Here is a 56384-nt window from a genome sequence, read left to right as displayed (position 1 = left end):
CGTATTTTTGCTATTGTCTCCACAATTAACATCCTTGTTTTCCTCCATGATCTTTTTGACCATGGAGCGTTAACATTGTGGGGTCAATTTTCGACGCTGTTTTCTCTCATAAGGGGGTCATTATTCCACGCTGATTAACATTGGGCTATTCCAGAAAGAAGCACTCGACAAAGGTGTATAAAGAAAAATGTGCTATGTTCAAAACATTTTTCAGAAACATCGCTCCTGAAATGGCTGTAGAAGATTTAACATCAGCTATGGTTTTGGAACATCTACAGATTCAGATGGAAGAAAGGTCTGGTAATGCTTCAAACAAGGACAGGAAAAACCTCGTCGCAGGCTGGAACTGGGGTATCAAGTACTTTGGCCTGCCCAAAGAGAATCCCTGTTTGGCAGAGAGGATGCCAGAGATAAGAAGCCCCCGCTATGTACCACCAGAGCAGGATTACCTGACAGTATACGATGTTGCGGAAGGTCAAGACAAAATCATGGTCTTCTATACTTACGCCCTGGCTTTAAGAAGGGGAGAAGTATTTAGAACCAAGATATCCGACCTTAACCTTCAAGAAAATAAAGTCAGAATCTGGACCAAGAAGCGGGAAAATGGCACATGGGAGTTTGATTGGCTACCAGTTCCACCAGAACTGAAAAAGGCTATTATCTGGTGGCTGGAAAACAGGCCCATCAAAGACCATGAATACTTATTTTACTGCCTTGAAGACAAGCCACATGTTGGGATTATCTTTGGTGAGCATTTTGTGGAGCGGAAAGATTTTTTGAATCGCCTCTGTGATAAAGCGGGGGTCAAACCATTCGGATTTCATGGTTTGCGACATCTGCGAGCAACGACCCTTTACCATCAAGGTAAAAAGGTTGCCACAATTCAGTCATTACTTCGCCACAAGAATCCAAACACCACAGTTAAGTATCTTCGTTCTCTTGGACTTGATGTAATGGGTGAAGAACTGGGAGACCTAATGACGCTGGATGGAAACAACATGGTCTTTAATTCAGAAAATATTGAATTGCCAGACAGAGTACAAATAAAAAAAGCCGTCTGAAGAGCCGTCAGCTCTTCAGGCGACTTGTAACTGCTGACCACAGGTTCGTAAGCACCTGTAATCATTACTAAATGGCGGGGCCGACGAGACTCGAACTCGCGACCTCCGGCGTGACAGGCCGGCATTCTAACCGACTGAACTACGACCCCGCAAAACAAATATCATCACTGGTGGGCGGTACAGGGATCGAACCTGTGACCCTCGGCTTGTAAGGCCGATGCTCTCCCAGCTGAGCTAACCGCCCCTTTGGAGACGAGATTTTTAACAAGATCGAAGTATATAGTCAATAAAAATCAGCAGCCGATTAAAAAGTATATTAACCAGGATAATAATTCAAACAAATCATATACTTACAACTCAAAAGACCAACAAAAAGAACCCCTCGCTCCCCAAAAGGAGATTCTCTTCTCCGTTCTTAATGTCGTATGCCGCTTGAGTCTTCGATGGTATCCGCACAAAATGCACCGACCGGAGGCATGTTTTTGAACAGTTTTTCTCCATCGGCAAGGATAAGAGCCTTTTCGAGAACCTCATCCACACTCTCGACAAGCTCGATATCCAGGCTCTTGACGATTCTGGCCGGAACTTCACTGAGCTCCCGTTCATTCTCCGCCGGGATAATGACCGTGTTGATGTTCCCGCGTCTTGCCGCCAGAAGCTTTTCGGTGAGTCCTCCAATGGGCAACACCCGGCCACGCAGGGTAATCTCACCGGTCATTGCCACATCCCGACGGACCGGCACCTGCATGAGTGCCGAGATCATTGAAGTAGCCATGGTAATCCCCGCAGATGGGCCGTCTTTCGGGATCGCTCCCTCAGGCACGTGGATATGAATATCGAGCTTCTGGTAGAAATCAGAAGCAAATCCCAGACAGACGGAACGCGAACGGATATAGCTCAGGGCAGCCTGGGCCGACTCCTGCATCACTTCACCGAGTTTACCGGTAATGGTGAGTTTACCGCTACCCGGCATCAGCACTGTTTCGATCTGCAACATCTCCCCACCGACCTCGGTCCAGGCAAGACCAGTCGCCATGCCAATCTCATCAAGTTTTTCCGCCAGTCCGTAACGATGTTTGGCCACGCCGAGATAGTGCCCAACACTCTTAGGTGTGACACGATACTTGCGATCAGTTTTCTTCTTCAGACTTTCCCGGGCAATTTTCCGGCAGATGGAGGCAATGCTCCGTTCCAGATTCCTGACCCCTGCTTCACGGGTGTAACGCCTCACGATCTCCAGCACCGCTGCTTCACTGAAAACGATATCCTGAGGACTAAAACCGTTGGCTTCAAGCTGTTTCGGAGCCAGAAACTGCTGGGCGATCTGCAGTTTGTCCTCCTCGGTATAGCCGCTCAGTTTAATCACCTCCATCCTGTCCTTCAATGGTGCAGGGATGGACGGCAGATTATTGGCCGTGGTGATGAAAAACACATTGGACAGATCGTAATCAAGATCAAGGTAATGATCATTGAAGGCGTTGTTCTGCTCAGGATCCAGAACTTCAAGAAGGGCCGAGGCCGGATCACCCCGGAAATCCATGGACATCTTATCCACTTCATCAAGACAGAAGACGGGGTTATTGACTTTCACCTTCTGCAATGACTGGATGATCTTGCCCGGCATTGCCCCGATATAAGTCCGGCGATGCCCCCGAATCTCCGCCTCATCCCGCACACCACCAAGAGACAGTCGGACAAACTCCCGGTTCATGGCGCGAGCAACCGACTTGCACAGAGAGGTTTTGCCGACACCCGGAGGCCCCACCAGGCAGAGGATCGGGCCCTTGATTTTATTTACCTTTGCCTGCACTGCCAGATACTCGAGAATTCTTTCCTTGGGCTTGTTCAGACCGAAATGATCTTCGTTGAGAATATCTTCGGCTTTGTTGATGTCGATTGCGTCTTCGGACTTTTCAGTCCAGGGTAATCCGATGATGTAATCTATGTAGTTGCGAACCACGGTAGCTTCCGCTGACATGGGCTGCATCATTTTGAGTTTTTTAAATTCTTTCTCAACCCGGCCGCGGGCCTCTTCGGGAAGATCCTTATCCTTGATAGCCTTGTCCAGTTCGGCCATCTCGGTGGCGGGGTCTTCCTCGTGACCCATTTCCTTCTGCAGAGCCCTGACCTGCTCGGCCAGATAGTAGTCTTTCTGGGTCTTGTCCATCTTCTTCTTGACCCTTGACCGGATAGTGCCTTCAATGGAGGCAACCTCAATCTCCTTGTAGACAAGGTTGAGGAGAACCTCAATCCGTTTCGGCAATTCAACCGCCTCAAGAACCATCTGTTTCTCTTCGGTTCTGAGAGGGAGATGTGAAGCCAGGACATCGGCAAATTTGGAAAGCGACTCTATCTTGGAGACCGAGGTAATAACTTCCTGGGGAATCTTTTTCTTGATTTTGGCATATTCCCTGAAAATCGACTGCGCTTCACGCATATAGGCAACCGCTTCGGCAGGATCAAGCAATCCCTCAGCCGGTTCTTCTACCTCAACTTTCAGGTAGTCACCATTTGAAATGAAACTGAGTATCCGCCCCCGTCTTTTTCCCTCGACAAGGGCCTTGATGGTCCCGTCAGGAAGCCGGAGAAGCTGCATGACCTTGGCGATGGTCCCGGTATGATAAATCCCGTCCTGGTTCGGCTCATCCTCCCCCGGGTCTTTCTGGGTGGCGAGGAATATTTCAGTCCTTTCCTCCATGGCCTTTTCCAGGGCATTGATCGATTTTTCCCGGCCCACCACAAGGGGGGCAACCATATGGGGAAAAAGAACGATGTCACGAAGAGACATCATCGGGTAGATGTTTATTTCAGATCCTGAAGATGACATTTATATCCTTAATATGTTGATCAAACTGAATATTAAAGCTTACTGGAAAACCAAACCTTGATCCTTTCAGGCGGTTTTCTTCTTTTTACTGTCGTACAAAACCACTGGATAGTCGCCGTTCATGATGACCTGCTCACTGATGACACATTCCTGAACCCCTTCCTTGGAAGGAAGTTCGTACATGACGTCCAGCATGGCTTCTTCCATAACCGACCGCAACCCTCTGGCCCCGGACTTCCGCTTCATCGCTTCACGAGCAATGGCACGCATGGCGCCTTCAGTGAAACGCAGGCGGATGTTGTCAAAGGCGAAAAGTCTTTCATACTGCTTGATGAGAGCATTTTTCGGCTCACGCAGAATCCTGACCAGATCCTCCTCTTCCAATTCCTCCATGGTGGCAATGACCGGCAGACGGCCAACCAGTTCAGGAATAAGCCCGAAGCGGAGAAGGTCTTCAGGACGCACCATGGCCAGCACCTCTCCCATTTTCTTTTTGGTTTTGCTGACCACTTTGGCGCCGAAGCCCATGGATTTTGTCCCGGTCCGTTTTCGGATAACCTCATCGAGACCCACAAATGCTCCGCCGCAGATGAAGAGGATATTGGTAGTATCGAGTTTAATGTATTCCTGCTGCGGGTGTTTCCGCCCTCCCTTGGGGGGGACACTTGCCACCGTTCCCTCGATAATTTTCAGGAGGGCCTGCTGCACACCTTCTCCGGAAACATCCCGGGTAATGGAGGCACTGTCGGATTTGCGGGCGATTTTGTCGATTTCATCGATATAGACGATCCCACGGCACGCCTTCTGGATATCGTGATCGGCAGCCTGGAGCAGGTTGACCAGAATATTCTCCACATCTTCGCCCACATATCCCGCCTCGGTGAGCGTTGTAGCATCAGCCATGGCGAAAGGCACGTTCAGCACCCTGGCAAGGGTTTGGGCCATCAGGGTCTTGCCGCTGCCGGTGGGTCCGATCAGGACAATGTTGCTTTTCTGGAGTTCAACGTCACGATGGTCGTCAAACCTGCTGACGTTGATACGTTTGTAATGATTATGGACCGCCACGGAAAGCACCTTCTTGGCCTGATCCTGGCCGATGATGTAAGCATCGAGATGCGCCTTCATATCCATCGGCTTCAGCGATGCGTTGCCCGCTTCGGACTCTTCATCTTTCTGGCGATCTTCCTTGACGATATCATTGCACAGTTCAATGCACTCGTCGCAGATGTAGACAGTCGGTCCGGCGATCAGCTTCCGGACCTCTTCCTGGCTCTTGCCACAGAAAGAACAGAGTACCTCAACATCGCCGCTCTTGTTATCTTTGGCCATCGGTTATGAATCCTCCCTGACGTCGGTTCTCTTGTTCAACACCTTGTCGATTATACCATACTTTTTGGCTTCTTCGGCACTCATAAAATAATCGCGTTCGGTATCTTTCTGAATTTTTCCGATCTTCTGCCCGGTGTGATTCGCCAGAATTTTATTAAGGTCCTGCCGCATCCGGAGGATCTCTCTGGCATGGATATCGATGTCTGACGCCTGGCCCTGGTAACCACCCATGGGTTGATGAATAAGAATCCTGGCATTCGGCAACGAATACCGCTTTCCTTCAGCACCGGCCGCCAGAAGAACAGCGCCCATACTGGCGGCCTGCCCAAGGCAAAGAGTTGCAATATCGCATTTTATGTACTGCATGGTGTCATAGATGGCGAGACCGGCGGTCACCACCCCACCCGGAGAATTGATATAGAATGTGATATCCTTGTCCGGATCATCGGCCTCAAGGAAAAGAAGCTGGGCGATAATCACATTGGCGACGTCGTCATTCACTCCGGTACCGAGAAAGATGATTCTCTCCTTGAGCAGCCGAGAATAAATATCGTAAGCCCGCTCACCTCGCGGACTCTGCTCAACAACCATCGGAATCAGGCTCATTATTCATCCCCCTTGGCGGATTTCCTGGCCGGCTTGGCTTTTGCTTCGGTTTTCTTTTCGGCCGGCTCTTTCGCTGTCTCTTTTTTTGCCGCTGTTTTCTTCGCGGCAGGTTTTTTGGCGCTCTTTTTTTCAGAGGCAACGATCTTTATATCGGCATTCTCTTTCAAAAAAGAAATTATCTTTTCACTCAACAGCTCATTCATGAACGGCAGAAGATCGTCCCGATTGGCAAAATACTTCTTCACATCTTCGACCGGCATGTTGTAACGCTGGGCAATCCGCTGAAAACCCTTCTCTATATCACCGTCTTCAAGTTTGATCTTCTCGACCTCGGCAATCTTCTTCAGAATAAAATCACCCTTCACTCTCTTGGCTGCCGTATCCTTATACTGCTCAACCAGATCGTCACGATTGATCCCGGCCGACTCCAGGGTCATCCCCTGATTCGTGAGATTGTCCTCCATCTCCTTGATCAGAGAATTCACCTCGTATGCCACCAGACGAGCAGGGACATCAAACTCATGATTTTCGAGAAGCTGCAGCATCATCTTGTCGGCAAGATCTCCTGCCCCCGCCTCCTCCTTGCCGGCTGATATCTTGTCCCGGACCGCTTTTTTAAGATCGGCAAGAGTTGCATATTCCTTGCCCGCATCCTTGGCGAACTCATCGTCCAGATCCGGCAGAACCCGCTCTTTGACATCCTTGATTTCAATTTTGAACTCTATGTTCTTGCCGGCCAGAACCGGATTGGGGAAATTTTCAGGAAAATCGATGGTCCGATCAGTCTTCTCGCCTTTTTTCAGGCCCAGAAGATTTTTCTCGAAATCCTCTCCGAAACGCCCGGAACCGATATCGACGGTATAATTCTCAGCTCTCACCTGCGGCATCGCCTCGCCGTTGTGATATCCCTGAAAGTCAATGACCGCAACATCTTCATGGACAATGCCCCGATCATCAACACTGCGCAGAGGAGCCATTTCTCGACGCATATTGTCAATTGCGGCATCCACTTCTTCGTCGGTAGCCTCAGGCGAGGGATGCTCAACTTTCAGTCCCTTGTATTCACCGAGTTCGAATTGGGGTCGCACAGCGACCTCCGCCTCGTAAACAAAAGACCCGTCGTCGCCAAACTTCTGACTGCGCAGCTCAGGATGGGTAACCGCATCAATCTTGGTCTCGCCCAGGGCATCAAAATAGGTTTCCTGAATGAGCTTCTCACCCACATCGTACTCAACCTTCGGCCCGTAGTTCTTTTCCAGGACCTTGCGCGGGACCTTGCCCTTGCGGAAGCCCTTGATTGCTACTTCCCGGCCCAGTTTTTTATAGGCCTTCTCAATCTCTTTACTGACGCTCTCGACAGGGAGAGTTACTTTCAATCTCTTGGTGTGCACTCCGGCATCTTCAACTGTAACCTGCATTGAACCGTCCTTTCCTTTCTCTTATTGCTTTATCTGAAATAAATATTGGTTTCTGTTTCCTGTGGTGCGAGAGGGGGGAGTTGAACCCCCAACCACCAGGTGGGCTGGATCCTAAATCCAGTGCGTATACCAATTTCGCCACTCTCGCGTGAATCAGGCAAATTAAACAACTTTATATGCTCAGTCAAGGGTGGCGCCTCTAAATATTGATCCTCCCGAGAAAATATTCCCCCCGGGCCACGGCTTGAGTGGTTTTCGCATCCGATGGTCTCGCCTGCATACTTGTTGAAGAGAGCAAACCCCGCCTCTCCGTCACCAGTCGCCGAATAGCCGAATAGCCGAGACCATATCACCGCCTTGGTCTGCAGGGGAGTGCCGCGACAAAATTGATTGACAGAACCCCCCTTTGTTGATAGCTAGAAGGGTTCTGAACGCACTCATCAAAAACAGAGAATCTACCGATCATGACCAGACAAGAAAACAACCCTTCCACTTCCGAAACATTCAGGCCCCGGGGCCGGGCAACCCTGATCGGCAGTCTGCCGGTTGCAGATCATCAGCAGGGGCTCGACCTGATCAACCACTACACCCCGGACATCCCTCTCTGGCCTCAGCTCCCTTCCAACAGAAAGGAAGGCATGCTGGTCCAGTTCATGGAAGGGATGGTCGGGCTGGTTGAAGGGGAAAGAACATATTTTGATACCGGCGGGAATTTCGAAGAGGAACTGCTGCCCTTTTTTGAAGAGCTCATCGCCGTTGGTGAAAACCCTGCCCTGCTGATGGATTCCCGATTCGCGGTGAGCCGGGAAAGGGCTGCCGGACTTTACCTGCTGAAGGAAAAGGTCGACCCCGGCAAAGCGGTTGCCCTGAAAGGCCAGATTACCGGACCTTTTACCCAACTCACCGGCCTTCAGGATCAGGACAAAAAACTCGGTTACTACAATCCGTCGCTCCGGGAAATGATCGTTCAGGGTTTGGCCTTGAAAGCCGCCTGGCAGATCAGGTTTCTGAAAGATCCAGGCCTGCCCGTCATTGTGTTTATCGATGAGCCGGCCCTCGCCGGGTTGGGTTCTTCCGCATTCATCAGCATCTCCCGGGATGATATCGGCCAGGATATCGGACAGGTGACTGCAGCCATCCATGATGCCGGCGGCCTGGCCGGAGTCCACGTCTGTGCGAACACCGACTGGACCCTGCTCCTGAGAAGCGATCTGGATGTGATCAGCTTTGACGCCCACGGTTTTTTTGACCGATTCATCACCTGCCGGGAAGATATCTATACCTATCTTGACCGGGGGGGGATCATTGCCTGGGGCATCGTCCCGACCGGCAGCAGTGAACTGGTCGCCTCGGAAACGACTGACTCCCTGGTGGCTAAATGGGAGTCCCAGGCAGCGGAAATGGCCTCGGAAAAATGGGATGCCCCTGCCATTCTCAGCCAGACCCTGATCACACCGAGTTGCGGCACCGGCTCCCTCGATCCGGCCTCCGCGGAAAAAGTGCTCCGCATGACCAGTGAGGTTTCTGAAACCCTGCGCCGGAGATATCTGAGTTAAAACATTGAGCGAAACAGTTCTGGCTGGGACAAGTCAGTCACCAATGATTTCAGCAGGTCCAGTGAAAAGTTTTGAGTGTAGAGTTTTGAATGTGGAGTTATGGTGTTTTCCGACCTGAGAAGTTCATCTGCTCTGCATCATATATTCCAGGTCCATACTGTATAATCACCTTAAAATTGATCCCGCCGGCTGATGAGCCAGGATTACCAGTTAAGAAAACAGAAACGGTACGACAACAATGAGTGAAGAACTGAACCAGACCTTGAAACAGCGCCGCCAGAAAGCTTCCGAGATGGCGGCACTCGGGGTGAATCTCTACGCCAACAACTTCCGGCCGACCAGCGCCATCCGCAACCTGCTGGCCATGGAGTCCGAGATCACCGACGAGACCGAACCGGAAGAGGGGCAGGATTACACCGTAGCCGGACGGGTCATGTTCATGCGCAAGATGGGCAAAGCTTCTTTCCTCAATCTCCAGGATGAATCCGGACGGATCCAGGTCTACATCAAACGCGACAGTGTCGGCGAAGAGGTGTATGCGGTGTTTAAAAAACTCGACGTTGGCGACATCGCGGGATTCACCGGCAGGCTGTTCCGGACCCAGACGGGGGAGCTGACCCTGAACGCCGAAGCCTTCAAGCCGATCACCAAGTCCCTGCGGCCACTGCCCGAAAAATTCCACGGCCTCACCGATGTGGAGACCAGATACCGGCAGCGCTATGTTGACCTCATTGTGAACCCCGAGGTCCGCGAAACCTTCAGGAAGAGAGTTGAGATCATCAAACTGATCCGGGATTTTCTGGTCAACCGGGGCTTTATGGAAGTTGAAACCCCGATGATGCAACCCATCGCCGGCGGCGCCACCGCCAAACCGTTCAAGACCCATCACAACGCCCTCGACATGGATCTCTATCTGCGGATCGCCCCCGAACTTTATCTCAAAAGGCTGCTGGTCGGCGGTTTCGAAAGAGTGTTTGAGATCAACCGCAATTTCAGGAACGAAGGATTGTCCACCAGGCATAATCCGGAATTCACGATGCTCGAGTTCTATCAGGCCTTTGCCACCTATCACGACCTGATGGACCTCACCGAGGAGATGATCTCTTACATCGCCGCCGAGGTAACCGGCTCCATGGTCCTGGAATATCAAGGCACTGAGGTGGACCTCTCTCCCCCATGGCAGCGTTACACCATGGATGAGGCGCTGACCGCTGTTGCGGGCATTGCCCCTGAAATCCTTGCCGATCCCGAGCGGGTCATGAAACTTGCCGCTGAACATCAGATCGAACTGGAAGCCAAGGCGGGCCCCGGCAAGGCCAAGACCGAACTGTTTGAACTGCTGGTCGAAGAGAAGCTGATCAACCCGACCTTTATCACCTCGTATCCCACCGAAGTCTCGCCTCTGGCGCGGCGCAACGAGGAAAACCCGGAGGTGACCGACCGTTTTGAACTGTTCATCACCGGCCGGGAAATCGCCAACGCCTTCAGTGAATTGAATGACCCGATCGACCAGAAAGAACGGCTACAGAAACAGATCGACGAACGCGGCGGAGATGAGGAGGTCTTTCCGGTCCTTGATGAGGATTTCGTAAGGGCTCTGGAATACGGGATGCCCCCGGCCGCCGGTGAAGGCATCGGCATCGACCGGCTGGTGATGCTTTTGACCGACTCACCGTCGATCCGCGACGTGATCCTCTTCCCGCACCTGCGCCCCGAAAAATCAAGCTCCCGGGAGAATCAGTAAATTGCGTTTTGAATGGTTCATATGCCTTCGCTACCTGAAGGCGAAACGCAAGCAGGGCTTCATCTCCCTGATCTCGATCATCTCCGTGGCAGGAGTGGCCGTGGGCGTGATGGCGCTGATCGTCGTCCTGGCCGTAATGACCGGTTTCACCGAAGAGTTCCGGGCCAAGATCCTCGGCATCAACTCCCATATCGTCGTCCAGAAATACGGCGGCCACATTCTCGACCATGAGGAACTCCGGAACCAGCTTCTCGCCAAAAAAGGAATCATCGGCGCGACACCGTATATCTACACCCAGGCAATGATGACCGCCGGCGAAGGCGGCACCGGCGCGATATTGCGGGGGATCGACCCGGATACCGCTTCAACCGTGATCTCCATTGAAGAGCAGATGCAGTCCGGCTCCCTGCATGATCTTGTTGCGCCACCGGCGGTCGATGGCAAAAAGCCGGTGCCCGGAGTGGTGATCGGTACGGACCTTGCCCGGCAGCTGCACGTCACCGTCGGCGACCGGATCAGACTGATCTCGCCGTCCGGCCCGCTGACCCCGATGGGCGTCATTCCCCGGATGAAGGCGTGCCAGGTTGCCGGAATCTTTGAAACCGGGATGTACGAGTACGACTCCTCCCTTGCCTATGTCTCCCTCGACACAGCCAGGGAATTCCTCGACATGAGCCGCGGAGTGAACGGCATCGAAGTGCGTCTCGCAGATATCTACCAGGCGGACAGAATCGCCCGCGAAATCGAACAGGACCTGGGGCTCGCCTATGCCGCCAAAGACTGGATCCGCCTGAACAAAAACCTCTTCTCCGCCCTGCAGCTCGAGAAAACGGCGCTGTCGATCATCGTCGCCCTGATCGTTCTGGTGGCGGCCTTCAATATCGTCAGCACCCTGATCATGGTCGTTATGGAAAAATCCCGGGACATCGCAATCTTAAAATCAATGGGCGCCACCTCCGCGAGTATCATGCGGATCTTCATCTACGAAGGGCTGATTATCGGGCTCTCCGGAACCGTCCTCGGGGTTGCAGGCGGGCTCGGGCTTTGCGAAATTCTCCGTCATTACCAGTTCATCAAATTGCCCGATGTGTACCCGATGTCAACCCTGCCGGTTCTGGTTCTTCCCTACGATGTCTGCCTGATCGCCTTTTCGGCGGTGGTCATCACCTTTCTGGCCACCCTGTATCCGTCCTGGCAGGCGGCAAAGGTGGAACCGGCAATCACCCTGCGCTACGAATAGGATCACGGTCTCATGGGCACAGAAAGAACAAACGGCCATCGCTTCGAAGCCAGAGGTATAGGCAAAATCTTTGAGCAGGGAAAAAGCCGCCTCGATGTCCTGAAGGGGGTGAACCTTGCGATCCAACCGGGGGAGATGGTCGCCATCGTCGGCAAGTCCGGAACCGGTAAAACCACCCTGCTGCAGATTCTGGGCGGCCTCGATCGTCCAACGACCGGCAGCATGACCTTTAATGGTGAGGATATTTTCAGCAAGGATGATGCCGAGCTCTCCGCATTCAGGAACCGGACCATCGGTTTCGTTTTCCAGTTCCATCACCTGCTGCCGGAATTCACCGCCCTTGAAAATGCCCTGCTGCCCGGGATGATCTGCGGCATTGACCGCAAGCTAAACCTTGCCCGGGCGACAAAGCTGATGGAGCGGGTCGGCCTGGCCGATCGGATTGATCACAAGATCGGCGAGCTTTCCGGAGGTGAACAGCAGAGAGTGGCCCTGGCCCGGGCGATCATCATGGAACCCGCCCTGCTCCTGGCCGACGAACCCACCGGCAACCTCGATCCGGTGACCGGCAACAATGTTTTTGCCCTGATCAAAGAGATGAACCGGGACCTTGGCCTGGCAACAGTCATGGTAACCCACAATTATGAACTTTCCGCGCAGATGGACCGCTGTCTCACCCTGATTGACGGCGTCCTGGTTGAAGTTGACGACAACAACAACCCTGACCGGCCCGATTAACCGCATGAGAATCCCGCGAGGCCGCTCAGCGGTCGGGGACACACAAATATGACGCGACATCTCTCAAAATACAGTACAGCCCTGATCTTCTTTTGGTTAGCCCTGTTCTCCTTCAGCATTCCGGCCATGGCCGAAGGAACGCAAAACACGATTTTCCTGCCCCTGAAGATCAACGCCCTGGCCAACACTGGTGAATTGACCACCGAAGCGGACCGTGCTCTCAGCACGATTACTGCCGAAAAAAATATGGGGATGCTCCAGAGGTCTGCAATAGCGGTAAAACTTGGTTACGAAAAAAACTGGCCCCCTTCACTCCAATCGGTAAAACCATTGCTGCCCGCTGATTATCAGGGATATCTTGCTACCGGCAGTATCACCATGCTCGGCACCGTTCTGAGCATCGACATCACCCTCAGAAATCTCGAAAACCGATCAGACAGCCACACTTTTTTCAGGGAAGCGGGCTCGATCGCTGAACTGCCGGACGCTCTCGCCCTGATCGGTAATGAGATATGGTCGTATGCCAACCGGCAGCAGCTCATCTTTGCCATTGAGCTGAAAGGGAACCGGCGAATTGACTCCGGGGCCATCCGGCAGAAGATCAGCACCCGGTCCGGCGACCGGTTCAATCCCGAGAAAATCCGCCAGGATCTGAAAGAGATCTTCAGGATGGGGTATTTCGACGACATCCAGGTGGAAACCGATGAGACTCCGGAAGGAAGGCGGGTCACCTTCACCGTGGTCGAAAAGAACGTGATCGGTAAGGTCATTATCAAGGGCAACGACAAGTTGGGCGAGGAAGACATTCGGGAAGTCATCAAGATCCGGACCAATTCGATCATCAACGAGACGGAAATTGCGAGAACTGTTGCAAACATCCGCAATCTGTACAAAGAGAAGGGATACTATAACTGCGAGATCGAAGTGGAACGCAAAAAGTCCGTGCGTGACCGCGAAGATATTACTTTTTCCATCAACGAAGGGAAAAAAGTTTTCGTCAAAGAGATCCTGTTCACCGGCAACGCCTCGTTCAAAGACTCAAAACTCAGGAAAGTCATCAGTTCATCGGAAAAAGGGTGGTTCTCTTTTATTACCGATTCCGGCCTGCTGAAAAAAGAAACCCTGGAACACGACGCCTCAAGACTGACCGCCTACTACCATAACAACGGCTTTGTCGATGCCAAAATCGGCGAACCGGAGATGGAGCAGCGCGATGGCTGGCTCTACCTCTCGTTCAACATTGAAGAGGGCGAACGGTTCCGTTGCGGCGATATTGAGCTCACCGGCGAACTCATTGAAGATTCTGAAAAACTGATGAAATTCGTAACCGTTGACAAGGAGGAGTTTTTCAACCGCAAAGTACTCCGCGAAGACATCCTGCGCATCTCCGACTTCTATGCCGAAAAAGGTTTTGCCTTTGCGGATGTCATTCCGAGAACCAGTAAGGACATGATCAACAGGAAGATTGATCTCGTCCTGCAGATTCAGAAAGGGCCGCTGGTCCACGTCAACCGGATCTCCATCAAGGGCAACAGCCGGACCCGGGACAAGGTCATCCGGCGAGAAATCATGGTCAAGGAGGGCGGCATTTTCAACGCCAGCGCCCTCAAGGAAAGCCACGAGAGATTGACCCAGCTCGATTATTTTGAAAACGTAAACATCTCACCCGAGTCGAACCTCACCGAGGACCTCCTTGATATCGAGGTTGAGGTCAAGGAGAAACCAACCGGCAAATTCAGCATCGGGGCCGGATACAGCACCGTGGAAAAGATGTCCTTCATGGGCGAGATCAGCGAAAACAACCTTCTGGGAAGAGGCCAGCGGCTGGCCGCCCAGGCGAACTTAAGCAGCATCTCCACCCGGTTCAACATCGATTTCACCGAACCCCACATCTTCGACACCAAGCTCCTCTTCGGGATCAATGTCTACAACTGGAAACGCGAGTACGACGATTACGACAAGGACTCCCGAGGCGGCGCGGTGCGACTCGGCTACCCGCTCTGGAAAAGATGGCGGCTCAACGGCAGTTACGGTTACGATGACACCAATCTCGAAATTGACGAGGGGACAATCCCGGCAGCGGAGATCAGAGATTCAATCGATTTCCATGTGACCAGCGCCGTGAAAATCGGTCTGTCCCGCGACACTAAAAACCGCCGCTTCGGCGCGACCAAGGGATCGGAGCATTCCCTCTCGGTCAAGTACGCCGGAGCTTTCCTGGGCGGCGACAACAGCTTCACCAAGGTGGAGGCAAACACCAGCTGGTACTTCCCGGTCAGCAAAAACACCACTATCCATCCCCGCCTGTCGGCGGGTTATGTCGCCGGCAACAGCGAAGGACACCTGCCGGTCTATGAAAAGTTTTACCTGGGCGGTCTGAGCACCATCCGCTCCTTCGACAACGGGCAGATCAGCCCGATAGACCCGGTCAGCGGCGACAGAATCGGCGGCGACAAGATGTGGTACGCGAACCTTGAATATATCTTCCCATTGATGAAGGAAAACGGTCTGCTGGGCGTGATCTTCTACGATATCGGCAATGTCTACAGCCTTGATGAGTCCTGGGACTTCACCGAGATCAAGCATGCCGCCGGCGCCGGTTTCCGCTGGATGTCGCCCATCGGCCCCCTGCGTCTAGAGTGGGGATACAACCTCGATCCCGAGCCTGATGAAGACAAGCGAAACTGGGATTTCAGCATCGGGGGAATGTTCTAGCCGCTTCTTGATATCGACAGCGCAGCAGAGCACCCCATTCCGGGGCTGACCTCCATGAATCAGCCCCTCTTCCGGCCATACGCATGTACTCAGTCATAAAAAACATCCGCGAGAGCAAACGATTCACCGGCACCATTGCCGGACTCCGGGGCAGCTCGGTGGCGCTGCTCGCTGCCAGGACCGCCCTGGAATGCAGCAGACCGGTAGTGGTAATTGTCCCTTCCGAGGGGTTGTCTTCAATCATGGAGCAGGACCTGGCGATGTTTTCCGAGCTGCCGGTCTTCCTCTTCCCCGGATACGATATCCCGCCGTACACCCCGCTCTCGCCGGATTCCTCGACCATTGCCGCCCGGCTTTCCTCGCTCTACCAGATCCTGAACCGGAAGGGCCCCTTTCTTTTGGTCATCCCCGCCGAAGCCCTGCTGCGCCGGATCATCCCCAGGGACAAGCTGAGCAATCTCGCGGAACTGGTGATCCGGGGAGAAGAAACCGACCAGGATGCACTGATCACCGCCATGATCAAGGCGGGGTATGAGAAGGTCTCACTGGTCCAGAATCCCGGCGAATTCAGTGTCCGTGGATCAATTCTTGATATATTCCCGCCCAGTCCCGGGGAACTTTTTTCGGGTAGCCGCAATCCGGAAGGGGTTCCGGCAAGCTGCCCGGTGCGTCTTGATTTTTTTGGCGACACGGTCGAATCGATCCGCCTTTTCGATCCGATCAGTCAGCGTTCCATCCTGGAACTTGAAGAATTCACCATCCTGCCGGTTTCGGACATCCTGTTTTCAGACCCCGAAAATGATTCGGGAAAAAGCCCCGCCCAGCGTTTCATCGCCAGGGGACGGGAATTGGGATGGGATCCTGAAGAAATTGAAATAACCGCTGACCGTCTTGCCACCGGCCGCCGGTTTCCGGGCATTGAATTTCTGCTGCCCGTATTCCATGACGAACCGGCCACCCCCCTTGACTACCTCCCGGAGAACACGATCTGCCTGCTGGTTGATCCTCCGGAAATCGATCGCAGTCTGGAACTGGTCTGGGAAAGAATCGAGACCAACTACCATGAGGCCGTCACGGCCAAAAGACCAACCCTGCCCCCTTCCGATCTTTTTCTGACCCCGGAACTCCTTGAGCGCGAACTTGCCTCCCGTTCCGTTGTCTGCCTGCAGGATTTCCCGGATACCGATCCCGGAGAAAGACCATCCGGGGCTTTTCGCACCAGTCCACCGGAGGCGGCCGGGAATCTCATCAATATCACCTCGGGCAACCACACCCTGCTCGGCCAGGAACTTGAGCTTGAGCGGCGCAAAAAAGGTCTTCTGACTCCCCTGACCGAAAAAATAAACACCTGGCTTTCCGAGGGAAACAGGGTGGTCCTCTCCTGCCGTTCGGAACGTCATGCAAACCATTTTGCAGAACTGCTTGGGCAGCACAACCTGGAAACAACCATCGTCCAGGCGCCGGTCATTCATCCGGAAAAAGCGCCACCGGGCAAGGTCGCGATCGTTCCCTCCCCCCTCTCGTCCGGATTTGATCTTCCTGATGAACTGCTGCATGTCATCTCGGAATCGGAATTATTCGGGGAAAAGAGAATAACGAAAAGACAGCCGAAAACGCCGCCGGAAAGCGAAGCAGTGAGTTTTGACGAACTGCAGACCGGCGAAACCGTCGTTCACCGGACCCATGGCCTGGGAAGCTATGCCGGGCTCGTCAACATGACCGCCAACGGCAGGGAGGGAGAGTTTCTGCAGATCAACTTCCTCGACGATGACCGCCTCTACGTTCCCATCGACCGCATCAACATGGTTCACAAGTACAAGGGGTTGTCCGACCAGGAACCGAAGCTCGACAAGCTGGGCGGCAAGGCATGGGTTACCGCCAAGAACAAGGTCAAGGAGGCGGTCTGGAAGGTGGCCCGGGAACTGCTCGACCTCTATGCCCGCCGACAGCTTGCCGACGGCCGTGCATTTTCCGAACCGGACGAGATGTTCCACGAACTTGAAGAATCGTTTCCCTACGACGAAACCTCCGGCCAGATGAAGGCGATCAATGATGTTCTGGACGACCTCACCTCCACCAAGGTCATGGACCGCCTGGTCTGCGGGGATGTCGGCTACGGCAAGACCGAAGTTGCGGTCAGGGGGGCGTTCAAGGTGATCAGCGACGGCTGCCAGGTGGCGGTCCTGGTCCCGACCACCGTTCTCGCCGAACAGCACGCCGTAACTTTCCGGGAGAGATTTGCAAGGTTTCCGATCAGGGTGGAAACCTTGAACCGCTTCCGGCCGCCTGCGGAACAGAAACGCACCCTGCAGGGGCTCAAGGAAGGAACTGTCGACATCGTGATCGGCACCCACCGCCTTCTTTCAAAGGATGTCCAGTTCAGAAAGCTTGGTCTCTTGATCATTGACGAGGAACACCGTTTCGGGGTGACCCACAAGGAAAAAATCAAGAAGATGCGGACCGGGGTTGATGTCCTGACCCTCACCGCCACCCCGATCCCGAGGACCCTGCAGCTGTCCCTGCTCGGTATCAGGGATCTCTCGGTCATCAGTTCACCGCCCCGGCACCGGAGATCAGTCAAGACCTTTGTCGCCAAGTTTGACGACCTGGTGATCAAGGAGGCGATCACCAGGGAGCTGCAGCGAAGCGGCCAGGTGTTCGTGATTCATAACCGGGTGAACTCCATCCAGGAGATGGCCCACCGGATCCAGAAACTGCGCCCGGAAGCAACCGTTGCCGTGGCGCACGGCCAGATGCCGGGCCGGACCCTGGAAGAAATCATGGTCCGGTTCGTGAACGGCGAAATTGATGTTCTGGTCTGCACGACCATTGTGGAATCAGGACTTGACATACCCAATGCCAACACCATCATCATGACCCGGGCCGACCGGCTCGGGCTTGCCGACATTTACCAGCTCCGGGGCCGGGTCGGCCGCAGCAGGGAACAGGCCTATGCCTACCTTCTGGTGCCCTCCATGGACGGACTCTCGAAAGACGCCAAACGCCGCCTTCGCGCGCTGATGGACTATAACGAGCTTGGCGGCGGGTTCAAGCTCGCGATGAGCGATCTGCAGATCAGGGGCGGCGGCAACATTCTCGGCGAATCCCAGAGCGGTAACATTGCCGCCGTCGGCTACGACCTCTATCTTGAACTCCTGCAGCAGACCGTGGAAGACCTGAAGCGTAGAAACGGCGAAGGCGACAGTCTGGACAGCATCGACGAGGTTGACCCGGAGATCAATCTCCAGCTGGCGGCCTATATCCCGGAATCGTATATCCGCGACACCGATCAGCGTTACATCGCGTATCGCAAGATCACTGCCTGCCGTGGTGAAGACGCCCTGGACGACATCAGAAGCGAACTCCGGGACCGCTATGGCGCCATCCCGGATGAGACCGCCAATCTGCTTGAAATCGTCTCCTTGAAAGAGGGGCTCGAAAAACTCAAGGTCAAGAGACTCGACCAGGGAGACCACAATCTGGTCCTCTCTTTCACAGAGCAGACCAGGGTTGAGCCGATCAAACTGATGCAACTCATCGAAGCCTCGGCCGGAGCCATGCGACTGACCCCGGACAGCAGATTGGTGGTCAGGATTGACGGCAAAAGCCCTGAAACAGTTATCAGTGAAGCCAAAAAACTGTTGCGCACCATTTTTCAGAATGCTACTACACTAGAGTCCTGAGCTGATCCTGACAACAATTCCTTAAGCCGATCCGGAGAGTCATCACCCTATGAAATTCTTTAATGACGACAGGACACCCGTGATGTTTTTTGCCTTGCTTATGATCCTGGTTGTCCCCGCGCCCTCATCGGCTGAACTGATCGACCGGGTGGTGGCGGTCGTGAACAGCGAGGTGATTACCAGCACGGAGCTGGAAAAAGCAGGCGAGGCGTTGTTCCGGCAGCTCCGGGGAAAAACCCCTGCCGACCAGCTGGACAAGGCTCTTGCCGAGGCGAGAAATAAAATCCTCGAAGACCAGATCGACAATCTGCTGATCACCCAGGAGGCGGAAACCCAGAAGATCAATGTTTCCGAAGCGGAAATCGATGAGGCCGTTCAGCGAGTCGCCGAAAACAATAAAATCAGCGTCGAGGAACTTCACCAGGAGCTCGCCCGGTCCGGAGTGGAAATCCGGGACTACCGGAAGAACATCGAGCATAATATTCAGCGCTCAAAACTGATCAGCCGCCAGGTCAGCTCCAAGATCGTCATCAGTGATAAAAAGGCAAAAGAATATTATGATGACGTTTTCACCAGCCGGAATACCGCTGAAGGGTATCATATTCTCCAGATCGGTTTTCCCTGGGGGGCTGAAGGTCTCAGCTCGGCAACCAGGGAAGACGCGAAACTGCGGGCGGAAAAGATCAGGAAGCTTGTTGAAGAAGGCCAGGACTTCAGAGAACTGGCACGCTCTTTTTCCGAGCTGCCCTCTGCGGAAGATGGCGGGGATCTCGGCTTTTTTAAAATCGATGAGATGGCCGCCGGGATGCGCGGCATTCTGCAGGATCTTGAGCCCGGCAAGGTGAGTCCGGTAATTGAACTGTCCGGGGCATACCAGTTTTACCTGATCCTGTCGGCAAATCAGGGCGGCACGACCAGATACGCTCCCTTTGCAGTCTTCAAGAGTGAGATTTTCAACACTCTTTACAGTAAAGAACAGAGAAGTCGCTACGAAAACTGGATGAAAGAGCTCAGGGAACGATCATATATCAGGACCCTGCTTTAATAATCAAACCCCAGAAGGGAAAGGTCTTTATGACAGCCAGCAACCCCAATGAGATGAGCGCTTCCGACAATGAGTCCCTTGGCAGCCTGTTCAGGAAAACCAGGCGCGGTCTGCACCATTCCATAGAAGACGCATCCGAAGCCACCCGCATCCACGTCAGAATCCTGCGCGATCTTGAAGATGACAACTACCGGCGAATGCCCGCCGAAGTTTTTGTCCGGGGCTTCATCAAACTGTATGCCGCCTTCCTCGGACTTGATCCTGAAGAAACTCTCTCTATCTACGTTCTCCAGGAAAACGCCCACCCGGACAAACCCGCCGAAATGCCTTACCGGCAGCACATCCTGACCGGTGAAAAATATGTAAATCCCCCCCTTTACCAGCAAAGCGGCAGAAAGGTCTCGGTCATCGGAGGGATTCTGACGATTCTGGTCCTGATCTTGGTGGCGGTGAGTTTCCTGCCGAAGAACATCGACACCCCGGATACCGACTGGCAAGGCAGGGTTGTTCCTGATCCAGGAACCTCAACCACCATACTCACCCAGACAGAACCTCCGGACCCTCAGGAAGCGGAAATCATCGTCGACAGGCCCCCGGGAATTAAAATTGACGAGGAGCCTGCGTCTGAACCCGAGGCGGAAAGCGGAAGTAGTGAACCCGTTGAAAAATCACCGATACTGGACCGGAAACCATATAAGATCAGTAAAAAACCGGACCGGGAGCCCCCTGCGGCTGCGCCGGTAATTGCCGCGGATCCGGAAGAAAAAACTCAACCCCTGCCTGAAGGGATGAAGCCTGCGCCGGTTCAGGGTGTTGCCGATTCGGGTTCAACCGGCTCAACTATTGACCCGGCAACCGGACCCATATCAACCGGGACGAAACCAGGCGCCATCGTTACAGCAGAAAAGGAAGCGTCAAATCCGCAGCCAACTGCCCAGGCGCTGAGGAGCATCCCTGCTTCTGCAATTGAGGCCATTGCAGAGCCGGATGCTCCGGTTGGTGAACCTGAATATCCTCCTGCTGCTGACACCCCTCCAGTCGAGCCGGACCACGGAACAGATACGGCATCATCAGACCCTGGCGATCAAGAAACCCGCGAAAATCCCCCCCAGTCCGATCCAATGGCGGAAGCGCCGGCGACCCGGGAAGTCCTGCGATCCGGATCTGCACCTGGCGGTGAAGCAGGCGCTTCCGAAGTGAATGGCAAAAGCACTCTGGTGGACTCCATCTCCGGGGAGACAGAACCCGGAGCAACCCGGCTGTCCAACCGACCCGACAGCGCTGCTCAGGAAATTGCCGACGACAGCGGAGTGCAAGCCCCTCTCTCCTCGCCAAAGCCGGTTACGGTAAAGGTCGTCACCGTAAAATCAACGGCTGAAAATATTGAAAGCGAAGAAGATGATTCCGATCCCGAACCCACGGCTGAAGCCAACACCCCGGTCAACTATGTGCTTGAGGCCAGATTTCTCGAACCCACCTGGATGCGGATCCAGGTGGACAGCAAAAAACCCCGGCAGTACACCTACAATCCAGGGATGGTCCGGACCTGGAAGGCTGAGCGGAGCATCTTCCTCCATCTCGGCAATGGCGGAGGGGTCTCGCTGACCCTGAACGGCAAACCGCTGCCGACCGGCTCTCCCTCGGGCAAGGTTGCCAAGATCAGTATCCCCGACGATATCCGTTAATTCATGGAACCTGCCAGGGCCAGGGCATTTGTAATCGAAGTCAGGGATTATGGGGAAGCGGACAAGATCGTCACTTTTTTCAGTGATTCCAGAGGGCGCTTCAGCGGAATCGCCAAGGGGGCCAAAAAGAGTTTCAAGCGATTCCTGAACAAGCTTGAACTCTTTACCCTGCTTGATGTTCTTTTCACCGACAGCCGGTCTTCGACATTGGTGATGATCGATCAGGCTGAACTGATCGACCCTTTCCCTGCACTCCGGGAAAATTACCATCTCTACACCACCGCAGCTCTGGTCGCCGAACTGACCCTCCACTGGACCAGGGAGAACGACCCTGACCCTGACCTGTTCAGACTGCTCACCTGGACATTTCTTAAGCTTGCAAAGAAATCAACTGCGCCGGCCACCATCGCAATCCTTTTCCAGCTGCGCCTCTTTTCCCTGTCCGGTTTTCATCCGGACTTCCACGCGTGCGGCCGATGCGGCCGCCTTTCACCGGCCCTGACCCCTTTCCGGTTCAGCAGCAGCTACAACGGCCTGATCTGCGGTGATTGCAGCAGAGGTGGGATTGCGGTCGGTCCCGCCGACCTTGTGGTTTCCATCAGCACCATCCGCCTGCTTCAGAAAGCGCAGGAACTTGACAATGAAAAACTCGGCCGGCTTCGTTTTTCAAATGCGTCAATAGAAGAATCAGTAAGGATATTAAGATCTTACGGGTCACACATTCTTCAACGGGACATTCTGGCGTGGGATTTTCTTCTCGAGGGAAACAGCAACGGCTGCATTTAATCCAAAGAATTGAAGGAAGTAAAAAAAGATGCCATTAACATCACAGGAAAAAGAGTTTATAGAAAAAAGGAACAAACTGATCAGGTTATGGCCGGTAGTCGGCTCCCTTCTTGCGATCATGATAGCCGCTCTGGCAGTCTGGCTCTCGATCAAAACCCCTCTTCTGATCAACCCGTTTGCCATCAAGGAAGGACTTGCCGCCAACTCAATACCGGATGCCACCCTTTCATTAATGGCAGCAATGGTTCCCCTGCTGTTCCCGGCCTGCATCGCTTTACTGATGATGGTGATCATCTTCACCACCGTGGCTATCCATAACGAGAAAAAACACCTGCGGATCATAGAAAAACTTCTTGCCGGGAAAATCAGTACGCCCTAAAAAATTCCAGAACAACTCCACTGCTACTGTTCTTTTCTCAGCACTTTGTTTATGGTTCGTGCAAGATCGGTCTGGGTGACCGGCTTCATCAGGAAACCATCAATCCCCAATTCCCTGGCTTTGATCTCATTGATAAGTTCGCTGAATCCCGTGCAGATAATTACCGGAATACCAGGCCTGATCGCCTTTACTCTTTCCGACAGTTCGGCGCCGGTCAATTCCGACATCGTCATGTCGGTAATGACAAGATCATACTCGGAAGGATTTTCACTGAAGGTCTCCAAAGCCGCCATGCTGCTGGTGTGGGCCGCGACCGTGTACCCCAGTTTTTCCAGAAGAAACTGCTCAAGTTTCACAATATCGCGCTCATCGTCCACCAGAAGGATTCGCTCATCGCCTCCTGTAACCTTCTCTTCCTCCAGATGAACACGCTCTTCCGCATTGCCTTCCACCACAGGCAGGTAGATCAAAAACGTAGTTCCCCTGCCAACTTCTGAATACACCGAAATGTAGCCTTTGTAGGCTTGTACAATCCCATGAACTACGGCCAGTCCCATGCCGGTGCCGTCTCCCACTTCCTTGGTGGTGAAATAGGGCTCAAATATCCTCTCCCTGTCTTCCGGTTTTATGCCATGTCCGGTATCGCTCACTTCAAGGCTCAGGTATTTCCCCGGTGTAATGTTCATCCCTTCATGGATATCGTCTTCGCCCAGCACTTTTTCATGCAGAGTGACCGCAAGCACCCCGCCACTTTCCCGCATGGCATGATATGCGTTGGTGCACAGATTCATAATGATCTGGTGAATCTGGGTGGGATCGGCAAGGACGGCACCGCAGTTCCCGTCAAGTTCAGGTTTAATTTCGATGGTTGTCGGGATAGTGGCCCGGAGGAGCTTCAGAGCCTCCTTGATATAAACACCTACCTTCAGCGGACTTCTGCTCCGCTCCGCCTGCCTGCTGAACGTCAGAATCTGCCTGACCAGTTCTTTTGCGCGATTCCCTGCTTTGGCAATTTCCTGCAGATGCTCCTGAACCTCACTATCGCTCGGCAGCATTGATTTCACAAGACCTGCATAGCCAAGAATCGGGGTCAGGATATTATTGAAATCATGGGCAATGCCGCCCGCCAGGGTCCCGATTGCTTCGAGTCTCTGGGCCTGCTGCAATTTTTCGATCAGCACCCTGCGCTCAGAGATGTCCCTGTCCATCCCCCGGTAGCCACGAAAAACCCCTTCCGCATCAAATACAGGGACTCCACTCGACTCCAGATGGATCAGTTTCCCGCTCTTGTGCTGATTGATGTTTTCAAGGGCCACGAAAGAGGCTCGCGCTTCCTTGATCCGGGTAAATTCCGCAGTCATTTTTTTCTGTTCGGAGGGAGGCATCAGGGAAAAGGCAGACCGGCCAATCACTTCCTCCGGTTTATATCCCAGCATCTCCTCAATCCGAGGACTGGCATAGGTGAAAATTTCGTTTTCATCAAATTCCCAGACCCAATCAATGGAGCTTTCGACAATGTCCCGATATCGTTCCTCACTCTTTTGCAGCCTGGATTGAGCCTCGGTGTACATCCCCAGGTACCTGGTAAAAAAGAAGGCAAAAACCATGCATGTCAAAACGAACATGCCCCTGAAGTAAAGGTGTTCTGGAGTAACATTTACGATTCCCGCTTCAAGGAAGGTTTCCCCGGGATGGAAAAGGAACCAGTTCATCACCGTATCAATAAGAGTAATCAGAATGGTGATGGTCACTGTAAAGATGACAATATGCTTGAAGTATACTTTGCCCAGACTCCTTTCTCCAACCCTGCCGCCGAGGAAAACACCCAGAAATACACCCACTGCCATCAAAGCAATGCATAGCCCGAAAGCGATCAGGACCTCGTTTTTACTCCAGCTCATCTCCTTACGATTCAGGGCACTGAGAAATTCTTCTTCGAGCCTGTAATAAATAGAATCCGGGTCGCCCTTCCATCCTCTGAGATGGCGATCGATTGCTTCGGAAATGTCGCCGTTTCTGCCTTTGGGGACCGCAAACAGCACAGGTGTCGGACTAAAGAGAATGGGTGTCGGCTTGATCCGGTACTGTTTCGAATATTTATACCCCTGAAAATTATTAAAGACGCCGGCATCAACCTCACCGATCTGGACTGCCCGGGCAACCTCTTCGTACGGGCCCATTTTCTTGAAATGTGCCTTCACCCCGAACTGCTCACAGAGGTTCATGAAATTCTGCCCGCTTGTCCCCTGGCCTATGAAAGCGACCTTTTTCCCGCTCAGATCGATAAGGTTATGGATATCGGTTCGCCCGTTTTTTATAAAAACCTGCCCCCACAGGATAACATTCGTCTCGGTGGTAAAATCGGCAAAAACTCTTCTTTCACCGGTGGGCATCAGACTCATCCCCACATCGATAACTCCTGTCTGAAGACCGTTCAGAACATCCTTGATTGTACCGCCGGGTTGAAAGACCAGGTTCCACCCCTCTTCTTTTGCCACAGCTTTCAGCAGCTCAACGTGGAACCCCGTATTCTCTCCATTTTCCTCATAGCAGATCGGGTAATTATGAAAGACCCCGACCTTTACATCACGGGCTTCCGCAACCGATGCAAAAACCGGAATCGTCACCGCAATGGCAAAAAGAACGAAATGTTTGATTTTCGAGATTATATCGAGATTTGCTGATCGCATGCCTCTCCCCACACTCTTCCAGAACTCCGACCCGGAAAGGTCAGGCCTTGATAAAGGATTTTCGGACTATTCCCCCTGAAATGTCAAACAAAAAGAACTTTCTGCATACGGGAAAGTGCGGAGGGGTAGGGGCTTCGCGCAGCATGCCCCCAACGGCGCTCTGCCGGTTCAGTATCTGCCGGTCACTTCGAGAACCGAGCGCCACATGGAACCGTTGATATCGACGGTTTTCTTTTCGTTCAGGGCGAAATGGATAGGCACCAGACAGAAATGCTGGTTCCAGTAGCCGATCAGGGTGTTGGTCCGGCCGGCCATGCCGGTGTGGACCGCATAATTGCCAAGCTGCAGACAGAACGATGAATCGATGCCGTTGGCCGAAGTCGAACGGATCATGTAACTGGGGTCGATATATTTGATGGTGAAGGGAATCCCCGCACTCTTCAGATACGCCGAGATGCGTTTTTTCAGAAACGGCCCGATATCAATCAGCCGGGGATTACCGGATTCATCATATTCAAGCTTTTCCCCCTGCCTCATGAATTCCTGGCCGACCCCCTCGGCAACCACGATCACCAGGTGCCCCTTTTTCTCAAGACGTCGCCTGATCCGCTGATTGATAACCTCAAGATCAAACGGCTCTTCCGGGATCAGACAGATGTTCACGTTCCCCGAGGCAAGGGTGGCATGGGCCGCGATAAATCCCGCGTCCCGCCCCATCAGCTTCACCAGGCCGATGCCGTTGCGCAGACAGGTCGCCTCGACATGCGCGGCATTGACCGCCTTTCTGGCCTCTTCCACCGCTGTATCAAAACCGAAAGAACGCTGGATGTGGGAGATATCATTGTCGATGGTTTTCGGAATCCCGATCACCGCAATGTCCAGTTTCCGTCTGGCCACCTCTTCGGCCATCAGCATCGAACCCCGATGACTGCCGTCGCCGCCGATCACGAAGAGAATCGAAATCCCGTATCTGACCAAAGTATCGACCATTTCCGCGATCGGCTGTGCGCCGCGGGACGAGCCGAGAATGGTTCCGCCCTGCTCATGGATGTTGTGGACAACATCGTGACACAGCTCAATCGGGATCTCCGGACTCTCTCTCGCAAGTCCGGCAAATCCATGGCGGAAACCGTAGACCTTACTCACCTTGTAGGCATCAAGCGAACTGTAGGTGATCGAACGGATCACATCGTTGATTCCAGGGCAGAGACCGCCGCAGGTGACGATCCCGACATTGGTCTCTGCCGGATCAAAATGAAGCCTGTGGAACGGCCCTGGTCTTTCAAAGCTGAATTCCGGATCCAACTCTCCGTCACTACAGCCCACCGTGTTGCAATACAACACCCTCTCCCGGGTGGAAGCAAAAAAACTGTCCGGCAGTTCCAGGGGAGTCGGGAACCTGTTTTCCCCCAGATTTTCCGTTAGAAAATCCTGAGCTTTATAATGCAATCGGTTGTCTCCCTGCAGAGGTGGAGGTTGTGGAACCGGAATAGTCGAGACAACTTGAACATGCACCGCGAAACGCATTCCCCGCAGCTCGAGGTAAGCGACGGCAAGGAGACTCCGGGTCTCACGCTGTTTTCGCTATCTGCCACGGGGAACTTCAATGTGTTTCGACTCAGGAAACCCCCTTGGCCTTGAGATACGGAGCATACTGTTTGTCCGTACCAAGGATGTGCTTGTCCAGCCAGCTCTTTAAAAAGTCCATGACATCCATCGACACGGACACCTTGCCGCGCTTGCAATCTGCCTGCAGTGCCAGGACCTTGGCCGTCATCTTCTGATGTTTTTCAAGGTGCTCCGGATACCCTGGATAGTCGTTGGTCCGCATCAGGTTCTCTTCCTTGCTGAAATGAAAGACCGTGTAATCGGCAAGTTCCTTCAGAACCGCGTTCACCACCTCTTTGCCGCGACCACTGGTCATCGCCTCATGCAGCTTGTTGATCAGAGCGATCAGTTTTTTATGCTGCTCGTCAATCTCGGCCACGCTCACACTGTATTCGTTTTTCCAGTCAAACAAAGCCATCTTCACCCTCCCTGTTGAAATTAGAAGTGTTTAACCAGGCATTACGCCTTGATCTTTTTGATCAACCAGGCCATATTCGCGCCGAGATCACGCATGGTCTTCACCCCTTCCGCGTCCTCCATCACCTCTCCCGGTTTCAAGCCCCGGCCGATATTCCAGTATGAGGAACCGGCAATGATCATCTGGCCGATTAAGAAAAAGAAGTTCAGCGAGCTGAAGACGTGTGATGCCCCGGCCCGCCTGACCGCAACCACCGAAGCGCCGACCTTTCTTTTATAGATATCGCCGTTGGCCCGACTCACCATGCCGCACCTTTCAATGAGCGCCTTGATATTGGCGGAAAGGTCGGCAAAATAGGTGGGTGAGCCCAGGATGATCCCGTCGGCGGAGAGCATCTTCTGAATGGCCTCGTTGATCAGATCATCCTCCACCGCACAACGGTTGTTTTTCTTCTCGAAACATTGGTAGCACGCCTTGCAGCCGGAAAGATTCATCCCGGCAAGCTCGATGAGTTCAGTCTCTCCCCCTTCCTCCCTGATTTTCTCGAGCACGATGTTGATCAGATGCGAAGTATTTCCGTTCTTCCTGGCACTGCCGTTAAAAGCGACGACTTTCATTACTGTTCCTCGTTTAGTATCGTTATGATTTCATGAAATCACGGCACATCAATCCCCCAGATCTCCCGGGCATACTCCCTGATCGTCCGGTCGCTGGAGAACTTGCCCATCCTGGCCACGTTTAAAATCGACATCCTGTTCCACTGGCGCTGGTTCCTGTAGGCCAGACTGACCCTCGCCTGGCAATCCAGGTATGATTCAAAATCCTTCATCAGCATATACTGATCATCCGGGTTCATCAGGCTGTCGACAATCGGCCTGAAAAGCTCCCTGTCGCCGTTACTGAAATTACCGTCGGTGATGCTGTCGATAACCTTCCTGATTTCCCGGTTCGACATGTAGATATCGTGGGGAGTGCGGCCGGGATCGCTTTTTTCCCGTGCTACTTCCTCGGCGGTCATTCCGAAGATAAAGATGTTTTCCCTGCCCACTTCCTCCATAATCTCGATGTTGGCCCCGTCCAGGGTGCCGATGGTCAGGGCGCCGTTCAAGGCAAACTTCATGTTGCCGGTTCCGGATGCTTCCGTGCCGGCAGTAGAAATCTGCTCCGACAGTTCGGAAGCGGGAAAAATCTTTTCCGCCAATGACACTCCGTAATTGGGAATAAAGACCACTTTAAGAAAAGTGTTGGTCACCGGGTTGACATTGATGACCTTCGCCACCGAATTGATGAACTTGATGATAAGCTTCGCAATAAAATAGGAAGGGGCGGCCTTGCCGGCAAAGATAATGGTCCGGGGGGTATGGTCGCCCCCCGGATCATCAATGATCCGTTGGTAGAATGTTATCGCATGGAGAATACTCAGCATCTGCCTTTTGTATTCATGAATTCTTTTCACCTGAACATCAAACATCGAGTCCGGAGAGACCCGCGAGTCGCAGTTACCACCGATATATTCAGCGAGCCTGACCTTGTTGCGATGTTTGACCATGGTCCACTCTCTGACAAAATCTGGATCATCGGCCAGCGGGACAAGCTGCTGCAGCTGATCGAGATCGGTAACCCATCCGTCGCCGATTCTGCCGGTGATGAGTTTCGCCAGGGCGGGATTGCATTTGAGCAGCCAGCGCCGCTGGGTTATGCCGTTGGTTTTACAGTTGAAGCGGCCGGGAAAGTACTCGTGGAAATCTTTGAAGATCACGGTCTTCATCAGGTGGGTGTGCAGTTCGGCGACACCATTGACCGAGTGACTTCCCACAATCGCCAGATGGGCCATCCTGACCTTCTTGACGGCCCCCTCCTCAATAATGGACATATTCCGCAACTTCTCCTGATCACCGGGATATCTCTCCGCCACTTCCTTAAGAAACCGGTGATTGATCTCATAGATGATCTCCAGATGGCGGGGCAGGACCCTGTCAAGCATCTCCACCGGCCAGGTTTCCAGGGCCTCCGGCATCAGGGTATGGTTGGTATAACAGAAGGTTTCAACACAGATCTGCCAGGCTTTTTCCCACTCCAGATATTCAAAATCAACCAGGAGCCTCATCAGTTCCGGGATGGCAATGGCGGGATGGGTATCGTTCAGCTGCACCGCTATCCTGCTGCTGAAATCATCAAAATCCTTGCTCTTCTTTTTGTAGCGCCGCATGATGTCCTTGAAGGTGGCAACCACAAAGAAATACTGCTGTTTCAGCCGCAACTCCCGGCCCTCCCGCAAGGTATCCGAGGGATATAAAACCTTCGATACCGTCTCGGAACGGACCTTTTCCTCAACCGCCGCGATGTAATCGCCCTTGCTGAAATAGGAAAGATCAAACTCACGCGAGGCCTTGGCAGTCCAGAGCCGCATATTGATGACCTGATCGTTCCGGTATCCGGGAACCAGCATGTCACAAGCCATGGCCATGATCACTTCGGTATCGACCCACTCTTTCCGGAGTTTGCCCTCCCGGTCATGATAGGAATGCACCCGACCGCCGAAATGGATCCGGTGCAGATATTGCGGCCGCTCAAACTCCCAGGGTGAGCCGTAGCGCATCCAGTTGTCGGGGGTTTCCACCTGAAAACCGTTCAGAATCCTCTGGAAGAACAGACCATATTCATAGCGGATTCCATAGCCATACCCGGGCACTCCGAGGGTGGCCATCGAATCAAGAAAGCAGGCGGCCAGCCGGCCAAGACCGCCATTGCCCAGGGCTGCGTCTTCCTCCTCTTCCCGGATGTCCTCAAGATCATAGCCGAGATTCTCAAGCATCTTGGCTACAGGTCCTTCAAGCCCCATATTGATCAGGCTGTTACCGAGAGAACGGCCGATCAAAAACTCAAGAGAAAGGTAGTAGACCCTTTTTTTCCGGTGGTCATAATAGCTCTTCTGGGTATTGACCCATTTCTCAATCAGGTTGTCGCGCATCAGGTACGACAGTGCCTTACACATATCCCGGTTGCTGGCCCGCTCGGGATCCCGTCCCAGAAAACTCAACAGGTGATGATGGATGGTCTTGCCGAGCGAATCGACATCGACTTCGTCAACCGCATTATAAGAGCATGCCGGCCCGGTTTTCTTCACTGATTTGGTCATCTTATCCACTTTTATCATTCCTTGATCTTCCGCCGGGAAAATTCCGGACGGCAACTGACAATATCTCGATAACGGAACAAGCCGGACTGTGCTAATTCTAACGAATTGAAATTCAAGAAAACAAGATAATTCTCGTCATACCGGTCATGTGCGGCCAACATACCTGCGGATGAATTCGTAAGCGCTCTCTTTGTCGGAGATCTCACCGGAAACCCTGGCCTGCTCGACAGCATCCAGGATCTCTCCAAAATGCGGGCCGGGTGTCAAACCCATCCCGATCAGATCATCCCCGCTGACAAGAGGTGGTCCCTCCAACACCTTCCTGACTGAACGGTGGTATTCCAGGTCAACCCGGCTGAATAATCGCGCCAGGTTTTCTTCCATTCCGGCGGGCTTGTTCGGACCTTTTGCCGCCATACTGTCACCCATCGCCAGCAGGAAAAGACCGGACAGATCCTTGCCCGCGGTCTTTGCCAGTTTCAGACAGGCACGCGGAGTGATGCCGGTCGTTGCCAGTGAGTTGTTCAGATGGAACGGATACATGTGGTGCCTGATCAGCAGAGCAACCCGGTCAATGAATCGCCTGCCCCAGCAAAGACGGCGCCCGATCGCGAGCCATATCCCCGCCCCAACCTGGTCATGATTATAAAAGGTCAGACGGTTGTCTTCCTTCAGATCACAGGTGTCTGGTTTGCCGACATCATGAAAAAGAGCCGCCCATTTCAGGGCCAGCCGGATATCCGGCTGATCGAGATAGCCTTCAAGAAGTTTTCTCTGTTCCGGATAGTATCGACCCGGAGCAGCCATGACCCTTTCAACATGAGACAGGGTTGCCAGATTATGTTCAAAAACATCCTGATGATGGCTTAAAGGCTGGGCCATGCCCCTGCCTGATGCCAATTCAGGAAAAAGAAGCGTGAGGAGCCCGGCCGCATCCATATCTCCGAATGTTGCCCCACCCCTTTCCGAGGCCATGATCAGGTCAAGTTCATAGCGGATCCGCTCGGGGGCGGGGATACGCAAAAGGTCCTTTTTTGCGGTCAGCCAGTCAAGAGTAGACGGTTCGACCGTAAAATTGTTCACTGCGGCAAAACGGAACGCTCTGAGGATGCGAAGAGGATCGCTTTCAAAAACACCTGCACCCGGGGCGCGGACAACCTTCCTTGCCAGATCATTCGCTCCGCCAAGGGGATCGATCACAACCGGCGGCTCCGTCAAGGTTCCGGAAACAACGTCCAGAGGAGTAGCCATCGCGTTGATCGTAAAATCCCGACATGACAGATCGGAAAGGATGTCGGTCGTTTTCTCACGAAACGATGCGAAGTCAACCGTGATCCCGCCGCAGACCACCCTCGCCACCCCCTCACCTTCATCAAGCGGCACAAATGCGCCCCCGGTGGCGGCGGCAAAAAACCGGGCTGCGGCGACCGCATCTCCATCGATGGTCAGATCAAGATCGCCCGCCTTTCGCCCCAGCAGCCAGTCACGAACAGCCCCTCCGGTGATGAAAATATGCGGCCATTCTCGCCCCAGCATTATGAACGCCCGGAGCAGAAACCTCGGGTACCCTTTCAACCAGTTGCGATCGAGAATCCGGTCAGTCATAATTCCTCAGAGTCACAAGTAAATTCCCTGAAACCTGTTTCAGCGTTAAAATGGCGGAACCGGGGCGGCACCCTTAAATTCATTGCCATGTTTAATTTTATGTTTTAAATCAAAACGTTATATAATCAACTCAACTTTCTGAGTTTGTTTAATCTCCCGATAATAAAGAGATTTTGGCGATTTTTCGTGCCTGTGTTCCACAAGAAGCCAGAAGCAAGGAGTCAGAAGCCAGGAGAAAAGCTTAAAAAATCAGTCATTCTGGCTCCTGACTTCTGGCTTCTGAATTCTCATAATGAAATGCCACCATGCTCTCAAATAATTTATAACAGCAAATCAACACCATAAGACAAGTCAGAAAGTTGGGTAATCAAAAAAAGGTGCCGGAGAGACAACTCCGCCTGCTCTTCCGACTCCCACATTCCAGCCCCTCTCATTTCCAGCCAGGAGAAGCAATGACCATAAAAGCGACATATCAGGAAATCGAGATCAGCAGGATCGCGGATGACGACCACTCCTACCTTCTGACGCCCGAGGTTGAGTCAGGCAATGAATTTCCTGCCATGGACACCCAATCCCTCTCAAGACAGATCCTGCTCAACCCGCCTCTTCTGCAAGGGTTCGACAACTCATTCAGGATAATCGCCGGCCACGGAATTTTCCAGGCATATAAAAAAGCGAACGCAGCCGGGAGATGCCCCTGCCTTGTCCTCGATGGGAATATCGATCCCCTGGAACTCCTGGCCCTTGCCCTGGAAAACATCTCCAGGGTCCGCAAAGCATCTCCTGTTGAAGAGGTCCTTTTTCTTGAAAAAGCCATCAGCGCCGCAGGACAGGACAAAGCCACCGGCTTTGCCCTGCCGCTCCTGAACATAACCCGCAGGTATCAACCGAAGACACTTCTGAAACTTCTGCAATTAAACACCCGGCAACTTTCCGCGATTCATGAAGGGGAGCTCGAAATTTCCACCGCCTTTACCCTGCTGGAAATTGACCCAGCTGAAAGAGATGAGATTTTCTCCCTCATCGCCTCTCTCAGACTGAGCGCATCCAACCAGAGAAAACTTCTCCGGAACAGCTTGGAACTTGCCGGACGCTATTCGGTAACAACAGGTGAACTATTGCGAGACCCGGCAATACTAAACATCGCGCTTGACCGGAGTCTCGAAAACCACCGAAAAACATCATTGATTATGGATTGGTTTCACACCCGGCTTTTTCCGCAGCTTTCCGGTGCAGAAGAGAAATTCCGCCGTTTTGTCGAATCACTGGACCTGCCCAATGACACCGAGGTGGAACACGCCCCATCATTCGAGAAAGACTCCCTGACCTTCAAATGTACTTTCCGTGACCGACAGGCGCTCACCGATAAGTTACCGGAATTAAAGAAAATAATCTGCAACCAATAAGAACATCGAATCTCCCCTCTCAGTTCATCACTACTACAACTTTCCGATTTTGGCTAATCTCCCGTTAAAGCTGAGTTGGGCAGCTGGCCTGCTCGCACGAAACTTATACCCCTCAGGGGGTACTGAAGTGAGTACCCGAAGGGTGAAATAAAGGGGTTTCTGCGATTTGTTAGTGCCTGTATTCCACGAGTAGCCAGAAGCCAGGAGTCAGAAGTCAGGAGAAAAGCTTTAAAATCAGTCACTCCGGCTTCCGGCTACTGGCTTCTGAATTCTCATCTTGGAATGCCACTACGACTCTGAACCATTTAAAACAGCAAATCAACACCATAAGAGATGCCTGAAAGTTGAGTCACTAATATTTACTTGTACATTATTCTAATTTTTTGTAATTGTATTAAATAGTTATCGATCATGCAGCTTTCTTTCGCCAAAGAGCGGTCGGGAATCCACATTTTTCGCTACTGATCAATGGAGCGCGCAAACGGTATCCTCGATTGGCAGGGTACATCAAATAAAGTTGGATATGAGGAGGATTGAAGTGAAGAGAACATTATTCCTGATAACCTTGATACTGGTCTGGACCGGTTTCGTCTCTGCCGGTGAACTGAAGGTGCAGATCCCCGTGGAAGACTACACAAAGATCGAATCCCGCTTGAAAGCCCTTGAGAATGAAAACAGCCGACTGAAGCAGGAAGTGCGGTCTCTGGAAAACAGCGCCGGAACCATTCCCGCCCCCGCCCAGACAACCGACAACAGTCAGGCGAACGACGAGCTGCGCAGCCGGCTATCAGCACTGGAAAAGGAGAATGATCAGCTGAGACAGGAGGTTCGCTCACTGCAGACAGCAGAGGCCGCAGCGCCAACTTCAGACAGCGATATTGAAGCACGTCTGGCCGCGCTGGAAAGCGAAAACATCAGCCTGAACCAGAAAATCAAATCCTACAAGGACAGCGGCGTCCGGGTTCTGGATAATGACCGGCGCACCGCCCGGCAGGTTTTCAGAGACATGCGGTCTAAATAAAGTTTTCCAGATTTTTCCACTGTAAACAAAAAGCCCCTGATGGGATTTCCCTCAGGGGCTTTTGGTATTGTTCAGTTCTTCATGTCCTTGATCGTCTGCAAAGCGAAGCGATTGCCCTGTTTTGCCGCCTGAAGGTAATAATTTTTGGCCTTCCCCGGATCCCGGTTCACACCTGATCCGGTTTCATGCATATAGCCCAGGAAATACAAGGACATTGCGTCGCCCTTACCGGATGCCTGTTCCCAGAGCTTTATCGCTTCAGAGTAGTCTTTTTTGATCCCCTGGCCATTACAGTTCAGGAGCGCCAGGCGGTACATGGCCTCGACAACATCGCCCTTGGCCGCCTTACGGTACCACTTCACAGCCTCACCGGGATTTTTCTTGGTCCCGGCACCGGTCTCATAAATCAAACCAAGATTATATTGAGCTTTCGGATGCTCCTTTTCGGCGGCTTCCCTGAACAAACTGAGGGCCCGGGCCTCGGATTTCCCTGTCCCTTTCCCCTCGGCGTAGCATTCACCAAGGGCGCTGATTGCCTCGACATTTCCTGCTTCAGCCGCTTTCTGCAGCCATTTAACCGCCTCATCAGGGTCTTCCTTCACGCCCGGACCATTCAAAAGATAGTTGCCGTATCTGTACTGCGCCTCGGCATTGCCAAGAGCCGCAGCCTTGCCGAGCCATAAGGCAGCCGTCTGATGGTCGGCCTTTGAGCCTCGCCCGGCAGCATACATATCACCGAGATCATAATAGGCCCGCGTCTCACCTTTCAGGGCTGCTTTCTCAAGCCACTTGAGCGCCTCACCCTCGTCCTTTGCCACCCCCTGCCCGTCTTTATACATCAGACCCAGTTGAAACTGTGCCGGCCCGTAATCCTTTTCAGCCGACTTTCTGAACCATTCAACCGCGCCGGAGGGAGATTTTTTCACCCCTTTCCCGGCCAGGAGCGCCGTGGCCAACTTGAACTGGGAAACCACATGCCCCTGAGCGGCCGCTTTTGTGTACCATTCCATCGCCTTACCGAGGTCCTTCAAGGTGCCGCTTCCCTCTTCGTAGAATTTCGCCATATTGTACTGCGCCTTGACATCCCCGGCGGCAGCATCCTTGCTGATGATCTTCATTTCGATGACCGCTTTGGCTTCCGGATGACCCTGGTCAGCAGCCATCGTCCACCACCTGATCGTTTCATCGTCATCCTTTGCAACCCCGTCACCTTCCGCATACATGAGACCAAGTTCGTACTGGGCCTCGGCATGACCCTTGGTTGCGGCTTTTTTCAGCCAGTCAAGGGCGGTCGCAGGGTCTTTTTTCACCCCGTCCCCTTGCCGGTACATCCTTCCCATCTGGTACAACGCCTCGGGATGTTCATCACCAAGGGCCCTGGCATACTCGAACTGCGCCCCGACATGGCTTTTCTTTGCTGCCATACTGAAATATCTGACCGCCTTGTTCTCATCTTTTTTGACCCCGTCACCTTCCTGGTACATCTTGCCAAGTTCATACTGGGCATTTGCCTCGCCGGATTCAGCAGCTTTCATTATATCTTTCAATCTGCCCTTCACCGGGACTTCTTCCGCAGGAGCAGACACACTCCCGGAGTCCTCTTTGGCGACGGTAACACTCTCCACCTCGATCTTGTACTTCTTATAAAGATTGGCCCTGGCTTTTGAGTCTCCCTGCTGAGCAGCCAGTTTCCACCACTTCACGGCCTCATCATCACTCTGCGTAACCCCTTCTCCGTAGGCGTACATCGCACCCAGGTCATATTGCGCTTCGGAATACCCTTTTTCCGCCGACTCCTTGATCAGCTTAAATCCGGTGGCGCTGTTTTTCTGGACGCCCTCTCCATTCATATACATTTTACCGATCAGGTGACTTGCCTCCGGATTACCATCAAGGGCGGTGGCGAATTTATACTGGGAATCCACATGCCCCTGCATGGCCGCTTTCAGATACCATTGAACCGCGCCAGGAATATTCTTCGCCGTTCCAATCCCTTCCTCATATGCCCTGGCAAGATCGTGCTGGGCGGAAGCGTCACCCAGCTCGGCAGATTTTTTCAGACCCTGAATATTGTCTGCGCCGCAAACAGGGGAGACAGCTGCAAACAGGCCGACAGCGGCGATAAAGAATACCCCAAGCAGCATTCGATGTAATTTATGCGTTTTTTTTCTGCGCATTTTTTTCCCTTCCCCGATTCAACATTTATTATATGTAGTTTCCGTTACTACCTTATCACGATAACACCGACACAAATCAACAAGAAAATACACCTCCGAATCCGGAGAATGCATGCTATACAACCGGGCAACCCAGCGGCCAGGGACTCCCCCCCGACACTCATCCGGGACCGAACCTTACATGCCGGGCATTGCCAAGCGTCACTACCGATAAAATACCAATGCATTCTACTCCAACATTCAGTTTTTTCAGAACAGAATCTAATGTGCAAAATGAAAAAAAGAAAATAAAACACCTACTCTCGTGAAATTATTAAATTTTTTCTTAACATGGGCTTTTTTTTCTGGTAAAAGAGCTTAATGCGGAATAATAATCATTTCAATATGTTAGCCTTAAGTGATCAATTAAATGGTTTTCAGGGCTTGATTTCACAGACATCAATTGAAGCAAACCGGTGCATTGAAGTGGCCTGCGGGCGGGATGTTCACCCCCAACCACTCCGGCGCCCTGCTTATATAATGGAAATAATTACTGAAATTATTTAGAGACTTTTCTCACGAACATCAATGCCCTACAGAAAAAAGTTCCGGCAAGGAGAAAGAGGATGAATCGAAAAAGCGTTTTGATGAAATTGGCGTTGCTGGGGAGTCTCTCAGCAGCCATTTTCATGTCCGGCTGTAACTCGCAGGGGGTCGCGAAGCTGAAAAAAGCCACCCCGATCATTCCGATTCAGGAGTATGAAAAAATGCTCCTCGGCAAGCTCACCGCCGACTATGTCGGCAACGAGAACTGCCTGAAAGGATGCCACGACCACGACAAGCTTGCTCTCGACTTCAAATCAAGCACCATGGGCGACCAGCTGATCCAGTCATCATCTGGGATGATGATCGTCGACTGCGAATCCTGCCACGGCCCGGGCAGCGAGTTGATGGACGCCATCCAGGGCCTTGACGCCAAAAAAGATGCCAGCGAGATCATCAAGGCCCACAAGGAAAACCTTCTCGACCTGCCCAACCTGCCGGCCGGGGCCAAGTCGCTGATCTGCCTCAAGTGCCATACCGCAAACGCAACCTTTAATATCCACAACTGGAACGGCGGAATCCATGCCGGTAACGAAGTCTCCTGTTCGGATTGCCATCCGATTCACGGCAGTTCGGACCTGATCCTGCCACCCCGAGAAACTTCGGAAACTTGTATGGAATGCCATATTGAAGAGAGCGCCAAGTTCTCCCTGCCCAGCCATCACCCGGTGAAAGAGGGCAAGATCTACTGCACCGACTGCCACGACCCGCATGGTACCGAAAACCCGAAGCAGCTCAGAAGAATGACCGAGCGGGAAACCTGCGGCCGCTGCCACACCGAAAAAACCGGCCCCTTCCTTTACGAGCATGCCGACAACACCGAAACCTGCTCCACCTGTCACAGTCCGCACGGTTCAATCAACAAGAGCATGCTGAAACTGCCGGTGACCTTTCTCTGTAAGCAGTGCCACGGCGAACACCGTAATAGCGGAACTGACGACATCTCCGAAAAAAGCAGAAACTATACCAGGTGTACCGACTGCCATTCAAGTTTTCATGGCACAGACACTCCTGGCGTAAACACCGGGGGGGCTTTTACAAGATGAAAAAATTTATCTCACTTCTAACTATTGCTGCATTACTGAATCCGGTCGGCGCGACCATCTCCATCGCCGACTTTGGTGACATGAGTGATCAGGTTGAGTCAACCCTTAATATCTGGATTGGCGGCTACCTTTCTGAAACTGACAACACGGTAGTCCCCTCTTTTGCTGATAATTACTCACAAACCACTGCACTATTACCCGAAGCTGCTGGTCGGGTCGCCTCCAACAAAGCTGCCGAATACCATTCGCTCGACAGCTCACCCAGCGGCGGCATCCTGTTCAAGGACGCTCATGCCCCTAATCGTATCCACCTGGAATTTGACTTCGAGGACGAAGACAGCTGGTTTGGCGACCTCCGTTATTCCTACCAGGATTACTTTCTATTGAGGGTTCTGCCGCGACGCCTGCGCCACAACCTTGAAAGTCTCACCCTGTACGATTACGACCCGGCAGGTGGTGGCACAAACATTCAAATTCTTGATGACAGCAATACAGCGAGAATCATAGACTACGGACTGACTATGGATATCGACGAATATCGTGTTCGTCTGAAAACTCCGAATTTTCCATTACATATCTACAGTAACGGCGAGATTGTCAAAAAGAAAGGCATGAGGCAGAATCGTTTCCTGGGTGGTGCCGCTCAGTTTTCCAATAGGGTCAGGGTCTCCGAAGAACTAGATATCGATCAAGAGAAGCAGGAATTCACCATCGGCACCAACGCCCATCTTGGTCCGATCGAGTTCGACCTTTCGACCCAGAAAAGAACTTTCGAATCCGATGCCATCACCCCAATCTATACATATACATTTGGCGATAGCCCGCACCACGCTATCCCAAAGCTTGAGGCTACAACGAACACCTTGAAAATACACACCTCTCATTCAGGAAGGATATTTGCCTCAACCACGTTTTCCGAAATAGAGAAAACCAACGAAACGAGTCAGGCGGAAGCGGAAAATTCGCTGGGCTATGGTGAATTGGTCTGGCTGCCGGCCTCCTACGTCTCCTTCACAACCAAATACCGGCATCAAAAAAATGAGAACCAAGCCCCACTGACCGTTGATGCCATCGGCTCTGGCGGCACACTTGTGACCTATTCAGGTGTGGAACCAGGCGTTGATTCCACCACGGACACGGCAAGTCTAAGCGTAAGATACTCACAGATTCCAAGTACAAATATCAAACTTTCATATATCAACAAGATCAAAGAGGTCGATGACGCATCGGCCCTGATCTGGAGTCGCCCACTCAAACAGACCAGCAATATTTATGAAATGGGAATTACCAACTGGGCCATCCCCAAGGTTCGAGTTACGGCTAAAGCCCGTCACACTAATCTTGATCAAGATTTCGGACAGCAATACGGCATTGAGGCAGTATCTAACGATCCGGAAACGATCAACCACGGGAATCTGGGCATTACCTGGGTCATCTCACCGAAAGTTGCAGCCTTTATCAGCGGCATTGTAACCAAGGAAGAAACCGACGACCTGAGATTCGTTGGCCTTGATGAGCATCGAGCGGCTGAAGCTTTAAGGCAGCAGTATCTAGCCAGCATCGCATTTATGATAAATGACAAACTCTCAATTACCCCATCCTATACATATATTCTTGATCAGCATAAACGAGATATTATTTGGGAATCCACAATTGAGACTGCAGATCCTGACGGCACTACAACCGGCGATGTGACCGGTGCATTTATGGGTGTTTCTGATACTTCAAACCAACAGAAAGCCCACAATTTTTCACTTAGTGTAATGTATTCGCCAACCAAAAAAATGGATATCAACGCATCCGTCGACTTCACAACTACAGAAGGTACATATGAACCGACATCACCAGTAACTCTTTATAGCCGTACTAATGATGGAATTCTCGCCAATATTCCATTTTCCTATGATACTGCAGAAGCAGCTCAGTTCTCCTACACCAAGACCCAGGAAATCAACGTCAGGCTTGATACCGATTACGAGATCGGACACGGCTGGGGAATCGGGGTTGATGTGCAGTATGTCGACTGGAAGGATGACTCCTTCGACAACCCCTCGGACAGCACTTATATTGGCGGGCTGGTCAAGATCACCAAAACAATCTTCTAAAACGGGCTGCACACTGAAACCATGAAGAAAATTATTCTTGGGATTATAGTTTTTTGGGCTGCGGTTGCACCCGGTGCGGCTTTGGCGGAGGTGGTGGGGGCGCTGATGCCCTCGCGGAACGTGCCATACTTCATGCTGGTCCATGATGCCTTTGTCAAGGAACTGAAGGCCCTGGGTTCCGATGCCGAGGTGATTCTGCAAAAGCCATCCGCCAATGAGCTTTCCTGGCGAAACGCCACCCGGAAGCTGATGGTATTGGAAGCCAAGGTGATCGTGGCTTACGGGTCCGATACCGCACTCGCCATCAGCACCGAAAACAAAACCATTCCGGTAGTATATACCGGCGCTTATGACCCCGAAGGCATGGGGGTCAATGCAGAGACGGTCACCGGGATGAGCGCGACCGTTCCATTAAAAGGGCTGATCGGCAACCTGAAGAAGATTTCCGATTTCAAAACCCTCGGGATCCTCTACTCAGGCACCGAGATGGGTTCGGTTCGCCAGATGGAATCAGCGGTCACCCTTGCCGAAGGGATGGGGGCAAAAATCCTCCGGATCAATACTGCTGAGGCCGACTTCTCTAATCTGCCGGATACCGATGCCATCCTGTTGACCTCTGCCGCAGAGATCAACCAGAAGAGCAATCTGGCGAAAATTATCGACAAGGCCAGGGCAAAAAAAATGGCTACCGCTTCAGTCCTTTGCGGCACCTGTGAAAACGGGGTCCTGATTTCACTTTCCGCCAACCCGGAACACCAGGGCCAGGGCGCGGCAAAGATGGTGGCAGCGATTCTGAAAGGCACCAAACCTTCAGATATCCCTGCCGACAAGACCCCTAAAGTTGAGATGACCATCAACCTGAAAGAAGCAAAAGATCTTGGCCTCAGCATCCCCTTTGAACTCCTGGGGACATCAAAGGTGGTCAAATAGTCATCATTTCAGATCTATCAATAAACTGATAAGTTATCATAAAGGGCCGGCGGAAAGACCTCCGCCGGCCCTTTATGTATTTCTGATGATGAGTCCGTCAATTGTAGTTCCCCACGGCAGATAAGCGCTAGACTTCGAGGCACGGTGAATCTCCGTATGGGAAGTTACTTACATCAGATTCGCTCACTAACCCCGCAGCAAGTAGGAAGCCAGCGACACTCCGGGCTGCGGGGAATGCGTTTCGCGATGCATGTTCACAACCCGTGACACTTCAGAAGCTTCCTCACCAATTTATAAAATCATCTTGAAACGGTGGGAACCCTGTCTGTTTTTTTGATGAATGGAAAGATACTCAGGGGTATGAAAAGTATAAAAGTACGGGTTATGCCTGAGCCGTCACCCCGGCATGATGTAAGCCGGGGTCGAGGACGGAAATGAAATCTGAAAACAACTGAAGATGAACACAAGATTTGCTCATCTTCAATTTGCAGTCACTCCATCAACTTGCAATCTCAACCCTGAATATCTCAAGCGGTTCTTTGCCGAAATCATCCCATTCAAACTCAATCTTGTAACTTCCGGGTTTGGTCAGTGAATCACTGATATCAATGGTGACAGGTTCCAGCTCTCTGTATGAAGAGACTTTATCTGCTGTTTTACTGAAATCAGCAGACTTCCATTTACCGATTTTGACAGGCCTGTCATTCTGATTAATCAGCCAGATCTTGCCAAAGGTATCATTGGAATGCCGGCCGGCGGCATAAAAAGTAAGCGTGGTTTTTTTGCCCAGTTTGTCAAGGTTGAAGGCATAAGCATAGTTCTTCCGGACAGATTTTGGCCCGGCAATTCCCCTTGTTTCATCAACATGGGTCCGGGCACTGGTTCTCGCAGCGGCAGGTTTTTCGGCCGCAGCAGAAGAAACAGAAGGTACCGGCAATGCCGCCACCGGTTTCTCGACCGGCTTTGACGCAATAGCTTGAACAGGCACTGCGCCAGGCTTTGCGGTCTCCACGGTTATTGGTACTATTGTGGGTGCTGTTGTCGTCACAGGCTCAGGAACCGGTTTTGTGATCGGCCTGGTCGCTGCTACCGGGAGTGGTTTCGGGGCAGCAGGCCTGAATTCCGGCGGCGGGGGTACGGGATGAGTTTTGGGAACCACCGGTTCAGGTGCCGGTTTGGCTTCCACCCTCACAGCTTCCGGTACGACAGCCACCGGTTCTTCAGTTACAGGTTCCAATCCGGTCCTTACAATGGGCACCGGGACCGCTTGCGGGGCTGGAGGTTTGGCAACCGGAGCCACCGGTTCAGACTTTACAGCAGCCACCGGAACCGGCGATTCGCTCAAATCTTCCGGGACACGGCTCCCCCCCTTAACCATTTGGGGAGGAGGATCAATAAAAGCGGGTTCCTCGACCACAGGGGCAGATTCGATTTGTTTCTCTACCCTCCGGACAGCTTGAGGCGGAACTTTATCCGGCTCCGGCAGAGGAATAGCGACGACGGGGACAATATTCGGCAAAGAAAGCGGCACTACCGGCGGCGGCACCTGGACAAGAGGTTTCGCTGACTGTTCAGTCTCAACTTTCTTTTTTTCCGCAGTAACTGCCACCGGCTCAGATTCCCGAACAGGTATTGGAGTAACCGGAGGTAGTGGTTTTACTACAACCGGTTTTTCTTCTTCAGCACTTTCCCGGGAAGCAACAGGGGCCGAAGAGAACACCGACTGGACAACTGATGAATCCGCAAGCTCTATCCTTGCTTTCCTTATTTCACTTCTGACCGCATTGACACTGTTTCTGGTCTGCATATTACTGCGCAGATTGTTCTCAAGAGAGGTCAGCGCCTGAACATACTCACGGAGAAGATCGCTTGTCCCCTGCCGACCGGGCAATCCATCTTTTCTGGCGATGAATTTCTCTCGAAGAGCGATCAGTTCCGGCGGTTCCTTGTATTTTTTATCCTCGTCCCCGGAAGATGGCGCCGGTTGAGACGCCGCGTCATCACCAGCCACGCCGGAGGCAATCTTGCTGTTCACTTCACGCAATTCCTTGCGGACTTCATTCACCTCGGATCTGCTCCGCATATTGCTGAGCATGTTACTTTCAAGAGACGTGAGCTGCCGGGCATACTCCCTGAGAATATTGAGCTTTTCACCGGCACTCCCCGCCCCTTCCAACTGAATCGCGTAAGAGCTCTGAATTTTGATCAACTCGGGTGGGGCAGCAGCACTGGCTTCCATTATCGGGAGGATGAGTGCTAGCAGGGAAACCTGGAACAGCAGCAGATATTTGTTGGTTCGCATTAAAAATCTCCAAAATGAATCTGAACAGACAAAACAGACCGGTGCTCACTCCAAAAAAACGTTATTCCACCTAAATACCAAGGCTTACAGATAATAACATCATCAAAATCAGAATGTTAGATAATTCTACACCCCCATGACAGATTGCCTGGGGTCAATATCACTCTACCCCCCTGACTATTTACAATTTTTCTATATAACATATTGTATTTACTAATCAAATCAAATAATTACAAGATAACGGCAGAGCAATCGCTCAACACAAAACATCCTCCGGCTTTGTTTTGTTTTTTTTATTGTTAAATTATGTTGTTCCGCAAGTCATCTAACAATATTTCCCGAGGGAACCCGAATGAAAAGCTATCGCAAGGAATTATGGTTCCAGATCCCGTCTCGAAGAGGGCTGGTCAACATCACTCCGCAAGTTGAACAATGCCTGCGGGAAAGCGGCATCAGAGAAGGCCTCCTGCTCTGCAATGCCATGCACATCACAGCCTCGGTCTTTATTAACGATGACGAATCAGGGCTGCATCACGATTATGAAGTATGGCTCGAAAAACTGGCCCCGCATGAACCTGTCTCCCAGTATCGACACAACGGTCATGAAGACAACGCCGACGCCCACCTCAAACGTCAGATCATGGGTCGGGAAGTGGTTGTAGCCATCACCGACGGGCAGCTTGATTTCGGAACCTGGGAGCAGATTTTTTATGGAGAATTTGATGGCCGGAGAAAAAAACGGGTCCTGGTTAAAATCATTGGTGAATAAACAAAGTATCCAGCAATTCACCATCTTTGATTGACTTCCATTCGATATCTTTCAGAAGCAGGTTGTTTAGTAATTAATTAAACGCTTGTATTTCGCCATAATATTTTATATAATGACCGTTTGAAAACTGCAGTAGTTCGCAGGCATTCTCATGCCATTCAACTTACCAAAGGGGGGAAAACCTGAATGAGTCTCCGCAATCAACTCTGCGCCCTTTTCCTGCTGGCCACATTCACTGCCATCACCGTGCACCCTGTTCATGCCGCCGATCTGAACAACCTGGTCTTGATTCAGAAAAAATTTGCGGCATCCATCAGACCCCAGTTTGAGGCATATTCCCGGGAACTCTCAGAGCTGGAAAAAACCATCGCCGGTCAAAGCGACAATACCGGTCTGACCGAAGTTCGAAACGAAATCCAAAGAGTCGACGTTCAGCTGAAAAGCCTTACCGCCCTCGCTAACTACCAGCCTGTGGTCAATCCTGCCGTCGCTCCAGAACCGGAAAAGACTCCTGCCCCGGTTCTCACGAAAACTATCGAGAAGGCGCACCAGCCCACAACCCATGTCAACAACACCAAGGGTTTTGCCGGAGCCCCGAAGTTCTCCAAAAACAACATCTATTCCTTCAATCTCCCGGAAACCGGCAAACAGAGCAATCTGACTTTTTACGCCACCGGACGCCGGTCGGTCGAAACAGAAGGGCTGGTATGGCTGATCGGACCGGACGGCAAGAAAGAGAAGGTGACAAAATGGAAAGCAAAAGATTTCAAGTCGTCGGCCACGGAAATAAAATCATATGAGAAACTCGACCCGATCACGGAAGACATTTCGGATCTTGTTGCAGAACCCGGACAATACAAAGTTGAGTTCGAATGGACCGGAGGCATTGATCCGCTCGTGATCTTCCGGGTTGAATTGACCTCCTGATCCATTACACTCATTCCGTACGCAATACAAAAGAGGGGGCGCCGTTTTCATAACGGCGCCCCCTCTTTTTTTTTAACTTTGCCCCTCAGCAGATAGCGACTTCGCTGAGCAGAATCAGCATGATGAATACCCACAGCTGATACACTGATTGCACCCGCCACTTCTTCGCAGTGAAAGCTTGCCACAGGAGGGACAGGAGGTGTAGGTGGATGGTTCCACATAGGGTGCCGGATCACCCTCAACCTCATTTTCCGAGCACTTGTCGAGAACCTTGGCAAGCGCAGCGGGAATTGAATAGACCCTGCCGATATTGCCGTTCACCCAGGCGCCATCGGATGAAATATCTTCAAGTGTTCTGGCAATCTTGCCAACCAGCCGGTAGTCGTGCTGCAGCGCAACTGATATGACCCGACCCAGGGCTTCGCTCATTCCATGCAGCGTTGAACCGGACTTGGTCGTGTTCAGGAAAACTTCCCGGACATGCCCCTGATGTCCTCGGTTGGCGGTGATATAAAGCGGGGCCGGGCCACGCCATTTAAATGTGCTGCCGGTTCGTTCGTCGAGATCGGTGAACTCCCTGGCACATTCCGCAATCTTCCCGGTCTTGTCGGAGAGTACTCCTTCCATGGAAGAATCACGGAACATCGTAATCCCTTTCAGGTTGCTTTTCCGGGCATACTCCAGAAATTTGCGGATGTCGGCAACTGTCGTATCGGCCGGCAGATTGATCGTTTTCGAGACGGCCGTATGGTTGAATGCCTGACACGCCTCAAGGATCCGGATCTGCTGATAGGGATCAATCTCATGGGCGGTCTGGCTCTTGACCCAATCGAGTTTGTCTTCAGTGTATGAATAGAATTCAAGCGGCACCAGCGTAAATTCTTTCCAGGACTCATCGATATCCTTGACCTTGCGGGTCTGAATCATGGAAAAATAGGGTTCCACCCCGGTACAGGCGACCCGCATCAACTGGGAAATCGATCCGGTAGGCGCCTGTGAGGTGGTGACGGAGTTATACAACCCGCCCAGTTTCCTCAGAGTGGCAAAAATTGTCTCGGTTCTGGCAAGCCACGCATCCCGCGCGCCAATCTCGGTTTTTATAAAGGCCAGCGCTTCATTCTCGATCTTCTCAACGTATTTTTCGTTCCATTTCTGCGGTTTTAAAATCCGGCCCTGTTCCTTGCTGAAATCTGCATATTCAAGACTTCCCTGCATGGAACCGAGCATCAGGGCGAGCTGGGTCGCCTTGGCAAAAAGCGGCGCCTCATGCTCATCGGCATAGGAGACATCAAAGTGGTTCATCGAATGATGCAGACCGGTAAAACCAATCCCGATCGGACGGAATTTAAGCGTGTTCTTCTCGATCCTCTTGATCGGAGGGAAGCCGCCCATATCAAGAATCTCGTTCCCGGCAATCGCCGCAATTCTCGCCGAATCAAAAACCTTTTCCAGGTACTCGTCCATCGTTTTAGCAAGGCATTTCGGCAGACTGACGGTAAGAAGGTTGCAGGCCGTATCCTTGGTTGACAGATATTCTCCACACGGATTGGAGAATACCGGATTGTGAATGGCCGGAACCGGTGTGTTCTCCATACTTTTCTTGGTGAACAGCAGCCCCGGATCGCCCGACTTCCAGATGTACTCGGCAATGGTCTGCAGGAGTTCCTCATTTTCCCAGAATTTATCATCGGTCACGTTCACGGAAACATTACAGCCGGTATATTTTCCTGGATTATCGCCTTTGAAGCTGATGAAGTCTTTGATATCCTTGATATCCCAGTCCGCCTGGATCATCAAAGCCCCGCGGCGTTTCCCGCCCTGGCTGATCCGCGCCGAGAGATGAGAAAACCCCTTGGCAAAAGAAACCGGCCCGGAAGCCGTTCCCTGGCCGTTATCGACGATCGTGCCGCGGGGCCTCAGGTTGCTGACATCAATGCCGCCACCACCGGCATGCTGAAAAATGGTAACCAGGTCTCTTTCCATGTCAAAAATCGCATCGGTCGAATCAGCAACGTCTCCGAGGGGGTAACATGAATAGTATCCTTTCCTGGCAGTATACTGGTTTCCGCCGTTCATCAGAAACGGAGTTGCGGTAATGATCCGCCCCATCGACAAGGCTTTACCAACATCAGGATGGGCGAATTGACCACTGACCCGGATCATCACCTGGGAAAAGTCATCCTCCAACGGTCCGCCGGTTTTAGGGTCCCGGACAGAATAACGGGCCTGGACGAGATATTTTTCGAAACGTTCCCATTCCTGCAGGGCTTCATCGTAAGAGATCGGCAGTTCCATTGATAACTCCTTGAATATATTGATGATTTTTTCCTGGAAACGACAAGACACCGGCAAAAGATTTTCTGCTGGTGGATGTGCTTCTGATGATTGAAAATCATACCAGAAAACCGCATTTTCACGAAGTGAAAAAATCAATTCCGCAAATAAAATATTAACTTATTGATTTTACTAACTAAAATCATTTCACGATCATTACCAAAACCGTTTTCCGCGATTTCGGCATACTATATATATACATCCCGAAAGAACCAACAACACTACTTGTTGTATACTCGTTTATTTTCACGGGCAGGTTGAGACCATCATTTACCGGGTGTATTTCCACAGACCTGTTGTCGAAAATTGATAAATTCTTATAAAGTCACATACGTCAAGATTGGCCAACGACAGATCAAAGAAAGAGAGGCGCTGGCCGCTCGTCTCGTGCTTTTACGAAACCGGCAAAATTGATGCTCCCCGCAGCAGGTAAGAGCCGGACTTCGAGCCACGGAGAGTCTCTGGAGGAGGGTTGCCTGCATCAGATTCGCTCACTAACCCCGCAGCAGATAGCGCAGACTTCGAGCTGCGGGAAATGCCTTTCGCTGTGCATGTTCAACACCTGAAGAGTGGGCGGAAGGCATCCGAAACGGGGGAGGATAAATCCTTTGGCGGATGACCCGGTGGAAACAGGTCAATCCTGGCGGGGCATCGGCAGGCGGATAACAAAGAGGGCGCCGCCTTTGTCATTGGTTTTCGCAAAAATATCACCACCGTGGCGATGCACAATCTTTTTGCAGGTGGTAAGCCCCACCCCGCTCCCCTCATATTTTCCCTTGCCATGCAGCCGGACAAAAGGGTCAAAAATCCTGTTCTGATCTCCCGGATCAAAACCGATCCCATTGTCGTCAACCGTAATTTCACAGACTCCCTTCTCAACTGTACGGCTTTTGATGCAGACCGACAACGGCACATCTTCCCGGCGATATTTAATCGCATTGACAATCATATTCTGGAAAAGCTGCCGGATCTGCACCGGATCCCCGTCCAGTCGGTGATGAATCTCAATACTGATCCTTGCATCGGCATCCCTGATCATTTCTTCCAGATCAGCGACCACATCCCTGACCAGTTCATCCATATCAAGTGACTCAAAGACCCTTGTACTTGTGGTTACTCTGGACATCTCCAGCAGCGCATCAACAAGTTCCCGGGATTGCCTGGCCGCCTTGACGATCCGTTTCAGATATTCATTGCCCCGTTCGTCAAGCGCCAGGGAATATCGATGCAGTAATTTCTCTGCAAAAGCCGTGACCAGCATCAGAGGTTCTTTCAAGTCATGAGAGGCGACGTGGGCAAACTGCTCCAGTTCGGCATTGGACCTTTTCAGGGACGCGGTCATCCGGACCAGCTCCATCTCGATCTGTTTCCGCTCCGATATTTCCACCTTGAGCCTCTCGTTTGCCTCTAGAAGCTCTTCCGTTCTTTCATCGACGAAATCCTCAAGCCAGCACCGATAGTCATCAAGCTCTTCTTCGATACTCTGGAGTTCCGAAACATCCCACAAAAGACCGTCTGCAACCTGCTCTCCTTCAACCTCGATGACCTTATCGGCCCGGTCATGAAGCCATATCCAGGCGTCATCATCCCCTCTGAACCGGTACTTGATGTCATATCTTGCACCTGAGGCAAATAACAGCTCATAGGCTTCCCGCACCTGTTCAATATCGTCCTCATGCACCCTCTCAAACCGGTCTCTGCCGAGAAGACGATGCATCGCGGTATGGCAGATTTTCTCCAGATTTGGACTGGCGAAGATCAGACGTCCTGCCCGGTCGGCGCGCCAGGTCACATCGGGGAGATTTTCGATTAAGGAACGATATTTCTCTTCGCTCTCACGCAAGGCCGCTTCAAATCTTTTGTAGCTGGTAATATCCTCAAGAATTACAATGCCGCCCCGCCCCCCGTCTTCAATAACCCCGAGAGAACTTCCACCGAGCCTGACGGTCCTGGTTTCCGAATCTTTGCCCCCTTGAACCGGCACCGTGATCTCGATTTCAAAGTTTGAAAAAGAGCCACCGGTTTGGATCATCTCCTCAAGGGGGCAGTCATCACAGAACTTCCCGCCGATTATTGAACCGCAGGTCGAACCAAGCACGGCTCTCGGTTTTAAGCCGAAAAAAGAGGTGAAGGCTGGATTGACATCGATAAAGCGAAGCTTCTCATCAACCACAAAAGCCGGCTCACTCATCCGGTAGAAGACCGTGGCATATCGTTTTTTCTCCCGCAGGATAAAGCGCCTGCTCTCCTGGCGCTCCCGGTGATACCACTGGTTCTGATGCCGGAGCCATTCCCTGACGACTCCGTCGACCAGACCGGCGAAAAAACCTTCGGTAGCGAGAATAGCTGAGCGGACAGTGACCGGATCTTTACCGGAATCAAAAACAATCTTGATGAAATGTTCTTTTATCAGGTTGCAGCAGGACAGAATATTCGGCAGCGCGATGCTGTCCTGCCAGAATTTTTGGACAATTCTTTTGTCGGAAGAAGTGAGACGGCAATGAAGTTCCGGGGATGGCGAATCAGCGTCCACGGTCCCAAGAACCCGCGGCAATCGCTGGCGGGCAAATTTGAATAATTCATTTCGGGCGAGATTTTCTTTACTGACCGGATCATCGGTTGCGCTGCAGCAACTTATTTCTCCATCGTGTGCGGGAGGCTCAGAGCTTTCTACAGCGCTTATGATCCGTAAAAGATCAGCCATACTTTTTTCTTTCCCTCTCTCGCATGATCAACCTGAGAGGAGATTTGTCAAGACCGAGACCATCCCTGAAGCGATTGGCCAGGAAGCGGTAGTAGGAAAAATGGACACCCTTCGGATAGTTCACAAAAAGAACAAAGGTCGGCGGACGGGTGGCAACCTGGGTCACGTAGTAGAACTTCAGCCTGCGGCCTTTGTGCATGGGAGGGTTATGTTCCTCCACGGCCTGCTGCAAAACCTTGTTGAGCCGATTGGTGGTGAATTCCAGGGAGAACTGTTCAAAAACACCTCTGATTGCCGGGAATATACTGCCGACTCCCTTACCGGAAAGGGCGGAGAGCGTTAAAGAAGGGGCATACCCGATGAACCGGGTCGCCTTGTCGACATCATCTTTTATCCAATCCTGCCTCTTTTTGTCACCTTTGACCAGGTCCCACTTGTTGATCACCACAATACACGCCCTGCCCCGGTCAAATGCATAACCGATGACCTTGGTATCCTGCTCCGTTATTCCCTCGCCGGCATCAATGAGCAACAGCGCGAGATCACAGCGCTCCAGGGCGGAAAGAGCCTGCATCACGCTGAATTTCTCAAGCTTCTCACTGACCTTGCCCCGCCTCCTGATCCCGGCGGTGTCGATCAGCAGATATTTTTCACCATCTTTTTCAAACAGGGTGTCAACTGAATCCCGCGTGGTGCCGGGAACCTCGGAAACAAGCATCCTTGCTTCCCCGAGGAGCCTGTTGATCAGAGAGGATTTCCCGACATTGGGGCGACCGATGCAGGCAACCGAGATCGCACCCTCAGCCGGATCATTCTGCTCGGCAGAAGGGGTCACAAGAATTTCCAGCAGGGCATCCATCAGGGTGCTTATTCCATAACCGTGGGCAGCGGATACCGGCCAGAGCGTGTCGATCCCGAGCTCATAGAACTGCGGGACCAGCAAATCTTCGGCTTCCGGGCCATCGACCTTGTTGACCAGAAAGAACACCGGTTTGCCTGATTTGCGCAACGATTGCGCCACCAGAAAATCCTCGTTTGCCAAACCCTCACGCCCATCGAGAAGGCAGAAAACCACATCAGCCTCCTCAACAGCGAGCCAGGTCTGCTGCCGCATCCCATCAACCACCCGGGCCTGAGCCTCAACCCCGATTTCCCTGGGAAAGGCCATTCCGGTTTCACCATCTTTCGTCGGCGTCGGTTCAATGCCTCCGGTATCCACCAGGATAAACTTCTGCCCCTGCCACTCTATCTTTCCATAATGTCGGTCTCTGGTGACACCGGGGGTCGAGTCGACAATCGCCTCTTTCTTCCTGGCGAGACGGTTAAATAACGACGATTTGCCGACATTGGGCCGACCAACCAGCGCAACTATTGTCAAACGATCTGATTTCATTTCTTTATCCTATAATTCATAATCTGAAAAAACAACGTAAAGTAAAGGGGAAAGGTCGGGACTACTGCTGAAACTCCGGGAGTCTACACGCCCAGATGATTTTCAAAGCCGGCGACCAGCGCCTGAAGGCAAGAAAACCTGCTGCCGGCAGGACGCGCGAGCATTTCCAGAAGAGACCGGGCTGCCGGCCTCAGATATTCCCGGAAAAAGGGCTTTCCTTTTTCGGTTGAAAGGAATGCGAACGCCCCCAGAATCTGCAGGTTGCGCTGCATGGCCAGCCAGTAATATCCTTCCACAAATCCGGCCCGGTCAAGAGGGATCAGCTCCGCCGCCCGATCAAGATAATACTCCAGAAGCACGTCCCTGACCTGCGAAGAGAGCCCTGCATATGGATCAATCAAAAGCGAAGCAAGATCGTATCCCAGGGGGCCGAACCTCCCTCCCTGGAAATCAATGAGCCTCAGCCTGCCGTTTTTGATCATGATATTTCTCGATTGGAAATCACGGTGCAGGAAAAATTCCGTCGACTGCCCACCGGCGAATTCGGAAAGGAGGATGAACTCCGCCTCCAGTTCCTGCGGCATGTTTTCGATTCCCATGATCTTCCGGCAGCAGGAGTCAAAAAAATAACCCGACTCCCGCTGCAGCATGGTCTGGCGATCATAGAGCGGATTATCCCAGGCCAGTTCCGCCTTGAACCCCCGATAACCATTGATCTGCATATTCACGAGCAGGTCAACGGCTTCCTTGTACACCCGCACCAGCTCACCCATCTCGACCAGTTGGGATATCTGATGGTGGAGCAGGATTTCACCGAGGTCTTCACAGAGGATTGACCCGGTTTCCGGATCATAAGCGATCATCTCGGGAACCGGCACCTCTCGCTCCTGCAGATGTCTGCCGATGCGCCAACCGGAACAGGCTTCCTTTTTTCCTTCCGCCCGGTTCAGGGCCGGCAGAATGATCATTATTGATGCCTGCTGAGAACTTGCCCTGATAAACCTCCGGTCCGAGCCATCACCCTTGAGCAGCGCAAAGAAACAACCCCGTGGAGGAAAACCGGACTCCCGGAGCAATGCCTCAACCGCAGAATATTCATGGCTTTCCATGATATCTCGAAGTTCAACCGACAACTATCGCATCCTCAAGAAAGGTTCCCTTTTCAATGACCGCTCCATCCCAGATCACCGATCTGGCGATATGAACCCCGTCTCCGATTCTCGCCCCGGTCCCGATACAGACCCAATCTTCAAACACAACATCTCGGCCGATTGAAACATCTGGCATGATCATTTTTGGTCCGGAAAAGGGGCCGATTGTCTCCTGCAGAAATGATGGGGCTTTTCCGGCAAGCAAATCCCGGTGCAGATTCAGATAATCCAAAGGCGTCCCGATATCGGTCCAGAAACCATCTTTCATTTCGATGGCGGCAATTTCATTTTTCCCGGATGCCGACAATTCCCGGTAGAGATCAATGACATCATAAAAAGAATCCTGCGGGATACTCTTCAAGATTCCGGGATCTATAACATGGATGCCGGTAAAGGCGAGTATTCTCTGACCTGATTCAGGGGGATTCTGCACCGCGGCGCGAAATCCTCTGACAAACCCATCTCCGGAAACCACGACATTGTTGAATCGTGGATAATCATGGACAACCAGAGACACCGGACACCCTGATTCATTATGGGACTGGACGATCCGGGAAAGATCATAGGAATGAAGAATATCCCCGTTTACGATCAGGACCGGCCCGTCGTTAAACTTCGGCTGCGCTTTTCGCAAGCCGCCGCCGGTGCCGAGGATCTCTTCTTCAAGCTGCAGAAAAACTCCCGGGACATGACCGAGCAGGGAAACAAACTGTTCACGCAAATGATGTGCGTTCACGACCACCCGGGAGAAATCTTGACGGTGTAATTGCTCCAGCAGATACACGATGAGGGGTTTACCGAGAACCGGGAAAAGAGGTTTGGGACGATGCCCGGTGTAAGGTTTGAGCCTGGTGCCCAGGCCGGCTGCCAGGATCATTGCCTGCATAATTTTTGCCCTTTCAGAAACCGACTCAGAATTCGAGTCGGCCGTCCTCCTGCTCTTCAACACCAACGACGATTATTCCTGCCTGATTGGCTCTCTCGATCATCGCTTCTGCATCAAACAGCAATGCCTGCCCGGCTTCAACAGCAAGAACAGAAGCCCCTACCTCACGCATGCTCTCGATGGTTTTGACCCCGATTGCCGGCAGGTCGAAGCGGAAATCCTGCCCCGGCTTCTTGACCTTTACGACAACGCTCTTTTCCTTGCCAAGGGATCCGCCTCGCCGAATCGCTGCATCAGTCCCCTCTATCGCTTCAACCGCCAGAACGGTTTTATCCCGGACCACAACACATTGCCCGATATCGAGCTTTCCCACAGCTCTGGCCATCTGCCAGCCGAAAATGATATCCTCGGTCTGCTCAGGCGACGGCGAAAGATTCGTCAGCACCCCTTTCGGGAAAAAAAGTTTCTGCAGATACAGTGTCGATTCCAGGATTTTTATCCCCTCTTCTTCAAGGGCCTCGGCCACCGCCCTCAGAATCGAGTCATCCTGTCTGACCTTGAGCCTGTTCCAGAGGGCAAGCCCTTTCAAATCGGGCAGAATGTCCTTGAAAATCCTGGTTTTGGTAATGGTGCCAAGAAGAACTGCCTCATCGACTCCTTCACCCCGAAAAAACTTGATGATCTTCCCCAGCTGCCCGAGTTTAACCCAGCATACCTTGTCAGCCGCATCCTCCAATTCAGGACTCGACTCACCTTTATGGGCCGCAATCATGACCTGACGTCCCTGTTCTCTGGCCGCACGGGCAAAGAGTATCGGAAACTGGCCACCTCCGGCTATGATTCCAATTTTATTCATCACTTGAATAGGACCTGACCACCCCACGCTTTGATGCCCTGATGAAACCGACCAGATTTCTGACCAGCTCGCTGGTGGAGTATTCACTGATTGCCATGTCCAGCGCCTCCTGGAGGAGAAGATTTTCATCCGAGAAGATGATGTTGAATGCCCCCCGAAGGTCTTTGATGTCATTGGAAGAAAAGCCACTGCGCTTCAAACCGATCCGATTGATTCCGGACACCCGCATCTGGTTTCTGGTGCCGGCCACAATTGTATAGGGAGGAACATCCTTGGTGACACCGGACATCCCTCCTACATAGGAATAGCAGCCGATGTTTGTAAATTGATGAACTCCGACAAAGCCACCGAAATTCGCGCGGTCACCAACCGTAACATGACCACCGAGAGTGGCCGCATTCGCCATGATCACATGATTGCCGACATGGCAGTCATGGGCGATATGGCTGTAGGCCATAAGCATATTGTTATTGCCAATGGTTGTTTGCCCGCCACCTTTGACGGTTCCCCGATGAATCGAGACATATTCCCTGATCTGGTTATCGTTGCCGATTTTCAGAGTCGTCGCCTCGTTCCGATAACTGATATCCTGGGGAGCATCACCAATGTTGGCGAACGACCCTACATGGTTCCCGGTCCCGATTTCAGTCAGTTCGTTAATCACCGCATGGGGGCTGATCACGGAATTCGCACCAATTCTGACACCTGCTCCGATAACGGCATACGCGCCAACCTTTACCGACGGATCCAGCTCCGCATCCTGATCCACGACTGCTGTGGGATGTATATTCATAATGTATCCTGAAATTATTCGTAAATGAGAAATGGGGAATAGAACTTCTTTCTGTGATTATCCGAAAGCTGCCATCAGACCGCTCTGGGCAACCAGACTGTCTTCGACAAAAACCTCTGAATACAGCTTTATAAACTGGCCCTTCCGTTTGACAACCTCAACCTTGATGATCAGCTGATCACCGGGAACCACCTTTTTTCTGAATCTTGCACCATCAAGACCGGTAAAATAGAAGATCTTGTCACTCAAATTTTCCTGATCGGTCAGATACGCCAGCACACAACCGACCTGGGCCATACTCTCCAGGATGAGGACGCCGGGCATAACCGGCTCCCCGGGAAAATGGCCCTGGAAAAAAGGCTCGTTAATGGTCACATTTTTCAGGCCGACAATATTCTTCCCCAGCTCACACTCCAGAATCCGGTCAACCAGTATAAACGGGTACCGGTGAGGCAAGAGGTCGAGGATCTTCTTCACATCAATACATTCTTTCCCAGACTCCATTTATTCACCCTTCTGATAATAAGTTACATATGCGCAGACAAGCTGCCCAGCTTAAGCTTTATCTCCTCCCTGCCAATCATCAATATCTAATCTTTAAATACCCGCCCTGAAAGGAAACCGGGGATCAGAAAAACTTTCAGGAATCAGTCTTCTGATCCATCCGCAAATAGTGCGGCCAGTTTCTTTTTTATCTCCCTGACATCCTTGATCAGATCAGGCAGTTTGT

The 56384-nt window shown here is 52.2% G+C and carries 39 protein-coding genes and 3 tRNA genes (1 of these 42 only partly in view); 18 read left to right on the top strand and 24 right to left on the bottom strand.

The genetic code is table 11. The annotated features are described in order from the left end of the window. Positions 1–173 precede the first annotated feature (173 nt). Positions 174–1061, top strand: coding sequence for a site-specific integrase (locus KKG35_10955; GenBank protein ID MBU1738644.1), 888 nt, complete (start codon positions 174–176; stop codon positions 1059–1061). A gap of 72 nt (positions 1062–1133) precedes the next feature. Here KKG35_10955 and KKG35_10950 read toward each other — a convergent pair. The 7 genes from KKG35_10950 to KKG35_10920 form a co-directional block, all read right to left on the bottom strand. Further along, positions 1134–1210 (bottom strand) — tRNA-Asp (locus KKG35_10950). 19 nt (positions 1211–1229) lie between these two features. Next, positions 1230–1305: transfer RNA gene (locus KKG35_10945), tRNA-Val, on the bottom strand. 171 nt (positions 1306–1476) lie between these two features. After that, positions 1477–3888: an endopeptidase La gene (gene lon, locus KKG35_10940; protein MBU1738643.1), complete on the bottom strand. Its 2412-nt coding sequence runs from the start codon at positions 3886–3888 to the stop codon at positions 1477–1479. A gap of 66 nt (positions 3889–3954) precedes the next feature. Then, the gene (gene clpX / locus KKG35_10935; GenBank protein MBU1738642.1) at positions 3955–5217 is read right to left on the bottom strand and encodes an ATP-dependent Clp protease ATP-binding subunit ClpX; all 1263 of its coding nucleotides are present in this window, start codon (positions 5215–5217) and stop codon (positions 3955–3957) included. Between the two features lie 3 nt (positions 5218–5220). Then, positions 5221–5823 (bottom strand): ATP-dependent Clp endopeptidase proteolytic subunit ClpP, encoded by a 603-nt coding sequence (gene clpP, locus KKG35_10930; GenBank protein ID MBU1738641.1) that lies wholly within the window; start codon positions 5821–5823, stop codon positions 5221–5223. Then, the gene (tig, locus tag KKG35_10925) at positions 5823–7241 is read right to left on the bottom strand and encodes a trigger factor (protein MBU1738640.1); all 1419 of its coding nucleotides are present in this window, start codon (positions 7239–7241) and stop codon (positions 5823–5825) included. Before tig ends, clpP begins: the two co-directional genes overlap by 1 nt. A 62-nt stretch (positions 7242–7303) precedes the next feature. Continuing rightward, a tRNA-Leu gene (locus KKG35_10920) sits at positions 7304–7389 on the bottom strand. A 316-nt stretch (positions 7390–7705) separates the two neighbouring features. On the opposite strand from KKG35_10920, the gene KKG35_10915 reads away from it, so the two are divergent. From KKG35_10915 to KKG35_10870, 10 genes are all read left to right on the top strand, one after another. Then, on the top strand, positions 7706–8797 hold the full coding sequence (locus KKG35_10915) for a hypothetical protein (protein ID MBU1738639.1): 1092 nt from the start codon (positions 7706–7708) through the stop codon (positions 8795–8797). 238 nt (positions 8798–9035) lie between these two features. Continuing rightward, positions 9036–10541: a lysine--tRNA ligase gene (lysS, locus tag KKG35_10910; protein ID MBU1738638.1), complete on the top strand. Its 1506-nt coding sequence runs from the start codon at positions 9036–9038 to the stop codon at positions 10539–10541. Between the two features lies 1 nt (position 10542). Continuing rightward, positions 10543–11781 carry a lipoprotein-releasing ABC transporter permease subunit gene (locus KKG35_10905; protein MBU1738637.1) on the top strand — a complete coding sequence of 413 codons (1239 nt, stop codon included), beginning with the start codon at positions 10543–10545 and terminating at the stop codon, positions 11779–11781. 12 nt (positions 11782–11793) lie between these two features. Further along, the gene (locus KKG35_10900) at positions 11794–12519 is read left to right on the top strand and encodes an ABC transporter ATP-binding protein (GenBank protein MBU1738636.1); all 726 of its coding nucleotides are present in this window, start codon (positions 11794–11796) and stop codon (positions 12517–12519) included. Between the two features lie 48 nt (positions 12520–12567). Continuing rightward, positions 12568–15234 carry an outer membrane protein assembly factor BamA gene (gene bamA / locus KKG35_10895; protein ID MBU1738635.1) on the top strand — a complete coding sequence of 889 codons (2667 nt, stop codon included), beginning with the start codon at positions 12568–12570 and terminating at the stop codon, positions 15232–15234. An 83-nt stretch (positions 15235–15317) separates the two neighbouring features. Continuing rightward, entirely contained in the window at positions 15318–18917 is a 3600-nt protein-coding gene (mfd, locus tag KKG35_10890; protein MBU1738634.1) for a transcription-repair coupling factor, read from the top strand. A gap of 49 nt (positions 18918–18966) precedes the next feature. Beyond that, the gene (locus KKG35_10885) at positions 18967–19962 is read left to right on the top strand and encodes a SurA N-terminal domain-containing protein (protein ID MBU1738633.1); all 996 of its coding nucleotides are present in this window, start codon (positions 18967–18969) and stop codon (positions 19960–19962) included. Between the two features lie 29 nt (positions 19963–19991). Continuing rightward, entirely contained in the window at positions 19992–21647 is a 1656-nt protein-coding gene (locus tag KKG35_10880; protein ID MBU1738632.1) for a DUF4115 domain-containing protein, read from the top strand. Positions 21648–21650: 3 nt separating this feature from the next. After that, positions 21651–22433, top strand: a complete 783-nt coding sequence (gene recO / locus KKG35_10875; GenBank protein ID MBU1738631.1) for a DNA repair protein RecO — start codon at positions 21651–21653, stop codon at positions 22431–22433. A gap of 28 nt (positions 22434–22461) precedes the next feature. Further along, a complete protein-coding gene (locus KKG35_10870; GenBank protein ID MBU1738630.1) occupies positions 22462–22812 on the top strand; it encodes a hypothetical protein in 351 nt (116 codons plus the stop codon). 23 nt (positions 22813–22835) lie between these two features. Here KKG35_10870 and KKG35_10865 read toward each other — a convergent pair whose 3' ends face one another. The 6 genes from KKG35_10865 to KKG35_10840 form a co-directional block, all read right to left on the bottom strand. Continuing rightward, positions 22836–25502, bottom strand: coding sequence for a PAS domain S-box protein (locus KKG35_10865; protein MBU1738629.1), 2667 nt, complete (start codon positions 25500–25502; stop codon positions 22836–22838). Between the two features lie 168 nt (positions 25503–25670). Next, entirely contained in the window at positions 25671–27029 is a 1359-nt protein-coding gene (locus KKG35_10860; protein ID MBU1738628.1) for an ATP-dependent 6-phosphofructokinase, read from the bottom strand. A 91-nt stretch (positions 27030–27120) separates the two neighbouring features. Further along, positions 27121–27528, bottom strand: coding sequence for a bacteriohemerythrin (locus tag KKG35_10855; GenBank protein MBU1738627.1), 408 nt, complete (start codon positions 27526–27528; stop codon positions 27121–27123). A 41-nt stretch (positions 27529–27569) separates the two neighbouring features. Then, on the bottom strand, positions 27570–28145 hold the full coding sequence (locus KKG35_10850) for a flavodoxin family protein (GenBank protein ID MBU1738626.1): 576 nt from the start codon (positions 28143–28145) through the stop codon (positions 27570–27572). 38 nt (positions 28146–28183) lie between these two features. Beyond that, the gene (locus tag KKG35_10845) at positions 28184–30685 is read right to left on the bottom strand and encodes a glycogen/starch/alpha-glucan phosphorylase (GenBank protein ID MBU1738625.1); all 2502 of its coding nucleotides are present in this window, start codon (positions 30683–30685) and stop codon (positions 28184–28186) included. Between the two features lie 126 nt (positions 30686–30811). Further along, a complete protein-coding gene (locus KKG35_10840) occupies positions 30812–32272 on the bottom strand; it encodes an HD domain-containing protein (protein MBU1738624.1) in 1461 nt (486 codons plus the stop codon). A 452-nt stretch (positions 32273–32724) separates the two neighbouring features. On the opposite strand from KKG35_10840, the gene KKG35_10835 reads away from it, so the two are divergent. Together KKG35_10835 and KKG35_10830 are read left to right on the top strand one after the other, a co-directional pair. Further along, positions 32725–33678, top strand: a complete 954-nt coding sequence (locus KKG35_10835) for a hypothetical protein (protein MBU1738623.1) — start codon at positions 32725–32727, stop codon at positions 33676–33678. Between the two features lie 538 nt (positions 33679–34216). After that, entirely contained in the window at positions 34217–34699 is a 483-nt protein-coding gene (locus KKG35_10830; GenBank protein ID MBU1738622.1) for a hypothetical protein, read from the top strand. A gap of 71 nt (positions 34700–34770) precedes the next feature. Here the strand turns inward: KKG35_10830 and KKG35_10825 are convergent, their stop codons facing one another. Then, positions 34771–36876, bottom strand: coding sequence for a sel1 repeat family protein (locus KKG35_10825; GenBank protein MBU1738621.1), 2106 nt, complete (start codon positions 36874–36876; stop codon positions 34771–34773). 605 nt (positions 36877–37481) lie between these two features. On the opposite strand from KKG35_10825, the gene KKG35_10820 reads away from it, so the two are divergent. The 3 genes from KKG35_10820 to KKG35_10810 are packed head-to-tail and all read left to right on the top strand — an operon-like array spanning position 37482 to position 41539. Then, the gene (locus KKG35_10820) at positions 37482–38504 is read left to right on the top strand and encodes a DmsE family decaheme c-type cytochrome (protein ID MBU1738620.1); all 1023 of its coding nucleotides are present in this window, start codon (positions 37482–37484) and stop codon (positions 38502–38504) included. Then, positions 38501–40609, top strand: a complete 2109-nt coding sequence (locus KKG35_10815; GenBank protein ID MBU1738619.1) for a hypothetical protein — start codon at positions 38501–38503, stop codon at positions 40607–40609. The genes KKG35_10820 and KKG35_10815 overlap by 4 nt, the downstream gene beginning before the upstream one ends. Before the next feature lie 21 nt (positions 40610–40630). Further along, the gene (locus tag KKG35_10810; protein ID MBU1738618.1) at positions 40631–41539 is read left to right on the top strand and encodes a hypothetical protein; all 909 of its coding nucleotides are present in this window, start codon (positions 40631–40633) and stop codon (positions 41537–41539) included. A 499-nt stretch (positions 41540–42038) separates the two neighbouring features. On the opposite strand, the gene KKG35_10805 is transcribed toward KKG35_10810, so the two are convergent. Then, on the bottom strand, positions 42039–43841 hold the full coding sequence (locus tag KKG35_10805) for a hypothetical protein (GenBank protein ID MBU1738617.1): 1803 nt from the start codon (positions 43839–43841) through the stop codon (positions 42039–42041). Positions 43842–44193: 352 nt separating this feature from the next. On the opposite strand from KKG35_10805, the gene KKG35_10800 reads away from it, so the two are divergent. Both KKG35_10800 and KKG35_10795 read left to right on the top strand, forming a co-directional pair. Beyond that, on the top strand, positions 44194–44610 hold the full coding sequence (locus KKG35_10800; GenBank protein MBU1738616.1) for a secondary thiamine-phosphate synthase enzyme YjbQ: 417 nt from the start codon (positions 44194–44196) through the stop codon (positions 44608–44610). A 186-nt stretch (positions 44611–44796) separates the two neighbouring features. After that, entirely contained in the window at positions 44797–45537 is a 741-nt protein-coding gene (locus KKG35_10795; protein ID MBU1738615.1) for a hypothetical protein, read from the top strand. A 114-nt stretch (positions 45538–45651) separates the two neighbouring features. Here KKG35_10795 and KKG35_10790 read toward each other — a convergent pair whose 3' ends face one another. The 9 genes from KKG35_10790 to lpxD form a co-directional block, all read right to left on the bottom strand. Beyond that, entirely contained in the window at positions 45652–47832 is a 2181-nt protein-coding gene (locus tag KKG35_10790) for a hypothetical protein (GenBank protein ID MBU1738614.1), read from the bottom strand. Positions 47833–48505: 673 nt separating this feature from the next. Continuing rightward, positions 48506–50575, bottom strand: a complete 2070-nt coding sequence (locus tag KKG35_10785; GenBank protein ID MBU1738613.1) for a PAS domain S-box protein — start codon at positions 50573–50575, stop codon at positions 48506–48508. After that, on the bottom strand, positions 50568–51968 hold the full coding sequence (der, locus tag KKG35_10780; GenBank protein ID MBU1738612.1) for a ribosome biogenesis GTPase Der: 1401 nt from the start codon (positions 51966–51968) through the stop codon (positions 50568–50570). Before der ends, KKG35_10785 begins: the two co-directional genes overlap by 8 nt. Before the next feature lie 83 nt (positions 51969–52051). Next, a complete protein-coding gene (locus KKG35_10775; protein ID MBU1738611.1) occupies positions 52052–53101 on the bottom strand; it encodes a phosphotransferase in 1050 nt (349 codons plus the stop codon). After that, positions 53091–54005, bottom strand: a complete 915-nt coding sequence (locus KKG35_10770; GenBank protein ID MBU1738610.1) for an NDP-sugar synthase — start codon at positions 54003–54005, stop codon at positions 53091–53093. The genes KKG35_10775 and KKG35_10770 overlap by 11 nt, the downstream gene beginning before the upstream one ends. Positions 54006–54030: 25 nt before the next feature. Further along, a complete protein-coding gene (gene lpxI, locus KKG35_10765; GenBank protein ID MBU1738609.1) occupies positions 54031–54861 on the bottom strand; it encodes a UDP-2,3-diacylglucosamine diphosphatase LpxI in 831 nt (276 codons plus the stop codon). Then, on the bottom strand, positions 54854–55654 hold the full coding sequence (lpxA, locus tag KKG35_10760) for an acyl-ACP--UDP-N-acetylglucosamine O-acyltransferase (GenBank protein ID MBU1738608.1): 801 nt from the start codon (positions 55652–55654) through the stop codon (positions 54854–54856). Before lpxA ends, lpxI begins: the two co-directional genes overlap by 8 nt. Positions 55655–55711: 57 nt before the next feature. After that, entirely contained in the window at positions 55712–56158 is a 447-nt protein-coding gene (gene fabZ, locus KKG35_10755; protein ID MBU1738607.1) for a 3-hydroxyacyl-ACP dehydratase FabZ, read from the bottom strand. 143 nt (positions 56159–56301) lie between these two features. Next, positions 56302–56384, bottom strand: the 3' portion of a protein-coding gene (gene lpxD / locus KKG35_10750) for a UDP-3-O-(3-hydroxymyristoyl)glucosamine N-acyltransferase (GenBank protein ID MBU1738606.1). The gene runs 958 nt beyond the window's last position; the window shows 83 of its 1041 coding nt (coding positions 959–1041); its start codon lies off the right edge, out of view; the stop codon is at positions 56302–56304.

The sequence above is a fragment of the Pseudomonadota bacterium genome (assembly GCA_018823285.1).
Lineage (GTDB): Bacteria > Desulfobacterota > Desulfobulbia > Desulfobulbales > JAGXFP01 > JAHJIQ01.
This window is presented reverse-complemented; position numbering and strand designations above follow the sequence as displayed.

What these genes read in the sequence shown, in the direction of transcription:
- KKG35_10865 (MBU1738629.1), bottom strand. Translation starts at nt 25,502, where the DNA reads ATGCGATCAGCAAATCTCGATATAATCTCGAAAATCAAACATTTCGTT.
- KKG35_10790 (MBU1738614.1), bottom strand. Translation starts at nt 47,832, where the DNA reads ATGGAACTGCCGATCTCTTACGATGAAGCCCTGCAGGAATGGGAACGT.
- KKG35_10805 (MBU1738617.1), bottom strand. Translation starts at nt 43,841, where the DNA reads ATGCGAACCAACAAATATCTGCTGCTGTTCCAGGTTTCCCTGCTAGCA.
- recO (MBU1738631.1), top strand. Translation starts at nt 21,651, where the DNA reads ATGGAACCTGCCAGGGCCAGGGCATTTGTAATCGAAGTCAGGGATTAT.
- KKG35_10835 (MBU1738623.1), top strand. Translation starts at nt 32,725, where the DNA reads ATGACCATAAAAGCGACATATCAGGAAATCGAGATCAGCAGGATCGCG.
- KKG35_10825 (MBU1738621.1), bottom strand. Translation starts at nt 36,876, where the DNA reads ATGCGCAGAAAAAAAACGCATAAATTACATCGAATGCTGCTTGGGGTA.
- tig (MBU1738640.1), bottom strand. Translation starts at nt 7,241, where the DNA reads ATGCAGGTTACAGTTGAAGATGCCGGAGTGCACACCAAGAGATTGAAA.
- KKG35_10770 (MBU1738610.1), bottom strand. Translation starts at nt 54,005, where the DNA reads ATGCAGGCAATGATCCTGGCAGCCGGCCTGGGCACCAGGCTCAAACCT.
- KKG35_10885 (MBU1738633.1), top strand. Translation starts at nt 18,967, where the DNA reads ATGAAATTCTTTAATGACGACAGGACACCCGTGATGTTTTTTGCCTTG.
- fabZ (MBU1738607.1), bottom strand. Translation starts at nt 56,158, where the DNA reads ATGGAGTCTGGGAAAGAATGTATTGATGTGAAGAAGATCCTCGACCTC.
- KKG35_10800 (MBU1738616.1), top strand. Translation starts at nt 44,194, where the DNA reads ATGAAAAGCTATCGCAAGGAATTATGGTTCCAGATCCCGTCTCGAAGA.
- KKG35_10860 (MBU1738628.1), bottom strand. Translation starts at nt 27,029, where the DNA reads ATGCGTTTCGCGGTGCATGTTCAAGTTGTCTCGACTATTCCGGTTCCA.
- KKG35_10880 (MBU1738632.1), top strand. Translation starts at nt 19,992, where the DNA reads ATGACAGCCAGCAACCCCAATGAGATGAGCGCTTCCGACAATGAGTCC.
- KKG35_10870 (MBU1738630.1), top strand. Translation starts at nt 22,462, where the DNA reads ATGCCATTAACATCACAGGAAAAAGAGTTTATAGAAAAAAGGAACAAA.
- KKG35_10795 (MBU1738615.1), top strand. Translation starts at nt 44,797, where the DNA reads ATGAGTCTCCGCAATCAACTCTGCGCCCTTTTCCTGCTGGCCACATTC.
- der (MBU1738612.1), bottom strand. Translation starts at nt 51,968, where the DNA reads ATGAAATCAGATCGTTTGACAATAGTTGCGCTGGTTGGTCGGCCCAAT.
- lon (MBU1738643.1), bottom strand. Translation starts at nt 3,888, where the DNA reads ATGTCATCTTCAGGATCTGAAATAAACATCTACCCGATGATGTCTCTT.
- clpP (MBU1738641.1), bottom strand. Translation starts at nt 5,823, where the DNA reads ATGAGCCTGATTCCGATGGTTGTTGAGCAGAGTCCGCGAGGTGAGCGG.
- lysS (MBU1738638.1), top strand. Translation starts at nt 9,036, where the DNA reads ATGAGTGAAGAACTGAACCAGACCTTGAAACAGCGCCGCCAGAAAGCT.
- KKG35_10840 (MBU1738624.1), bottom strand. Translation starts at nt 32,272, where the DNA reads ATGACTGACCGGATTCTCGATCGCAACTGGTTGAAAGGGTACCCGAGG.
- lpxI (MBU1738609.1), bottom strand. Translation starts at nt 54,861, where the DNA reads ATGAATAAAATTGGAATCATAGCCGGAGGTGGCCAGTTTCCGATACTC.
- KKG35_10915 (MBU1738639.1), top strand. Translation starts at nt 7,706, where the DNA reads ATGACCAGACAAGAAAACAACCCTTCCACTTCCGAAACATTCAGGCCC.
- clpX (MBU1738642.1), bottom strand. Translation starts at nt 5,217, where the DNA reads ATGGCCAAAGATAACAAGAGCGGCGATGTTGAGGTACTCTGTTCTTTC.
- KKG35_10850 (MBU1738626.1), bottom strand. Translation starts at nt 28,145, where the DNA reads ATGAAAGTCGTCGCTTTTAACGGCAGTGCCAGGAAGAACGGAAATACT.
- KKG35_10785 (MBU1738613.1), bottom strand. Translation starts at nt 50,575, where the DNA reads ATGGCTGATCTTTTACGGATCATAAGCGCTGTAGAAAGCTCTGAGCCT.
- KKG35_10820 (MBU1738620.1), top strand. Translation starts at nt 37,482, where the DNA reads ATGAATCGAAAAAGCGTTTTGATGAAATTGGCGTTGCTGGGGAGTCTC.
- lpxA (MBU1738608.1), bottom strand. Translation starts at nt 55,654, where the DNA reads ATGAATATACATCCCACAGCAGTCGTGGATCAGGATGCGGAGCTGGAT.
- mfd (MBU1738634.1), top strand. Translation starts at nt 15,318, where the DNA reads ATGTACTCAGTCATAAAAAACATCCGCGAGAGCAAACGATTCACCGGC.
- bamA (MBU1738635.1), top strand. Translation starts at nt 12,568, where the DNA reads ATGACGCGACATCTCTCAAAATACAGTACAGCCCTGATCTTCTTTTGG.
- KKG35_10815 (MBU1738619.1), top strand. Translation starts at nt 38,501, where the DNA reads ATGAAAAAATTTATCTCACTTCTAACTATTGCTGCATTACTGAATCCG.
- KKG35_10845 (MBU1738625.1), bottom strand. Translation starts at nt 30,685, where the DNA reads ATGATAAAAGTGGATAAGATGACCAAATCAGTGAAGAAAACCGGGCCG.
- KKG35_10855 (MBU1738627.1), bottom strand. Translation starts at nt 27,528, where the DNA reads ATGGCTTTGTTTGACTGGAAAAACGAATACAGTGTGAGCGTGGCCGAG.
- KKG35_10810 (MBU1738618.1), top strand. Translation starts at nt 40,631, where the DNA reads ATGAAGAAAATTATTCTTGGGATTATAGTTTTTTGGGCTGCGGTTGCA.
- KKG35_10900 (MBU1738636.1), top strand. Translation starts at nt 11,794, where the DNA reads ATGGGCACAGAAAGAACAAACGGCCATCGCTTCGAAGCCAGAGGTATA.